General features: G+C 56.8%; 60 protein-coding genes and 1 other annotated feature (2 of these 61 only partly in view). Of the genes, 38 read left to right on the top strand and 22 right to left on the bottom strand.

The genetic code is table 11. From position 1 onward, the window contains the following. Positions 1-111: the 3' end of a YeaC family protein gene (locus tag IM317_RS09170; protein WP_196238666.1), read on the top strand. The gene continues 153 nt to the left of window position 1, outside the view; the window shows 111 of its 264 coding nt (coding positions 154-264); its start codon lies off the left edge, out of view; the stop codon is at positions 109-111. Positions 112-156: 45 nt separating this feature from the next. Here the strand turns inward: IM317_RS09170 and pncA are convergent, their stop codons facing one another. The 3 genes from pncA to sppA form a co-directional block, all read right to left on the bottom strand. Next, entirely contained in the window at positions 157-798 is a 642-nt protein-coding gene (gene pncA, locus IM317_RS09175) for a bifunctional nicotinamidase/pyrazinamidase (RefSeq protein ID WP_033145245.1), read from the bottom strand. A 9-nt stretch (positions 799-807) separates the two neighbouring features. Next, positions 808-1,824, bottom strand: coding sequence for an asparaginase (gene ansA / locus IM317_RS09180; protein WP_008500705.1), 1,017 nt, complete (start codon positions 1,822-1,824; stop codon positions 808-810). A 63-nt stretch (positions 1,825-1,887) separates the two neighbouring features. After that, on the bottom strand, positions 1,888-3,744 hold the full coding sequence (gene sppA, locus IM317_RS09185) for a signal peptide peptidase SppA (protein WP_033145246.1): 1,857 nt from the start codon (positions 3,742-3,744) through the stop codon (positions 1,888-1,890). Positions 3,745-3,911: 167 nt separating this feature from the next. Here sppA and IM317_RS09190 point away from each other — a divergent pair, with 167 nt between their 5' ends. The 3 genes from IM317_RS09190 (at position 3,912) to IM317_RS09200 (ending at position 7,540) form a co-directional block, all read left to right on the top strand. Further along, complete coding sequence (locus IM317_RS09190; RefSeq protein WP_033145247.1) at positions 3,912-4,463, top strand: NAD(P)H nitroreductase; 552 nt, start codon at positions 3,912-3,914, stop codon at positions 4,461-4,463. Between the two features lie 115 nt (positions 4,464-4,578). Further along, the gene (gene selD / locus IM317_RS09195; protein WP_008500702.1) at positions 4,579-5,622 is read left to right on the top strand and encodes a selenide, water dikinase SelD; all 1,044 of its coding nucleotides are present in this window, start codon (positions 4,579-4,581) and stop codon (positions 5,620-5,622) included. A gap of 4 nt (positions 5,623-5,626) precedes the next feature. Then, a complete protein-coding gene (locus tag IM317_RS09200) occupies positions 5,627-7,540 on the top strand; it encodes a DNA topoisomerase III (RefSeq protein WP_033145248.1) in 1,914 nt (637 codons plus the stop codon). 128 nt (positions 7,541-7,668) lie between these two features. Here the strand turns inward: IM317_RS09200 and gdhA are convergent, their stop codons facing one another. Continuing rightward, positions 7,669-9,012, bottom strand: coding sequence for an NADP-specific glutamate dehydrogenase (gdhA, locus tag IM317_RS09205; RefSeq protein ID WP_033145249.1), 1,344 nt, complete (start codon positions 9,010-9,012; stop codon positions 7,669-7,671). 228 nt (positions 9,013-9,240) lie between these two features. Here gdhA and IM317_RS09210 point away from each other — a divergent pair, with 228 nt between their 5' ends. Continuing rightward, the gene (locus tag IM317_RS09210) at positions 9,241-9,519 is read left to right on the top strand and encodes a DUF1496 domain-containing protein (RefSeq protein WP_033145250.1); all 279 of its coding nucleotides are present in this window, start codon (positions 9,241-9,243) and stop codon (positions 9,517-9,519) included. Here IM317_RS09210 and IM317_RS09215 read toward each other — a convergent pair. Beyond that, positions 9,479-9,895 carry a pyrimidine (deoxy)nucleoside triphosphate diphosphatase gene (locus IM317_RS09215; protein WP_033145251.1) on the bottom strand — a complete coding sequence of 139 codons (417 nt, stop codon included), beginning with the start codon at positions 9,893-9,895 and terminating at the stop codon, positions 9,479-9,481. The two genes, IM317_RS09210 and IM317_RS09215, sit on opposite strands and share 41 nt — an antisense overlap. Positions 9,896-9,970: 75 nt before the next feature. Here IM317_RS09215 and IM317_RS09220 point away from each other — a divergent pair, with 75 nt between their 5' ends. Then, a complete protein-coding gene (locus IM317_RS09220; protein WP_033145252.1) occupies positions 9,971-10,540 on the top strand; it encodes a carboxymuconolactone decarboxylase family protein in 570 nt (189 codons plus the stop codon). Further along, entirely contained in the window at positions 10,533-11,150 is a 618-nt protein-coding gene (locus IM317_RS09225; RefSeq protein WP_033145253.1) for a CDP-alcohol phosphatidyltransferase family protein, read from the top strand. Before IM317_RS09220 ends, IM317_RS09225 begins: the two co-directional genes overlap by 8 nt. Here IM317_RS09225 and IM317_RS09230 read toward each other — a convergent pair. From IM317_RS09230 to xthA, 6 genes are all read right to left on the bottom strand, one after another. Beyond that, positions 11,147-12,454, bottom strand: a complete 1,308-nt coding sequence (locus IM317_RS09230) for a sulfurtransferase (protein WP_033145254.1) — start codon at positions 12,452-12,454, stop codon at positions 11,147-11,149. The genes IM317_RS09225 and IM317_RS09230 overlap by 4 nt on opposite strands. 73 nt (positions 12,455-12,527) lie before the next feature. Beyond that, positions 12,528-13,148, bottom strand: coding sequence for an ATP-binding cassette domain-containing protein (locus IM317_RS09235; RefSeq protein ID WP_033145255.1), 621 nt, complete (start codon positions 13,146-13,148; stop codon positions 12,528-12,530). Continuing rightward, positions 13,148-14,677: a thiamine ABC transporter permease gene (locus IM317_RS09240; RefSeq protein ID WP_033145256.1), complete on the bottom strand. Its 1,530-nt coding sequence runs from the start codon at positions 14,675-14,677 to the stop codon at positions 13,148-13,150. The genes IM317_RS09235 and IM317_RS09240 overlap by 1 nt, the downstream gene beginning before the upstream one ends. Next, positions 14,650-15,810 carry an ABC transporter substrate-binding protein gene (locus IM317_RS09245; RefSeq protein WP_049015970.1) on the bottom strand — a complete coding sequence of 387 codons (1,161 nt, stop codon included), beginning with the start codon at positions 15,808-15,810 and terminating at the stop codon, positions 14,650-14,652. The genes IM317_RS09240 and IM317_RS09245 overlap by 28 nt, the downstream gene beginning before the upstream one ends. Positions 15,811-15,825: 15 nt before the next feature. Beyond that, positions 15,826-16,509, bottom strand: coding sequence for a TVP38/TMEM64 family protein (locus IM317_RS09250; RefSeq protein WP_033145258.1), 684 nt, complete (start codon positions 16,507-16,509; stop codon positions 15,826-15,828). 6 nt (positions 16,510-16,515) lie between these two features. Then, entirely contained in the window at positions 16,516-17,322 is an 807-nt protein-coding gene (xthA, locus tag IM317_RS09255; RefSeq protein ID WP_023311273.1) for an exodeoxyribonuclease III, read from the bottom strand. 433 nt (positions 17,323-17,755) lie between these two features. Between xthA and IM317_RS09260 the strand changes: the two genes are divergently transcribed. The 7 genes from IM317_RS09260 (at position 17,756) to ves (ending at position 25,467) form a co-directional block, all read left to right on the top strand. After that, positions 17,756-18,976 (top strand): aspartate aminotransferase family protein, encoded by a 1,221-nt coding sequence (locus IM317_RS09260; RefSeq protein ID WP_033145259.1) that lies wholly within the window; start codon positions 17,756-17,758, stop codon positions 18,974-18,976. After that, positions 18,973-20,007 (top strand): arginine N-succinyltransferase, encoded by a 1,035-nt coding sequence (gene astA / locus IM317_RS09265; protein ID WP_023311275.1) that lies wholly within the window; start codon positions 18,973-18,975, stop codon positions 20,005-20,007. The genes IM317_RS09260 and astA overlap by 4 nt, the downstream gene beginning before the upstream one ends. Next, positions 20,004-21,491, top strand: coding sequence for a succinylglutamate-semialdehyde dehydrogenase (gene astD / locus IM317_RS09270; RefSeq protein WP_033145260.1), 1,488 nt, complete (start codon positions 20,004-20,006; stop codon positions 21,489-21,491). Before astA ends, astD begins: the two co-directional genes overlap by 4 nt. After that, the gene (astB, locus tag IM317_RS09275) at positions 21,478-22,803 is read left to right on the top strand and encodes an N-succinylarginine dihydrolase (RefSeq protein WP_033145261.1); all 1,326 of its coding nucleotides are present in this window, start codon (positions 21,478-21,480) and stop codon (positions 22,801-22,803) included. Before astD ends, astB begins: the two co-directional genes overlap by 14 nt. Positions 22,804-22,813: 10 nt before the next feature. Beyond that, positions 22,814-23,779, top strand: coding sequence for a succinylglutamate desuccinylase (gene astE / locus IM317_RS09280; protein ID WP_033145262.1), 966 nt, complete (start codon positions 22,814-22,816; stop codon positions 23,777-23,779). 338 nt (positions 23,780-24,117) lie between these two features. Next, entirely contained in the window at positions 24,118-24,612 is a 495-nt protein-coding gene (gene spy / locus IM317_RS09285) for an ATP-independent periplasmic protein-refolding chaperone Spy (protein WP_033145263.1), read from the top strand. Positions 24,613-24,909: 297 nt separating this feature from the next. Continuing rightward, on the top strand, positions 24,910-25,467 hold the full coding sequence (ves, locus tag IM317_RS09290; RefSeq protein ID WP_023311280.1) for an environmental stress-induced protein Ves: 558 nt from the start codon (positions 24,910-24,912) through the stop codon (positions 25,465-25,467). On the opposite strand, the gene cho is transcribed toward ves, so the two are convergent. Then, complete coding sequence (gene cho / locus IM317_RS09295) at positions 25,445-26,323, bottom strand: excinuclease Cho (protein WP_072196683.1); 879 nt, start codon at positions 26,321-26,323, stop codon at positions 25,445-25,447. The two genes, ves and cho, sit on opposite strands and share 23 nt — an antisense overlap. 178 nt (positions 26,324-26,501) lie before the next feature. Continuing rightward, a complete protein-coding gene (nadE, locus tag IM317_RS09300; protein WP_033145265.1) occupies positions 26,502-27,329 on the bottom strand; it encodes an ammonia-dependent NAD(+) synthetase in 828 nt (275 codons plus the stop codon). A 232-nt stretch (positions 27,330-27,561) separates the two neighbouring features. Between nadE and osmE the strand changes: the two genes are divergently transcribed. The 7 genes from osmE to chbG all read left to right on the top strand — a co-directional run bounded on the left by osmE (position 27,562) and on the right by chbG (position 33,412). Further along, a complete protein-coding gene (gene osmE / locus IM317_RS09305; protein WP_010430142.1) occupies positions 27,562-27,906 on the top strand; it encodes an osmotically-inducible lipoprotein OsmE in 345 nt (114 codons plus the stop codon). 281 nt (positions 27,907-28,187) lie between these two features. After that, positions 28,188-28,505, top strand: coding sequence for a PTS N,N'-diacetylchitobiose transporter subunit IIB (chbB, locus tag IM317_RS09310; RefSeq protein ID WP_008500676.1), 318 nt, complete (start codon positions 28,188-28,190; stop codon positions 28,503-28,505). 79 nt (positions 28,506-28,584) lie between these two features. Further along, positions 28,585-29,943 carry a PTS N,N'-diacetylchitobiose transporter subunit IIC gene (gene chbC, locus IM317_RS09315; RefSeq protein WP_023311283.1) on the top strand — a complete coding sequence of 453 codons (1,359 nt, stop codon included), beginning with the start codon at positions 28,585-28,587 and terminating at the stop codon, positions 29,941-29,943. A gap of 47 nt (positions 29,944-29,990) precedes the next feature. Continuing rightward, entirely contained in the window at positions 29,991-30,338 is a 348-nt protein-coding gene (chbA, locus tag IM317_RS09320) for a PTS N,N'-diacetylchitobiose transporter subunit IIA (protein ID WP_023311284.1), read from the top strand. Between the two features lie 5 nt (positions 30,339-30,343). After that, entirely contained in the window at positions 30,344-31,186 is an 843-nt protein-coding gene (gene chbR, locus IM317_RS09325) for a transcriptional regulator ChbR (RefSeq protein ID WP_071884835.1), read from the top strand. A gap of 109 nt (positions 31,187-31,295) precedes the next feature. Next, the gene (locus IM317_RS09330) at positions 31,296-32,651 is read left to right on the top strand and encodes a 6-phospho-beta-glucosidase (protein ID WP_033145267.1); all 1,356 of its coding nucleotides are present in this window, start codon (positions 31,296-31,298) and stop codon (positions 32,649-32,651) included. 11 nt (positions 32,652-32,662) lie between these two features. Next, positions 32,663-33,412, top strand: coding sequence for a chitin disaccharide deacetylase (chbG, locus tag IM317_RS09335; protein ID WP_033145268.1), 750 nt, complete (start codon positions 32,663-32,665; stop codon positions 33,410-33,412). Between the two features lie 129 nt (positions 33,413-33,541). On the opposite strand, the gene katE is transcribed toward chbG, so the two are convergent. Then, entirely contained in the window at positions 33,542-35,791 is a 2,250-nt protein-coding gene (gene katE / locus IM317_RS09340; protein ID WP_033145269.1) for a catalase HPII, read from the bottom strand. Positions 35,792-35,877: 86 nt separating this feature from the next. On the opposite strand from katE, the gene cedA reads away from it, so the two are divergent. Then, positions 35,878-36,234: a cell division activator CedA gene (gene cedA, locus IM317_RS09345; RefSeq protein WP_072196682.1), complete on the top strand. Its 357-nt coding sequence runs from the start codon at positions 35,878-35,880 to the stop codon at positions 36,232-36,234. Between the two features lie 48 nt (positions 36,235-36,282). Here cedA and tcyP read toward each other — a convergent pair whose 3' ends face one another. From tcyP to hxpB, 3 genes are all read right to left on the bottom strand, one after another. Next, the gene (tcyP, locus tag IM317_RS09350) at positions 36,283-37,674 is read right to left on the bottom strand and encodes a cystine/sulfocysteine:cation symporter (RefSeq protein WP_008500667.1); all 1,392 of its coding nucleotides are present in this window, start codon (positions 37,672-37,674) and stop codon (positions 36,283-36,285) included. A 127-nt stretch (positions 37,675-37,801) separates the two neighbouring features. After that, positions 37,802-38,392 carry a metal-dependent hydrolase gene (locus IM317_RS09355; protein WP_014883483.1) on the bottom strand — a complete coding sequence of 197 codons (591 nt, stop codon included), beginning with the start codon at positions 38,390-38,392 and terminating at the stop codon, positions 37,802-37,804. Positions 38,393-38,493: 101 nt separating this feature from the next. Next, on the bottom strand, positions 38,494-39,165 hold the full coding sequence (gene hxpB / locus IM317_RS09360) for a hexitol phosphatase HxpB (RefSeq protein WP_033145270.1): 672 nt from the start codon (positions 39,163-39,165) through the stop codon (positions 38,494-38,496). Positions 39,166-39,313: 148 nt separating this feature from the next. On the opposite strand from hxpB, the gene IM317_RS09365 reads away from it, so the two are divergent. Further along, positions 39,314-39,850 carry a YniB family protein gene (locus IM317_RS09365; protein WP_023311291.1) on the top strand — a complete coding sequence of 179 codons (537 nt, stop codon included), beginning with the start codon at positions 39,314-39,316 and terminating at the stop codon, positions 39,848-39,850. Positions 39,851-39,886: 36 nt separating this feature from the next. On the opposite strand, the gene IM317_RS09370 is transcribed toward IM317_RS09365, so the two are convergent. The 3 genes from IM317_RS09370 to pfkB all read right to left on the bottom strand — a co-directional run bounded on the left by IM317_RS09370 (position 39,887) and on the right by pfkB (position 42,182). Continuing rightward, positions 39,887-40,747: a fructosamine kinase family protein gene (locus IM317_RS09370; RefSeq protein ID WP_029740438.1), complete on the bottom strand. Its 861-nt coding sequence runs from the start codon at positions 40,745-40,747 to the stop codon at positions 39,887-39,889. Positions 40,748-40,852: 105 nt separating this feature from the next. Beyond that, positions 40,853-41,143 (bottom strand): type V toxin-antitoxin system endoribonuclease antitoxin GhoS, encoded by a 291-nt coding sequence (gene ghoS, locus IM317_RS09375; RefSeq protein WP_033145271.1) that lies wholly within the window; start codon positions 41,141-41,143, stop codon positions 40,853-40,855. A 106-nt stretch (positions 41,144-41,249) separates the two neighbouring features. After that, positions 41,250-42,182 (bottom strand): 6-phosphofructokinase II, encoded by a 933-nt coding sequence (pfkB, locus tag IM317_RS09380; RefSeq protein WP_033145272.1) that lies wholly within the window; start codon positions 42,180-42,182, stop codon positions 41,250-41,252. A 295-nt stretch (positions 42,183-42,477) separates the two neighbouring features. Here pfkB and IM317_RS09385 point away from each other — a divergent pair, with 295 nt between their 5' ends. Next, the gene (locus IM317_RS09385; protein WP_033145273.1) at positions 42,478-43,236 is read left to right on the top strand and encodes a YdiY family protein; all 759 of its coding nucleotides are present in this window, start codon (positions 42,478-42,480) and stop codon (positions 43,234-43,236) included. An 80-nt stretch (positions 43,237-43,316) separates the two neighbouring features. Here the strand turns inward: IM317_RS09385 and yniD are convergent, their stop codons facing one another. Beyond that, complete coding sequence (gene yniD / locus IM317_RS09390; protein WP_008500658.1) at positions 43,317-43,424, bottom strand: small membrane protein YniD; 108 nt, start codon at positions 43,422-43,424, stop codon at positions 43,317-43,319. Positions 43,425-43,522: 98 nt separating this feature from the next. Next, entirely contained in the window at positions 43,523-43,795 is a 273-nt protein-coding gene (gene yncL, locus IM317_RS24190; protein ID WP_080277768.1) for a stress response membrane protein YncL, read from the bottom strand. Positions 43,796-43,937: 142 nt separating this feature from the next. Here yncL and thrS point away from each other — a divergent pair, with 142 nt between their 5' ends. The 14 genes from thrS to selO all read left to right on the top strand — a co-directional run. Further along, complete coding sequence (thrS, locus tag IM317_RS09400; RefSeq protein WP_008500657.1) at positions 43,938-45,866, top strand: threonine--tRNA ligase; 1,929 nt, start codon at positions 43,938-43,940, stop codon at positions 45,864-45,866. Positions 45,867-45,869: 3 nt separating this feature from the next. Beyond that, positions 45,870-46,412, top strand: a complete 543-nt coding sequence (infC, locus tag IM317_RS09405) for a translation initiation factor IF-3 (RefSeq protein WP_014069901.1) — start codon at positions 45,870-45,872, stop codon at positions 46,410-46,412. 97 nt (positions 46,413-46,509) lie between these two features. After that, entirely contained in the window at positions 46,510-46,707 is a 198-nt protein-coding gene (gene rpmI, locus IM317_RS09410; protein ID WP_003030583.1) for a 50S ribosomal protein L35, read from the top strand. Positions 46,708-46,757: 50 nt separating this feature from the next. Then, positions 46,758-47,114 (top strand): 50S ribosomal protein L20, encoded by a 357-nt coding sequence (rplT, locus tag IM317_RS09415; RefSeq protein WP_000124850.1) that lies wholly within the window; start codon positions 46,758-46,760, stop codon positions 47,112-47,114. 117 nt (positions 47,115-47,231) lie between these two features. Next, positions 47,232-47,356: a sequence feature (Phe leader region), on the top strand. Then, entirely contained in the window at positions 47,237-47,281 is a 45-nt protein-coding gene (gene pheM / locus IM317_RS09420) for a pheST operon leader peptide PheM (protein WP_001386830.1), read from the top strand. Its footprint overlaps the feature before it by 45 nt. A gap of 62 nt (positions 47,357-47,418) precedes the next feature. After that, positions 47,419-48,402 carry a phenylalanine--tRNA ligase subunit alpha gene (pheS, locus tag IM317_RS09425; RefSeq protein WP_033145275.1) on the top strand — a complete coding sequence of 328 codons (984 nt, stop codon included), beginning with the start codon at positions 47,419-47,421 and terminating at the stop codon, positions 48,400-48,402. A 15-nt stretch (positions 48,403-48,417) separates the two neighbouring features. Further along, positions 48,418-50,805, top strand: coding sequence for a phenylalanine--tRNA ligase subunit beta (pheT, locus tag IM317_RS09430; RefSeq protein WP_033145276.1), 2,388 nt, complete (start codon positions 48,418-48,420; stop codon positions 50,803-50,805). A gap of 4 nt (positions 50,806-50,809) precedes the next feature. After that, a complete protein-coding gene (ihfA, locus tag IM317_RS09435; protein WP_003857805.1) occupies positions 50,810-51,109 on the top strand; it encodes an integration host factor subunit alpha in 300 nt (99 codons plus the stop codon). 103 nt (positions 51,110-51,212) lie between these two features. Then, positions 51,213-52,193, top strand: a complete 981-nt coding sequence (gene btuC / locus IM317_RS09440; protein ID WP_033145277.1) for a vitamin B12 ABC transporter permease BtuC — start codon at positions 51,213-51,215, stop codon at positions 52,191-52,193. A gap of 34 nt (positions 52,194-52,227) precedes the next feature. Beyond that, positions 52,228-52,779 (top strand): glutathione peroxidase, encoded by a 552-nt coding sequence (locus tag IM317_RS09445; RefSeq protein WP_033145278.1) that lies wholly within the window; start codon positions 52,228-52,230, stop codon positions 52,777-52,779. Next, positions 52,779-53,534 carry a vitamin B12 ABC transporter ATP-binding protein BtuD gene (gene btuD, locus IM317_RS09450; RefSeq protein ID WP_033145279.1) on the top strand — a complete coding sequence of 252 codons (756 nt, stop codon included), beginning with the start codon at positions 52,779-52,781 and terminating at the stop codon, positions 53,532-53,534. Before IM317_RS09445 ends, btuD begins: the two co-directional genes overlap by 1 nt. A 74-nt stretch (positions 53,535-53,608) precedes the next feature. Then, on the top strand, positions 53,609-54,073 hold the full coding sequence (locus IM317_RS09455; RefSeq protein WP_008500650.1) for an NlpC/P60 family protein: 465 nt from the start codon (positions 53,609-53,611) through the stop codon (positions 54,071-54,073). Between the two features lie 294 nt (positions 54,074-54,367). Beyond that, a complete protein-coding gene (locus tag IM317_RS09460; protein WP_033145280.1) occupies positions 54,368-55,084 on the top strand; it encodes an EAL domain-containing protein in 717 nt (238 codons plus the stop codon). Positions 55,085-55,145: 61 nt separating this feature from the next. Beyond that, a protein-coding gene (selO, locus tag IM317_RS09465) for a protein adenylyltransferase SelO (RefSeq protein WP_033145281.1) crosses the window boundary here: on the top strand, positions 55,146-55,931 show its 5' portion. It continues 657 nt past the right edge of the window; only the first 786 of its 1,443 coding nucleotides appear in the window; its start codon is at positions 55,146-55,148; its stop codon lies off the right edge, out of view.

Consider the following 55,931-nt stretch of genomic DNA (forward strand, 5'->3'; position numbering starts at 1 on the left):
CAGCACATGACGATCGACACCAAAGGCCAGATGGTCATGAAGAGCAAGCGCGAGCTGAAAGAAGACTTTGGCATCACGCCGAAGCCGATTGCGACGATGAAAATGCAATAACGGTGCAGGTTGATACCCTCTCCCACAGGGAGAGGGCGTAAAAGACTACGCCTGCGTTTCCAGCCAGTCTTCGAGCGTATACAGCGTTGCGCCTTCCGCAGCCATATCCATAAACGCCTGAGCGCTGTCCTGCGGGTTAATGTTTACCCCGCGGCAGCCGTCGGTGATGACGCTGACGGTATACCCCAACTGGAGCGCGTCCAGCACGGTAAACTTCACGCAGTAATCCGTCGCCAGGCCCAGCACGATCAGTTCCGTGATTTCATGGTGGCGTAACCACGCGTCCAGCGCCGTTTTCTGGCGATGCCCGTTATCAAAAAACGCGCTATAGCTGTCGATAGCCGGGTTTTCACCTTTATGGAACACCGCGTCGATGGCTTTCTGGTTCAGGAGCGGATGCAGCTCCGCGCCTTCCGTCTGCTGTACGCAGTGATCCGGCCAGAAGGTTTGCGTCAGCCCGTCGAGTTCCCCCGGAGTGAAAGGCTCGACGTCGTGCTGGCTGGCAAAGCTGCCGTGGTTCGCCGGGTGCCAGTCCTGGCTTGCGACAACCGCTTCACCGCGGGCTTTGCACCAGTCAATCAGCGTGTTTGCCACGTCAACGGTACTGTCACCTTCGGCGACGGCCAGCGCACCGCCCGCGCAGAAATCATTTTGCAAATCGACCAGTAGCAGGGCGCGTTGCTTCATGAGCACTCCTTATTCGTCCGGGGTCAGCTCGCCGCGCAGGTTTTGCATCATCGCGCTGCGAATGGACTGAATGTCCAGATCCTGACTCAGTAAATAGTGAAGTTTAGTCAGCGTTGCCTCAACGGTCATATCGAAGCCGCTGATAACCCCCGCATGTGCCAGCGCGTTGCCGGTGGCATAGCCGCCCATGTTGACCTTTCCGGACATACACTGGGTCAGGTTCACGACCACAATTCCGCGCTCGCTGGCTTCCTGAAGCTCTTTCAGGAATTCGCCGTTCTGCGGCGCGTTGCCGACGCCATAGGAGCGCAAAATCAGCGCTTTCACCGGCTGGCGCAGGAAGTTACGCACCACGTCGGCGGAGATACCCGGGTAGATAGTGACCACGCCAATCGGTTGCGGAGTTATCGGATGCACGATCAGCTCGCCGGCGGTGTTCGGCGCAGGCGGCGTGCCCAGACGACGGATATGAATCCCGGCCTCCAGCAGCGGCTGCAGGTTAGGGGAGGCGAAGGCGTCAAAACCGTCGGCATGGGCTTTGGTGGTACGGTTGCCGCGATACAGACGGTTATTGAAGAACAGCGACACTTCGTTAATCGGGTAATTCGCCGCCACGTACAGGGAGTTAAGCAGGTTGATCTGCCCGTCCGAGCGCAGCTCAGCCAGCGGGATTTGCGACCCGGTGACGATAACCGGCTTGCTCAGGTTCTCCAGCATGAAGGAGAGCGCCGAGGCGGTAAACGCCATGGTGTCGGTGCCGTGCAGGATCACAAAGCCGTCGTACTGGTCGTAATGGGCTTTAATGTCATCCGCGATATGCTGCCAGTCTTCCGGCGTCATGTCGGAGGAGTCCATCAGCGGCTCGTATTCGTGGATGGTGAAGTCAGGCATCTCCGGACGGTGGAATTCTGGCATCAGCGCAAGCTGACGCTGAAGGTGGCCGGAGACAGGGATATAGCCGTTTTCAGAGCGCTGCATACCGATGGTACCGCCAGTGTAGGCTACATAAATCGATTTCTTCTGCATGGTAGTGAGTTCTTGTTCTTCAAAAGAAAAAAATCCCCTCTTCGCGGGAAGAGGGGACGGTTTTTAACGGACGTTAGCGCAGGTCAGGCAAAACGCGTAACGACTCTGTGGATCGTTAAAGGCCGCAAGCTTGTCTCTTTCCGCCTTCATCGCTTTCGCTGCCGTGGCGACCGGCGCAGGCAGGTAAGCCTGCATCGCCTCCGGCAGCATGGCGCGTACCGAGCCGGACATGCTGTCCATGACCATATCGAAGAACGACGGCTCGTCCTGGTAATACTCGATATGCCACTGCTTGAGCTTCGCCAGCTCGGCGGCTTTTTTCACCGCGTCATCGAAGTCGCCCAGGCTGTCCACCAGACCGTTGCTCTTCGCATCCTGGCCGGTCCAGACGTGTCCCTGTGCGATCTGGTCGATCTGCTCAGGCGTCTTTTTACGCGAGTCCGCCACCAGGGTGATAAAGCGCTTATAGCCGTTCTCAATGCTGAGCTGCATCATCTCAGAGACTTCCGGCGGCAGGGATTTGGTCACCGACACATCCGCCAGCGGAGAGGTGGCCACGCCATCGGTATGCACGCCAAGAGAATCCAGGCTGTTTTCCACGGTGTTGATCACCCCGAAGATGCCAATCGAACCGGTCAGCGTGCTTGGGTTGGCCACGATGTAGTTGGCTGGCGTTGAGATCCAGTAACCCCCGGAGGCGGCCATTCCGCCCATTGATACAACCACCGGCTTGCCGGCGGCACGCGCCGCGGCAAGTTCAGCGCGGATCACCTCGGAGGCGCTGACGCTGCCGCCAGGGCTGTTCACCCGCAGGACAATCGCTTTAACTTTCGGATCCAGACGAGCATCGCGGATTTGTGACGCGGTAGTATCGCCGCCCACGTTCCCCGGAGTCTCCTGGCCGTCCATGATGGCGCCGTTGGCAAACACCACCGCTACGCTGTCACCGCTGTCATCCGGCTTTTTCGTAGAGTAATCATACATGCTGATGGCGCTGTAACTTTTATCCTCTTTGCTCCAGCCAAACTGCTTGCTCAGGGATTTTTCAATCTCGGCGCTGGTGCCCAGGGCATCAACCAGTTTGTTATCGAGCGCATATTTTGCGGTATCACCGTCAACTTTACGCAGGCCTTCGAGCACGCCCTGTGCGCCAGGGAATGCCTGCTCAGGCGTAATCTGACGGTTAGCGGCAACGGTGCCGAGATAGTTCTGCCACAGCTCGCCAATCCAGCGGCTGTCCGCTTCGCGGGCGGCAGGGGACATATCGTCGCGGATAAACGGCTCGACGGCGGATTTGTACGTGCCGACGCGGAAGACGTGGGTGGTGACCTTCAGCTTGTCGAGCAGGGATTTGTAGTACAGGCCGTTGGTGGCAAAACCGTGCAGATCCACCGTCCCCTGCGGTGAGAGCCAGATTTTATTGGCGAAGCTCGCCAGATAATATTGCCCCTGGCTGTAGCTGTCGCCCACGGCAATCACCGGCTTGCCGCTGTCGCGGAATTCGCGCAGCGCTTTACCGATGTACTGCATTGAAGGCTGATCGCCTCCGGCAAAATCTTTCAGATCCAGCACGATCCCGGTGATGTTCCGGTCGTCTTTGGCCTGGCGGATGGTATCGACGATATCGAACAGGGAGTTTTCCTGCAGACGGTCTGATGTCGCGCCAAACAGCTGGCGGCTGATTGCCCCCAGACGGTTGCTGGCGGACGGTTTATCAACGATAACGCCGGTGATATCGAGTAACAGGGCCCCGCGAGTCGAATGCTGCGCCTGATTCGCGTTGCTGATATGCATCCAGATGCCCGCGCAAACCAGAACCAGCAGGATGAAGAAGATGTTCATCACCAGGTTGCGGACGAAGTTGAGCAGTCGCCACGTCCATTTAAAGAAACCGGCAATGATTCGCCAAAGGGTTCGCATGTATTCTCCCTAACCAGAAAATGACTGTTTCCGTCGCCACTGGACGGTAATGTTGGGTTATCGTAATGACCCAACCGCCACTTGTCAGCAGGAATCGCCTGCCAGGCTGTAACAAAATCTGCCGTCGTGTTAATTTTGTGAGTAAATTTCAAGAAAGGAGTTAACCAATGGACGCACTCGAACTGCTTGTTAACCGCCGTAGCGCTTCCCGTCTGGCCGAACCTGCACCGGCAGGCGAGCAGCTGGAGAACATTCTGCGTGCCGGCATGCGTGCCCCCGATCACGGCACGCTGCAGCCGTGGCACTTCTTTGTGATTGAAGGCGAAGGCCGCGATCGTTTCAGTCAGCTGCTGGAGCAGGGCGCGGTTGCCGCCGGTCAGGATGAGAAAGGTATCGACAAGGCGCGCAATGCTCCGTTCCGCGCCCCGATGATTATCGCCGTCGTGGCGAAATGCCAGGCCGGCCATAAGGTGCCGGTCTGGGAGCAGGAAATGTCCGCAGGCTGTGCGGTGATGGCGATGCAAATGGCCGCCGTCGCGCAGGGCTTTAACGGTATCTGGCGTACCGGTGCGCTAACCGAAAGCCCGGCGGTCCGTGACGGTTTTGGCTGCGGTGAGCATGACAAAATTGTCGGCTTCCTCTATCTCGGCACCCCGCAGCTTAAAGCCTCCAGCACCATCAGCATTCCGGACACCACGCCTTTCGTCAGCCATTTCTGATAACGCACCTAAACTGTCTGGATTCTGAGCATCTGCCGCAGAATTCAGACAGTCATACTTACCTCTTTATGGAATGAGCGCTACCATAGCGCGATTGAGATGACAGGAGACGTCCATGAGCGAGCAAACCATTCGTTTAACGCAGTACAGCCACGGAGCCGGTTGCGGTTGTAAAATTTCCCCGAAAGTGCTGGAGACCATCCTGCACAGTGAACAGGCGAAGTTTGTCGACCCGAACCTGCTTGTCGGCAACGAAACGCGTGACGATGCTGCAGTTTATGACTTAGGTAACGGCACCAGCATTATCAGTACTACCGACTTCTTTATGCCGATTGTCGATAACCCGTTCGACTTCGGGCGCATTGCGGCCACCAACGCCATCAGCGATATCTTCGCGATGGGCGGTAAGCCGATCATGGCGATTGCCATTCTGGGCTGGCCGATCAACACCATCCCGCCGGAAGTGGCCCGTGAGGTGATTGATGGCGGACGTTTTGCCTGCCAGCAGGCGGGGATTGCCCTGGCCGGCGGTCACTCTATTGATGCGCCGGAGCCTATCTTTGGCCTGGCCGTTACCGGCGTAGTGCCGACCGAACGCGTAAAGCGCAACAGCACCGCGCAGGCGGGCTGCAAACTGTTCCTCACCAAGCCGCTGGGCATTGGCGTGCTGACCACCGCCGAGAAAAAATCCCTGCTGAAACCGGAGCACAAAGGCCTGGCAACGGAAGTCATGTGCCAGATGAACCTTGCCGGTGCGGCGTTTGCCAATATCGACGGCGTGAAGGCGATGACCGACGTCACCGGTTTTGGTCTGCTGGGACATCTCTCTGAAGTGTGTCAGGGCGCGGGCGTTCAGGCGCAGGTCTGGTATCAGGACGTGCCGAAGCTGCCGGGCGTGGAGGAGTATATTGCTCAGGGCGCGGTCCCGGGCGGTACCCAGCGCAACTTCGCCAGCTACGGTCACCTGATGGGCGAAATGCCTGAGGAGTGGCGCAACCTGCTGTGCGATCCGCAAACCTCCGGCGGCCTGCTGCTGGCGGTCACGCCGGAATCCGAAGCCGAGGTTCAGGCCACTGCCGCCGAGTTCGGCATCACCCTGACGGCGATCGGCGAGCTGGTGACCGCGCGCGGCGGTCGTCCGATGATTGAGATCCGTTAATTCGATGCGGTTGTTTATTGCCGAAAAGCCGAGCCTGGCCCGTGCCATCGCCGACGTGCTGCCTAAGCCGCATCGCAAGGGCGACGGCTTTATCGAATGCGGTAACGGGCAGGTGGTCACCTGGTGTATTGGTCACCTGCTTGAGCAGGCGCAGCCGGACGTCTACGACAGCCGCTACGCCCGCTGGAACCTGAACGATCTGCCCATCGTGCCGGAAAAATGGCGCCTGCAGCCCCGTCCTTCGGTCACCAAACAGCTCAACGTGATCAAGCGCTTCCTGCATGACGCCGCTGAAATTGTGCACGCGGGTGACCCGGACAGGGAAGGGCAGCTGCTGGTGGATGAAGTGCTGGACTATCTTGAGCTGGCGCCGCAAAAGCGCCAGCAGGTGCAGCGCTGCCTGATAAACGACCTCAACCCGCAGGCCGTCGAGCGGGCGATTTCGCGCCTGCGCGCCAACAGCGAGTTTATTCCGCTGTGCGTCTCGGCATTAGCCCGCGCCCGCGCCGACTGGCTGTACGGCATCAATATGACCCGCGCGTACACCATTCTTGGGCGTAATGCGGGCTATCAGGGCGTGCTCTCCGTGGGGCGCGTGCAGACGCCGGTGCTGGGGCTGGTCGTGCGTCGTGACGAAGAGATTGAGAACTTCGTCGCCAAAGATTTCTTTGAGGTGAAAGCGCATATCGTCACGCCTAAGGACGAGCGCTTTACCGCCGTCTGGCAGCCGAGCGATGCCTGTGAATCGTATCAGGATGAAGAGGGGCGACTGCTCCATCGTCCGCTGGCGGATCACGTGGTTAACCGCATTACCGGCCAGCCGGCTATCGTCACCAGCTATAACGATAAACGGGAATCAGAACCCGCGCCGCTGCCGTTCTCGCTTTCCGCACTTCAGATTGAGGCGGCCAAAAAGTTTGGCTTAAGCGCACAGAACGTGCTGGACATCTGCCAGAAGCTCTACGAAACCCACAAGCTCATCACCTATCCGCGTTCGGACAGCCGCTATCTGCCGGAAGAACACTTTGCCGGACGCCACTCGGTGATGAACGCCATTAGCGTGCACGCGCCGGATCTGCTCCCGCAGCCGGCGGTGAATCCGGACACCCATAATCGCTGCTGGGACGACAAAAAAGTCGATGCCCACCACGCGATTATCCCGACGGCCCGCGCCAGCAACGTCAACCTGACCGAGAACGAAGCGAAGGTCTATAACCTGATCGCTCGTCAGTACCTGATGCAGTTCTGCCCGGACGCGGTATTCCGTAAGTGCGTGATTGAGCTTGAGATTGCCAAAGGCAAGTTTATCGCCAAAGCGCGTTTCCTCGCGGAAGCAGGCTGGCGCACGCTGCTTGGTAACAAAGAGCGCGACGAAGAGAACGACGGCACGCCGCTGCCGGTGGTCGCTAAAGATGACGAACTGCTGTGCGAGAAGGGCGAAGTGGTTGAACGTCAGACCCAGCCGCCGCGCCATTTTACCGATGCGACGCTGCTGTCGGCGATGACCGGGATCGCCCGGTTTGTGCAGGATAAAGATCTGAAGAAGATCCTGCGCGCCACCGACGGTCTGGGGACGGAAGCGACGCGAGCGGGGATCATCGAGCTGCTCTTTAAGCGTGGCTTCCTGGAGAAAAAGGGACGCTACATCCACTCAACGGAACCGGGCCGGGCGCTGATTCATTCTCTGCCGGAGCTGGCCGCGAGGCCGGACATGACCGCGCACTGGGAATCGGTGCTGACGCAGATCAGCGAGAAGCAGTGCCGCTATCAGGACTTTATGCAGCCGCTGGTCGGGACGCTTTACCAGCTGATCGATCAGGCGCGCAGCACGCCGGTGAAAACGTTCAGAGGGATGGTTGCGCCCGGTGGCGGCGCGAAGAAACCGTTCAAGAAGAAAAAGAGCGCGGCAGCCTCTTAAACCGTAGGTCGGGTAAGGCGCAGCCGCTACCCGGCGAAAAGCAGCTCTGCGGCCTGATACGCCCGGTTTTCTCCCTCTCCCAGTGGGAGAGGGCCGGGGTGAGGGCATCCGGCCGCACGCGATAAACCTTAAATCACACCCTGACCAATCATCGCATCCGCCACCTTCACGAACCCGGCGATATTCGCCCCGCGCACGTAGTTGGTTTGCGACGCCTCGCCGCCGTACTCCACGCAGGCATGGTGAATATCCAGCATGATGTGGTGCAGGCGCGCATCCACTTTTTCCGCCTTCCAGCCGAGACGCGCGGCGTTTTGCGCCATCTCGAGGCCGGAGGTCGCCACGCCGCCCGCGTTAGCGGCCTTGCCCGGCGCAAACAGCACGCCCGCTTCGAGGAACAGGTCCGTCGCGTCGATGGTGGTCGGCATATTCGCCCCTTCGGCCACCGCTTTTACGCCGTTGCTAATCAGGGTACGTGCGGCGTCCGCATCCAGCTCGTTCTGCGTTGCGCACGGCAGGGCGATATCCACCGGAACGCCCCACGGCTGTTTCCCTTCCTGGTAGGTCAGGCCAAGCTCCCGGGCATAATCCGCCACGCGACCGTCGCGGCTGGCTTTGATTTCACACAGGCGCGCCAGCTTCTCTGCCGTAAAGCCCGCTTCATCCACTACCGTGCCGCTGGAGTCAGAGGCGGTCACCACGCGAGCGCCAAGCTGCATCGCTTTCTCAATCGCGTACTGCGCCACGTTACCGGAGCCGGACACCGCGACGCGCATGCCTTCGAAGCCCAGACCGTGACGCTTGAGCATCGCCTCGGTGAAGTAAACCAGGCCGTATCCCGTCGCTTCCGGGCGGATCAGGCTCCCGCCAAACGACAGCCCCTTGCCGGTAAAGACGCAGGCGCTGTTGTTGGAGAGCTTTTTCATCATCCCGGCCATAAAGCCCACTTCACGTCCGCCCACGCCGATATCACCGGCAGGAACGTCGGTATCCGGGCCGAGGTGACGGTAGAGTTCGGTCATCAGCGCCTGGCAGAAGCGCATGACTTCGCCTTCGCTTTTGCCTTTCGGGTCGAAATCGCTGCCGCCTTTCCCGCCGCCCATCGGTAGCGTGGTGAGGGCGTTTTTAAAGGTCTGCTCGAAGCCGAGGAATTTCAGAATCGACAGGTTCACGGACGGATGAAAACGCATGCCGCCCTTAAACGGGCCAATGGCCGAGTTAAACTGAACGCGCCACGCGCGGTTAACCTGTACCTGGTTGCGATCGTCAACCCACGTCACGCGGAACTGGATCACGCGCTCTGGCTCGACAAGGCGTTCAAGCAGAGACATCTGGCGATAACGCGGGTTTTGTTCAAGGAAGGGCCACAGGGTGGTCATAACTTCACGCACGGCCTGCGCGAACTCGCTTTGGTGCGGGTCGCGCTGCTGAACATGGGCAAGGAAACTTTCCAGAGAGCGTGTCTGATCCATAGATATAAGAACCTCTTATCGTATTTTATGTGTATTACTTATGCGATTTGTGTTGTTTTTTTGACTATACCACCCGTACCGCTTTGTGAGGCAAGCAGAAATTTATGACGAAAGGGAAATTAATGAGAGGGCGGGCGTCATAACGAAAAGCGATGAAGAGATAAATTAAAGGTTCCGCTCTGGTTTACCGTTATAGTCATTATCAAGGAACTACTGGAAGATGTGTCTATGAAACGTTATCTACTCACCACGTTATGTCTGATCTTTACCGCAGGCGTGCAGGCCAACCCCATTCTCCCGGACGTGGAAGTGAATGTGCCGCCGGAAGTGTTTAGCTCCAGCGGCCAGAATCAAACGGTGCAGCCCTGCAATCAGTGCTGTATCTATCAGAATCAGAACTACTCGGAAGGGGCCGTTGTGAAAGCGGACGGCATTATGCTGCAGTGCCAGCGCGACGAGCGCGCCATCAGCACGAACCCGCTGGTCTGGCGTCGCGTAAAACAATAAAGGCTTCCAGCAGCGGAATATCCGCAGGGGCTAAGGCGTAGCCAAACGCCTCTTCCGGCGTACACCACGCGAGCGCGCTGTGGTAGTGCGCCGTGAGCTCGCCGCGAAAAGCAGGAACGTGCCAGGCATGCAGGTTAATCAACCGCTGGGAGACTTCCCGCTGGTGGCTTGCCACGTATTGCCCCGGCAGGGCGTCAATGCCCAACTCTTCACGCAGCTCGCGGATAAGCGCTTCTGGCTGGGTTTCTCCGGCCTCGACTTTACCGCCTGCAAATTCCCACATTCCCGGCTGGTCGGCGTGGACAGGGCGCTGCGCCAGTAAAATGTTGCCGTCTTTTTCGATGATGGCGGCAACGACATCGAGTGTTTTCAGCATGGTCGTCAATAATTGATAGCGAAAAAAGACATATTATCGTGCCCTTTCTCAGAGTCCAGTAAACAGGAGAATCAGGTGAAAGAGTCCACCGCCTGGGTTGCCCCCCTCGAATCCCTTCCCGCCAGCCTTAAACCGATTGCCGCCATGCAGAAAAAGCACTTTGGCGCGGTGCTGAATCCCACCCGCTGGTGGGGGCGAATGCCGCGTCTGTTCTGGCTGGTGGCGCTGTTTGTCGGCTTTCTGGAGCGCCGTCACGCGCGCCTGACGCCCGCGCTGCGTTCGCTGCTCATGACGCGGGTATCCCAGCTCTGTCACTGCGCTTTCTGTATTGATGCCAACAGCCTGCGGCTGGCCGAGCGCTGCGGCGCGCTGGATAAGGTTCAGGCCGTGAGCGACTGGCAGGATTCCGCCTTGTTTACCGAGCAAGAGCGCGTGGCGCTGGCCTACGCCGAGGCGATGACCGCCACGCCGCCCCGGGCGGATGAGGCAGTCAGAACGGCGCTGAAATGCCACTTCACGGATGATGCCATCACCGAGATGACGGCGCTGATTGCGTTTCAGAATCTCTCCGCCCGATTTAATGCCGCGCTGGATATTCCGGCGCAGGGGCTGTGCGCCACGTTTAACGAGACTCCTCATGCTTGACCGCCATCTTCATCCGCGGGTAAAGCCCGTTCTGAATCGTCTGGTTTCCGTGCTGGATAGGCCGGGCATCACGCCCGACGGATTGACCCTGACCGGGTTTGTCTTCGGCGTGCTGGCGCTGCCGTTTCTGGCCCTCGGCTGGTATCCGGCGGCGCTGGCCGCCATCGTGCTTAACCGCCTGCTGGATGGTCTGGACGGCGCGCTGGCGCGCCGGAGAGGGCTGACCGATGCGGGGGGATTTCTCGACATCGCGCTCGATTTTCTGTTCTACGCCCTGGTGCCGTTTGGCTTTGCACTCGCGGCTCCCGCAGAGAATGCGCTCGCGGCCGCCTGGCTGCTGTTTGCGTTTATCGGTACCGGCAGCAGTTTTCTGGCGTTTGCGGCGCTGGCCGCGAAGCACGACATCGACAACCCCGGCTATGCGCACAAGTCGTTTTATTACATCGGTGGGTTAACGGAAGGGACGGAGACCATCGCGCTGTTCGTGCTGTGCTGCCTCTTCCCGGCGCACTTTGCGCTGTTCGCGTGGGTATTCGGCGCGCTGTGCTGGCTGACCACCACAACGCGCGTCTGGAGCGGTTATGTAACGCTGAAGTCACTCACCCGTTAGAGAGTACTCTCGGGCCCGCGCTCTCCGGTGGTGACCGGGTTCTGCGGGTGACTGCTCCATTCGTACCAGCCGCCGTCATAGACGGCGACATTCTTCCAGCCCATCGCCCGGGCGTACATAAAGGTTTCTGACGCGCGCCACCCGGTGCCGCAGTAAAACGCGACGTGCTGTTCCGGCAGAATATTCCAGCGCTTCCACTGGGCGGCGATATCGTCCGCGCTGCGCATGGTGCCATCCGGGTTATGGAAATCTTCCATATGGGTCGCGTCGCTGCCCGCATGACCCCAGCGGGCACCGGCTATTTCACCTTTTGGCTTGATGTAGCTGTAGCCGCTGGTTTCGCCGATGAACTCCGGCCAGGAACGAATGCTGACCAGGGAGGCATCCTGACGGTGCAGCATCCCCCGCGCCTGTTCCATATCAACCATCAGCTGCGGCTGGCCGGGGATCGGCGCGCCGAAATCGGGTGCTGGCGTCACTTTGCCGGGCGTGCCGCGTTCAACCGGGAGGCCTGCATCCGACCACGCCTTCCAGCCGCCGTCGAGAATACGCACATCCTTCACGCCCGCATACAGCATGATCTGCGCCACGCGTGCGGCGGCGTAAACGTCACGGCCATACAGAATGACGGTGGTGTCGTGACGGATCCCGTGCTTCGCCAGCATTGCTTTCAGCGCGTCGTCGGAGACTTTATTCCACAGCGGCTCGCTCTCCACCTCGTTGGTGTCGATGTAGCCCGCGCCGGGAATGTGGTTCAGCAGGTAAAACTTCGGTGCGCCCCAGGCGGCTTCAATCACTTTCCAGTCACCCGCCGGCGCGGCGGTCACGGGTTTACCCTGCTGGAGGCGGTGGATCCACTGCGGGTAAACCAGCTGTTCAAAGTGAGGCAGGCGCTGAAGGCGGTCGGGCGTCTGCAGAGCGTCGCTGAGCAGCGAGACGTGGCGGTATCCGGCTTTCTCCAGGCGGGATTTCACCGCCAGGTTATCGTTCTCGTCGCCGTAGAGGGCGATGGCCGTCGCGGGCGTAAGCTGATGCTGTTTTGCCCAAAGCGCAATCTGCTCGTCGCTCATTGCGCCCAGCCAGGCGGCAGCCAGGTTGAGTGCGGCGGGTTCATGTCCTGAGGGGCCGCTGAGGGTTTGCGGCCAGCCGTTATAGAACGCGCTGGGGCGGGTGTCGACAGGCGTGCCGTGCTGCGCCTGAAGCTGGGAGAGCGTCATCGCGTTGGGCATATCAGCCGCCAGAGAGGAAAAGGACGCGAGGCCGCAGAGCAGGGCCAGCGCGGTCAGTTGAGAAACACGTTTCATCGAATAACCTGACGTCAGTAAAAGAGGGGGGCATTGTCGTCTCTCCCGAAACGGAAAACATTGAGTTAGCACATTATTGCCAGCGAGAAATCTCAATCAGCTCGCCGCCGGGCGGAATATCATCCTCATCGTGCGTGACCAGCACCACCGGGATATTGCGCGCGCGGACGGCGTCAAAAACCCATGTCCGAAACGTTGTGCGCAGCGTTTTATCGAGACGACTGAACGGTTCGTCCAGCAGCAGCGCCTGCGGCTCTGCGAGCAGGGCGCGCAGCAGGCTGACCCGGGCACGCTCCCCGCCGGAAAGGGTGGCCGGATCGCTGGCGTAATGACCGCTCAGCCCGGCGGAATCCAGCGCCTGCTCGACCGCTTCCCGACGCGTTCTCCCGACGATCCGCTCAGGCAAGGCCAGCAGCAAATTTTGCCCGACGCTGAACTGTTCAAACAGCAGCGCATCCTGAAAGAGAATGCCCAGCCCGCGGGCTTCAACAGGGAGGCTATCGCAGCGACGCGCGTCGAGCCACAGTTCGCCTCGCGCCTGGAAATCGTCTGACAGCGCGCCGATCATCCACGCAAAAAGGGTCGATTTACCGCTGCCGGACGGCCCCATCAGGGTAACGATCTCCCCGCGGGGAACGCAAAAATTGACCTCGCGGAAAAGCGGTTCGATGGTGAGATCTTTTACCTTCAGCATTAACGTAATCCTTGACGGTAGCGGCCCACGAGCCGGGATAACAGGGCGGCAAGACCGAACACCGTGCCCGTGACCAGCAGTAATCCCAGCGCCCGGTTAGCGAGAATCGGGATGCTGCCCCCGCTGCTGAGCGCGACGGTTTCAGTGGTCAGCGTGGCGAAACGCCCCGCGCCAAGCCAGAGCGTCGGCATGTATTGCGCCATGCTGACGGAAAAACCAATGGCAAAGGCCAGCAGCGCCGGGCGCACCAGCAGGGGGCATTTCAGCAGTAAGAATATTTTTGCCGGTCGCCAGCCGAGCGTTCTGGCGGTAAGGATAAGCCTGGGATCGATCCGCCGCCAGGCGGGCTGCAGAACCAGCAGCATCCAGGGTAACACCCACAGCAGATGGCTCCAGAGTACGGCGGCATAGCGCCCGTCGAGCCCCAGACGCAATGCAATAAAGTATTGCCCGGTGACGAGCGGCAGCGCCGGAAGGGCGAGCGGTGACCACACCCACGCTGCGCCGCGCTGCGGTCCCCATTCCAGCCAGAGAAAAATGACGATGAGGGCGATCAGGCTCGACAGCAGGCCGAAGGAAAGGCTGGTCTCCACGGGGCCCGCGTCGCCCCCTTGCGCCTGCATCAGCAGTACCGCGGTGCACAGGATGCCGCACGCGGGCAGTAACCCGCTGAATGCCCGCTCAGGCAGAACGAGTGGAGAACGGGGGCGCGTCCCCGCGAGATTCGGGATCGTGCGACGCCATGCTTTCCAGAGGCCGTATCCGAGGGCGGCCAGCGCGGCCAACAGCACAAGGAGAAGCAGGCACAGCAGCATTCCTTTTGCCTGCTGCTGCGCGTCGCCCTGGCTTAGCCACTGCCAGGCCAGCACGGCCAGGGTGGGCGGGTTGCCGGGCCCGAGAACGATCGCCACGTCCACGACCGAGAGCGACCATGCCAGCACCGCCAGCATCACCGCGCCGAGGACAGGCGCGATCGCCGGGAGGATCAGCCAGCTGAGCGTCTGATAACGCCCGTAGCCAAAGGTTTGCAGGACGATCTTCTGCTGCGCGAGCCGTTGTTCCGGCAGCACGGCGTAAATGGCCCACAGCACGAACGCGCTCTCTTTGACCGCGAGCGTCACGCCCAGCCCGACGCCGTAGCGGTCAAACGGAGCCGTACAGACGGTGCAGAGCTGATAAAACAGACCGCCCTCGGCAAACAGCAGTAACGCGCTGGTGGCGAACGCCACATGGGGGATCGCCAGTAGCCACGGCAGGCGGGTCGTGAGGCGTCGCCAGCGTTGACCGGGCCACAAAAGGCAGACGAAGAAAAGGGCAATCAGCAACGCCCCCAGCGTGGCGATGAGCGTTGAGACCAGCGTGGCGACGGTCGCCTGCGGCAGCTGCGGATCGTTCAGCAGCCGCTGCCAGTTTGTCGCAGAAAACGCCGGTGCGAGCAGCATGACGCCGGCGGGCAGGATCGGCAGATAAATCACCGCCATCGCCAGCCAGACAAGCCCGCTCAGCGGGTGCCGTAACGACGCAGCCATTCCTGCTCCAGCGCGTTCACCCAGGCGGACTGCGGCTCTGCAAGCACCTGCGGCAGCCCCTGAGGCGTATGGGCCAGCAGCTGTTTCGCTTCCTCTTCGGGCAGCGCTTTCGCATCCAGGACGCTCGGGTCTCCCCAGATGGCCGGGTCGGCCTTGCGGATTTGCGCCTGCGGTGACAGCAGGAAATTAGCGACCACCTTTGCACCCGCGCTCGCGCTGGCATTGGCCGGGATAGCCACAAAATGGACGTTGCCGAGCATCCCGCTCTCGAAACCAAAGCTGTAGCTGTCGGCGGGCAGTTCGCCGCTCGCCACTTTCTGCTGCGCATGGGACGGGTTAAAGGTCAGCGACAGGTTCAGACTGCCGCTGGCAAGCAGGGCATCCATTCGGGCAGGTGAGGGAGGGAAATCTTTTCCTTCGCGCCACAGCAGCGGGTGCAGCTTATCGAGGTAGGCCCAGAGCGGTGCCGTAACCTCAGCAAACGTTGCATCGGGCGCTTTTTGTAACGCCTCAGGGCGATCGGTGAACGTCAGCAGCAGCTGCTCCAGAAAGGCCGTGCCGGTAAAATCGGGCGGGCGAGGATAGCTGACTTTGCCCGGATGCTGCTGCGCGTACGCCAGTAGCGCCTGGGGATCCACCGGCGGCGTCGGCATGCTGGCTTTGCGGGCGATAAAGGTCAGCTGCGCGCCGCCCCACGGGGATTCCGCCCCGTCGGTTGGAATCGCAAAATCTTCCGTGACGGGTTTGCGGGTATCGACATAGCGCCAGTCTGGCAACGTCTGCGCCCATCCGGTTTGCAGCAGGTTCGCCTCTTTTAACGTGCGGAAGTTTTCGCCGTTGACCCACAGCAGGTCAACCGAGCCGTTGGCCTTACGCCCCGCGGCGGCTTCCGTCTGGATCCGTTTTACCGCATCGGCGGCGTCCGCCAGCGGGACAATTTTTAGGGTAATGGCGTAGTGAGTTTGCATCTCACCGCTGACCCACTCAAGGTAGCGGTTGACCGCCGGATCGCCGCCCCAGGCGTTAAACCAGACGGTCTGGCCTTTGGCCTGCTGTTGGATAGCGTGCCAGCTTTCGGCGGCACAGAGGGGGGCTGCCAGCAGCAGACCTGTCAGGAACGCGCAAAAACGCACACGGCGCATAATGCCTCACTTTTTAACAGACGGGAGATAACGGGAAAACAGCCGGCGCGTCGCCAGCGGCAATAACCCCAGTAGTGTAAAGGCGATTAGCATGCCCGGCGACACAATATCGCGCAGGGACGCCACTTTCCCCAGCTCGCGCCCGGCGTTCAGAAAGACCACCGTCGCGGGCAACATGGCGACCTGGCTGACCCACCAGTAGCGATATACGCCAATGCGGGTCAGCCCCATCAGCAAATTCACCAGGAAAAACGGGAACAGCGGCATCAGGCGCAGGGCAAAAAGATAGCCCGCGCCGTCATGCGCCATACCTGCGTTCACCGTTTTCATCTGCTGAGCAAACCGCCGCTGGACCCCGTCGCGCAGCAGATAACGGCTGGCGAGCATCGCAAGCGTCGCCCCGAGCGTGGAGGCAAACGAGACCAGAACGGTGCCTTCCCACAGGGGAAATAACGCTCCGCCCAGCAGGGTGAGGATCGCCGCGCCGGGGATCGACAGGGCGGAGACCGCCACGTAGAGCGCAAAAAAGATCAGCGCGCTTCGCAGCGGCGCGTGGTCAACATGGGAGATGAGTGCCTGCTGGTGGGTTTTAATCCCTTCCAGGGAGAGCGTGCCAGGAGGAAGCATGACAAACGTCAGAATAAATGCGCCCAGAAGGGCGCACAGGAAAAGTGTTTTTCGAATGTTCACGCGTCATTACAGCTTGAATTTAGCCCACACCGGCGCGTGGTCAGACGGTTTTTCCATGCTGCGGATCTCGTAGTCGATCCCGGTTTCGATGCAGCGCTCTGCCAGCGGCGAACTGGCGAGCAGCAGGTCGATACGCAGGCCGCGGTTGTCGTCAAAGCCTTTTGAGCGGTAGTCAAACCACGAGAAGCGATCCTGCGTGTCCGGGTTGGCGGTACGGAAGGTATCCACCAGCCCCCAGTCCAGCAGGCGCTGCATCCACTCGCGCTCTTCCGGCAGGAAGGAGCATTTGCCGGTACGCAGCCAGCGTTTGCGGCTGTCTTCACCGATGCCAATATCCAGATCGGTCGGGCTGATATTCACATCACCCATGATCAGCACCGGATTGTCTTTATTGAGTTCGGTTGTCAGGTAGTTCTGCAGATCCTGATAAAACTTGGCCTTAGCAGGGAATTTGGTCGGATGGTCGCGGCTCTCGCCCTGGGGAAAGTAACCATTAATCACGGTGATGTTCCCCAGCGGGGAAGGCAGTTCCGCCATGATGATGCGGCGCTGTGCTTCTTCGTCATCGCCGGGAAACCCACGGCGGACTGAAACTGGCGTCTCTTTGGTCAACAGCGCAACGCCGTAATGGCCTTTCTGCCCATGATAGAAGACGTTGTAGCCGAGCTTCGCCACCTCTTCGAGGGGGAACATGTCGTCGTGAACCTTGGTCTCCTGCAGGCCGATCACATCTGGCTGATGTTGCTCAACAATGGCTTCAAGCTGATGGGGGCGGGCGCGCAGGCCGTTGATATTAAAAGAGACAAATTTCATAGTCGCTGCCAGTGCAAGGTGAATAGTGCATGGATGGTAGCAGAATTTGCGTCAACTGTTACCGGGTTCGGCCAATAACTGCGACAGATAATGCCGGTGGTGCAATATTTGCACCATTCTGACGCGCATCGCCCTCAAACAGGGCGTAAATGACCGATAAATTTCGCGAGCGATCACAATTCCAGAATTATATTTGGCCCTTGCATACTCTTTCTGATTTTCATGCGGCAAAGCGCCGCTTGTCGTAAAAATATTCACTTTTTATGCACTAACAGTGAATAACTCCATATTGTAACTTGTTGATATTCTGTTGCCTCAACCCGTTTATGCAATTTTATCGCTGGCTGGCACGAAGGCTGCAATCTACATTCACAGTGCAAACACCCAATTATTTAACATTCAAATAACTTTTTATTTACCGGATGAGGTCGCTATGTCTCTGTCAATTACGCGTGAAAATTTCGATGAATGGATTATGCCGGTTTACGCTCCGGCGGCTTTTATTCCGGTTCGTGGGGAAGGCTCGCGCCTGTGGGATCAGCAGGGTAAAGAGTATATCGACTTTGCAGGCGGGATTGCGGTCAACGCGCTGGGTCACGCGCACCCTGCGCTGCGTCAGGCGCTGAATGACCAGGCGGCGAAGTTCTGGCATACCGGCAACGGCTTTACTAACGAGCCCGCGCTGCGCCTCGCCAAAAAACTGATCGATGCGACGTTTGCCGAAAAGGTCTTTTTCTGTAACTCGGGGGCGGAAGCCAACGAAGCGGCGCTGAAGCTGGCGCGCAAATATGCGCACGATAAATTTGGTACCCACAAGAGCGGCATCGTGGCGTTTAAAAATGCCTTCCACGGGCGCACGCTCTTTACCGTCAGCGCGGGCGGCCAGCCTTCCTACTCGCAGGATTTCGCACCGCTGCCGCCGGATATCCGTCACGGTGTTTATAACGATCTGCAGTCCGCCAGCGAGCTGATTAACGACACCACCTGCGCGGTGATCGTCGAACCGATGCAGGGCGAGGGCGGCGTGCTTCCGGCGCAAAAAGCCTTCCTGCAGGGGCTGCGCGAGCTGTGCGATCGCCACAACGCGGTACTGATTTTCGACGAAGTCCAGACCGGCGTGGGCCGCACCGGCGAGCTGTATGCCTATATGCACTATGGCGTAACGCCGGACGTGCTTTCGACCGCCAAAGCGCTGGGCGGCGGCTTCCCGATTGGCGCGACGCTGACCACCGATAAATTCGCCAGCGTAATGACCGTAGGTACCCATGGCACCACCTACGGCGGCAACCCGCTGGCAACCGCCGTCGCCGGGCAGGTTCTGGACATCATTAACACGCCTGAGGTGCTGAAAGGCGTTAAGCAGCGTCACGACTGGTTTGTCGAGCGCCTGAATGCCATCAACGGCAAAACGGGGCTGTTTAAAGAAATTCGCGGTCTGGGGCTGTTAATCGGCTGCGAGCTCACCGCCGAGTTTGCCGGAAAAGCTAAACTTATTTCACAGGAAGCGGCAAAAGTGGGCGTGATGGTGCTGATTGCCGGTGCCAACGTGGTGCGTTTTGCGCCGGCGCTGATCGTCAGCGAGGAAGAGGTGCAAACCGGTCTGGACCGTTTTGCGCTGGCGTGTGAAAAAGTGAAATCCGGGGTGTCATCATGATGGTCATCCGTCCCGTTGAGCGCGGCGATCTCGCCGGGCTCATGCAGCTTGCCGGTAAGACGGGAGGCGGGCTGACCTCGCTTCCTGCCGATGAAAAAACGCTGTCGGCGCGCATTGAGCGCGCCCTGCAAACCTGGCAGGGGACGTTGCCAAAAAGCGAACAGGGGTATGTGTTCGTGCTGGAAGACACCGACACGGGGACCGTGGCCGGGATCTGCGCCATTGAAGTGGCCGTCGGGCTTAACGACCCGTGGTACAACTACCGCGTCGGCACCATGGTTCACGCCTCGAAAGAGCTGAACGTCTATAACGCGCTGCCCACGCTGTTCCTCTGTAATGACCACACGGGCGCCAGCGAGCTGTGCACGCTGTTCCTCGACCCGGCGTGGCGCAAAGAGGGCAACGGCTATCTGCTCTCCAAATCGCGCTTTATGTTTATGGCCGCCTTCCGCGATCGCTTTAACGAAAAAGTGGTCGCAGAGATGCGCGGCGTGATCGACGACACCGGCTACTCGCCGTTCTGGGAGAGCCTGGGCGAGCGCTTCTTCTCGATGGAGTTCAGCCGGGCGGACTATCTCTGCGGCACCGGCCAGAAAGCCTTTATCGCCGAACTGATGCCGAAGCATCCTATCTATACCCATTTCCTCAGCCCGGAAGCGCAGGCGGTGATTGGCGAAGTCCATCCGCAGACCGCGCCCGCCCGCGCGGTGCTGGAAAAAGAAGGGTTCCGCTACCGGAACTATGTCGACATCTTTGACGGCGGCCCAACGCTTGAGTGCGATATCGACCGCGTGCGCGCGATCCGTAAAAGCCGTCTGGTTGAGGTCTCTGAAGGTCAGCCCGCGCCGGGTGACTGGCCCGCCTGTCTGGTGTCGAACGAAAATTACGCCAACTTCCGCGCCATGCTGGTGCGTACCAACCCGAAATGTGAACGTCTGGTGCTGACGGCTGCAGAACTGGATGCCCTGAAATGTAACGCCGGCGATACGGTTCGCCTGGTGCGTCTCTGCCCTGAGGAGAAAACAGCATGACATTATGGATTAACGGTGACTGGGTCACGGGCGAAGGCGAAGAGCGCGTAAAGACCAATCCGGTTGGAAAAGAGGTGCTCTGGAAGGGGCATGACGCCAGCGCCGCGCAGGTGGAACAAGCCTGCCGTGCCGCGCGCCGCGCGTTTCCAGCGTGGGCAAAACAGCCTTTCGCCGTGCGCCAGGAAATTGTTGAAAAGTTTGCCGGGCTGCTGGAGGCAAACAAGGCCGAACTGACGCGCATCATCGCGTCTGAAACCAGCAAGCCGCGCTGGGAAGCGACAACCGAAGTGACGGCGATGATCAACAAAATCGCCATTTCGGTGAAGGCGTACCACACCCGCACCGGCGAACAGCACACCGACATGCCGGACGGCGCAGCCACGCTGCGCCACCGTCCCCACGGCGTCCTGGCGGTGTTTGGCCCGTATAACTTCCCGGGGCATCTGCCGAATGGCCATATTGTGCCTGCGCTGCTGGCGGGCAATACCGTCATCTTCAAACCGAGCGAGCTCACGCCATTCACCGGCGAGGCGGTGGTTAAGCTGTGGGAACAGGCCGGCCTGCCGCCGGGCGTGCTGAACCTGGTGCAGGGCGGGCGGGAAACCGGTCAGGCGCTGAGCGCGCTGAGCGATATCGACGGCCTGCTGTTTACCGGCAGCGCCGGTACGGGCTATCAGCTGCACCGCCAGCTGGCAGGGCAGCCGGAGAAAATCCTGGCGCTGGAGATGGGCGGCAACAACCCGCTGATTGTGGAAGACCCTGACGATATCGACGCCGCGGTGCACCTGACGATTCAGTCCGCCTTTATTACCGCCGGACAGCGCTGTACCTGTGCTCGCCGTCTGTTGGTCAAGCGCGGCGCGCAGGGGGATGCCTTCCTGAAGCGTCTGGTTGAAGTGAGCGCGCGTCTGGTGCCTGCCGCGTGGGATGCCGACCCGCAGCCGTTTATCGGCGGGCTGATTTCCGAACAGGCCGCGCTGAACGTGCTGAAGGCCTGGCAGGACCACGTCGCGCGCGGCGCGAAAACCCTGCTGGAGCCGAAGCAGGTTCAGCCGGGTAGCTCGCTGCTGACGCCGGGCATTGTAGAGATGAGCGGCGCGAGCAACGTGCCGGATGAAGAGGTCTTTGGCCCGCTGCTCTGTGTCTGGCGCTATGACGATTTCGATGCGGCCATTGCGATGGCGAATAACACCCGCTACGGCCTGTCGAGCGGGCTGATTTCGCCGCATCGCGAGAAGTTTGATCGGCTGCTGCTGGAAGCACGCGCCGGGATTGTGAACTGGAATAAACCGCTGACCGGGGCCGCGAGCACCGCGCCGTTCGGCGGCGTGGGCGCGTCGGGCAACCATCGCGCCAGCGCGTGGTATGCCGCCGATTACTGCGCGTGGCCGATGGCGAGCCTGGAAACCCCGGTGCTGACGCTGCCGGAGACGCTTAATCCGGGGCTGGATTTTACCGGAGGGGATCGCCATGAAAGCGCGTGAGGTTAACTTTGACGGGCTGGTGGGGCTGACGCACCACTATGCCGGTCTCTCTTTTGGTAATGAAGCCTCGACGAAGCACCGTTTTCAGGTCTCCAACCCGAAGCTGGCGGCGAAGCAGGGGCTGCTGAAGATGAAAGCACTGGCGGATGCCGGTTTCCCGCAGGCGGTGATCCCGCCGCAGGAACGCCCGAACGTGGCGGTCCTTCGTCAGCTCGGCTTTAGCGGTACCGATGAGCAGGTCGTCGAAAAAGCGGGTACGCAGACCCCGCACCTGCTCTCCGCGGCAAGCTCCGCCTCCTCTATGTGGGTGGCAAACGCCGCGACCGTCGCGCCGTCAGCCGACACGCTGGATGGCAAAGTTCATCTGACGGTGGCGAACCTGAACAATAAATTCCACCGCGCCACCGAAGCGGAAACCACCGAGCGCGTGCTGCGCGCCATTTTCAACCATGACGCCCATTTTGAGGTGCATCAGGCCCTGCCGCAGGTGGCGATGTTTGGCGACGAAGGCGCGGCCAACCATAACCGCCTGGGGGGCGACTATGGCGACCCGGGCCTGCAGCTGTTTATCTACGGGCGAGAAGAGGGGGGCCACGCCGCGCCAACCCGTTATCCTGCCCGTCAGACGCTGGCGGCCAGCCAGGCGGTTGCGCGCCTGAACCAGGTCAATCCTTCCCAGGTGGTTTTTGCCCAGCAAAACCCGCATGTGATTGACCTGGGCGTGTTCCATAACGACGTGATTGCCGTTTCTAACCGCCAGGTGCTGTTCTGCCACGAGCAGGCGTTTGCCCATCAGGAGAAGCTGCTCGCCACGCTGCATGAGCGCGTGCGCGGCTTTACGCCAGTCCAGGTGCCCACGGAGGCGGTGAGCGTGCAGGACGCGGTAGAAACCTATCTGTTCAATAGCCAGCTGCTGAGCCGTGACGATGGCAGCATGATGCTGGTCCTGCCGCAGGAGTCCCGGGATCATAAAGGCGTGTGGCGCTACCTGACGGAGCTGGTGAAGGCCGATAACCCGATTGACGAACTGCGCGTGTTTGACCTGCGCGAAAGCATGGCCAACGGCGGTGGTCCAGCCTGTTTACGTCTGCGCGTGGTCCTGACCCAGGACGAAATGCAGGCGGTGAACCCGGCGGTCATGATGAACGATACGCTCTTTACGCGGCTGAATGACTGGGTCGACCGCTACTATCGCGATCGTCTGACGCAGGCGGATCTGGTTGACCCGCAGCTTCTGCGTGAAGGGCGCGAGGCGCTGGACGCGTTATCGACAATCCTGCAGCTGGGATCGGTTTACCCGTTCCAGCGCTAAAGGAGTGGATATGGAAAATTTACTGGCGCTGACCCTGGCCGATGAGACGCCGGAACAGAAAGAGGGGGACGGCCCCTCATTTCGCTGGCGGTGGCTGGGGCGAGGGGTGCTTGAGCTGACGCCGACCGTAAAAAGCGATCTCTCGCTGCTGCTTTCAACGGGTATCCACGGGAATGAAACCGCGCCCGTTGAGATTGTTGATCTGCTGCTGCGTGCGCTGTACCGCAATGAGATCGAACTAAAGTGCCGCGTGCTGGTGGTGCTCGGCAATCCCCCTGCGCTGGCGCAAAACAAACGGTATCTGGTGAGCGACATTAACCGCATGTTTGGCGGCCGCTGGTCGCAGTTTCCGCAGAGCGATGAAACGGCGCGGGCCGAGTGGCTGGAGAACGTCGTGACCGCGTTTTTTGCCGTCGCGGGGCCGGGGCGCTGGCATCTGGATCTGCATACGGCAATCCGCGCGTCTTACCACGTTCGCTTCGGCGTTCTGCCGCAGCGCAGTCAGCCGTGGGATGAAGCGTTCCTGAGCTGGCTGGGTGACGCCGGGCTGGAGGCGCTGGTATTTCATCAGTCGCCGGGCGGAACCTTTACCCATTTCACCTGTGAACGTTTCGCTGCGCTGTCCTGCACGCTGGAACTGGGAAAAGCGCTGCCGTTCGGCCAGAACGATCTGACCCGCTTTGCGCCTACGCATCTCGCCCTTCGGGCGCTGCTGGGAGGAACGGCTCCCGAGCACGCGCATCAGCCCGTTGAGCGGTATCGGGTCGTACAGCAGATCACGCGCCGCAGCGATGCCTTCCAGCTCCATATGGCCGCGCACACCCTGAACTTCACCCCGTTCCGCAAAGGGGCGCTGCTGGCTGAGGATGGCGAGGAACGTTACGAGGTGCAGAACACCACCGAGTATGTATTATTTCCTAACCCCACCGTCGCGTTTGGCCTGCGGGCCGGGCTGATGCTGGAAAAAATATCCTGAACCTTTCCCCTCTCATCATCCGGGAGGGGGAAGCAAAAAACTTTTCTTAACGATTAAAGCGCTTGCGCTTGTTTTGCAGAATATTCCTGGTGAATTGCTTTATTATTGATCTGCACTTCGCTATACTTCTGCTAAATTTCTTTAAAATCATCGCATTGAATATTTTTTGTTGCAACTCTCCACGCTTTATCCTTATTTCCTCCACATTTGACGAAAATTTGTTTTTTACACTTTCATTGTTTTACCGTTGCTCTGACTAATCGACGATAAACCCCGTAAAGTTAATCTCGTCAACACGGCATAGCGCCGAAGAATAACTGAAAGAAAGGAAATAAATTATGCGTAAGTTTACTGCACTGTTTGTTGCTTCTACCCTGGCTCTGGGCGCTACCAGCATGGCGTTCGCCGCAGATACTGCGACCACTACACCTACCGCGCCTGCTGAAGGCAAAATGATGATGCATCATAAAGGTCCGGGTATGCACAACGAGATGATGATGTTTAAGGATCTCAACCTGACGGATGCGCAGAAGCAGCAGATCCGCGACATCAGAAAAGGCGAACGCGACCAGATGAAACGTCCTCCGCTTGAAGAGCGTCGTGCGATGCATGACATCATCGCCAGCGACAGCTTCGATAAGGCGAAAGCCGAAGCGCAGATCGACAAAATGGCCGAGCAGCACAAAGCCCGCATGCTGGCTCACATGGAAACCCAGAACAAGATCTACAACATTCTGACCCCGGAACAGAAAAAACAATTTAATGCGAATTTTGAGAAGCGTCTGACAGAACGTCCGGCGATGGAAGGTAAAATGCCAGCACCAACCGAATAATCGGTTCACACTCTTAAGACCGCCGGGATCCTGTCCACAAAAGCGCAACCGCTGTGGACAGGACCGGCGGTTTTTCTTTCCTGCCCTCTTGCCTGCCGCCGCCAGCGCGGTATCCTCCTGTAGTCGCGTCAGAGAATGTTTGCAGAGTCATGGCGTTAGAATTTTTATTAACGTTCCGCTAAGGCCTGCCCGCTCTGCTGCCGATACTGTTTCTGTGAATACCCAACGATAACAAACAAGACAGCAACGATAGCGATATCCTTGCCCTGGCACGGGTTGTGCCATTCAGGAGTGGTGATGGAGTTCTTTGATATCCGTAAGATGCCGGTCAGCCTCTGGCGCAATGGTGCTGGCGAAACGCGTGAGATTTGCTGCTTCCCTCCCGCGACGCGCGATTTTCACTGGCGCGCCAGTATCGCGACGATTGCCAGCAACGGCGAATTCTCCTCGTTTCCCGGTGTTGACCGGGTGATTACCTTGCTGGAAGGGGGAGAGGTGACGCTGGACGCGGGTCAGGCGTTCTCCCATACCCTCAAGCATCATCAGCCCTACAGTTTTGCCGGCGATCTGCCGGTGAAAGCGCTGCTTTCAGATGGGCGGATGGCGATGGACTTTAACATCATGACCCGGCGCGACTGCTGCCGGGCGAAGGTACGCGTTGCTGACCGAACCTTCACCACCTTTGGCTCACGCGGAGGCGTGGTGTTCGTGCTAAGCGGGGCGTGGCAGCTGGGCGATAAATTGCTGACGGCCGATCAGGGGGCTAGCTGGGAGGAGGGTACCCATACGCTGCGTCTGCTGGAGGCTCAGGGCACCTTATTGTTCAGCGAAATCACGTGGCTGCCGGGTCATTGAGCACAATGATCTCAAACTTTCCTGCCAGGACCGGTTTACAGAGAATTTTGTAGCCATCGTGGTCAAATCCGGCGGGCGTGCGCAGCAGGGTTGCCGCGTCGTTGATGTCGTCGACGGCGCCCAGCCAGAGCCAGTTGTTGACGATGTGGTACTGGGTCATGGCCTCGCCCACTTCTTTTAGCGCAACGGCGCTTTCCCACGGCCAGCAGTTCACGCTGATGGCCGCCAGACCGGTGAGAAGCCGGGCGTGATGCGCCTCAACGCTCTCTTTCCCGCAGCAGGCACCGGCGCAGCGCTTCAGCGCTGATCGAAAACAGGCGCGTCCGCGGGTGGTTGCCTCTAGCCCTAAAAGGCTGTAGCAAAGCTGTAAATCGTCCGCCAGCGTCTGCAGCGCCTGGAGCGCGGCGCGTTTATTGGCAAACAGCCCATAGAGATTCGGGGCATGAGAAAAATCGACGTCGCGCGCGTAGACGACCTGCGGCCTGCCATCGTTTATCTGCAGGGAGCAGAGCTGACGGTTGCGGCGCAGGCGCTTATTGAACAGCGGCTGTTGTTCTTTTATCAACCGCGCCTCCAGCAACAGCGCGCCCATTTCTCCCGCCGTCTGGAACCAGGAAATGCGTCGCGACTGGCGCAGCATGGCGGCCTCGTCCGGCGTACGGAGATGGGATAACACCCGACTGCGAATGTTAACGCTCTTGCCGATATAGAGCGGCAGGGTGTCGCTTTCACCGTGAAAGATGTACACGCCCGGCTGTTTAGGCAGCGCCTCAAGCCAGGGGCGAAGGTGTTCGGGATATTCGTAGATAGCCGCCGCTTCAAACTCAAGACGCGGGGCGGATTGTCGCCTGCTCACATACTGCTCCATATACTGTTCAGGCATACAGTGTAGCAGGAGTGTGGTGGTTAAAAAAGAGCCGGGTGGCGGCTAAGCCTTACCCGGCCAGGACGTGCGGCTTGATGCCCTCACCTCAACCCTCTCCCATGGGAGAGGGCGCAAACATTAAAAGCGGTAACTTGGTTACCGCTTTGCTTTATTTTTTCCAGAAGTCGTCAAACACCGTAATGGGCGTATGGCGCTTGTGCTCGGTTTTCAGATACCAGCCCTCGATGATTTTCGCGGTCCGTTCATCCAGCTTTTTGCCTTCCAGATAATCATCGATGTTGTCATAGGTGACGCCAAGGGCCGCTTCATCCGGCAGGGAAGGGCGATCGTCTTCAAGGTCCGCTGTCGGCGCTTTCTTATACAGATGCTCAGGACAGCCCAGCGCGGCCAGCAGCTGCTTACCCTGACGCTTGTTGAGACGGAAGATCGGGTTAATGTCGGTGCCGCCGTCGCCGTATTTGGTGAAGAAACCGGTGATCGCTTCTGCCGCATGGTCGGTGCCGACGACAACGCCTTTGGTCATCCCGGCGATGCTGTACTGCGCTTTCATGCGCTCGCGGGCTTTCTCGTTGCCGCGAACAAAATCGCTCAGCTCAATGCCCGCTTCGCGAAGCGCCTGCTCGCTTGCCAGCACCGAGCCCTTAATATTCACGGTCAACACGCGGTCAGGCTGAATGAAGGCAATGGCATCCTGGCAATCCTGCTCGTCCGCCTGTACGCCATAAGGAAGACGCACCGCGATAAACTGCAGTTTCTCATCACCCGTCTCTTCGCGAAGCTCTGAAATCGCCATCTGGCAGAGTTTACCGGTCAGGGTAGAGTCCTGGCCGCCGCTGATGCCCAGCACCAGGGATTTCAGGAAAGCGTTCTTTTTTAAGTACGATTTTAAAAAATCCACGCTGCGGCGGATCTCTTCATGTGCATCTACCGTAGGCTTCGCGCCCAGTGCCTGAATAATCTCTTGTTGCAGAGCCATCACGCCCTCCATATGCAGTACATAAACAGAATGTGTTAGCTGTTAAAACTAACCCTTTGGGCGAGAAACGACAAGGATCACAGTTTCGAGTGCGCTAATTTGCGCCGATTTAGCAGGTTATCGTTGTTTTATTAGAATTTTCCGAAATTCGTCTGGCGTAACTCACAAAGTTGAACAATAGTACTTTTTATCCCATGCTTAGATAACACGCTGATAAACAAGAGGACGGAATATGAACAAGAACGTAGCAGGAATTCTTAGCGCAGCGGCGGTACTGACTATGCTGGCAGGGTGTACGGCTTACGATCGCACTAAGGATCAGTTTACGCAGCCCGTAGTAAAAGACGTTAAAAAAGGGATGACCCGTTCGCAGGTGGCTGCGATTGCCGGTAAACCTTCTTCTGAAGTGACCATGATTCATGCGAAAGGGACCTGCCAGACCTATATCCTGGGTCAACGTGATGGTAAGGCAGAAACCTACTTCGTCGCCCTGGATGATACCGGTCATGTGATCAACTCCGGCTATCAGACCTGTGCTGAATACGACACGGATCCGCAGGCACCTAAGGCGCAGTAACCCTGCTTGCCTGAGGATGTTAACAAACCGGCCCATGGGCCGGTTTTTTTATGCATCAGAAAATCTTATTTCTTTGCGCGAATTATTTGCCCGAAATGTGAAGGGAGTCAACAAGCCAGGTCAATGAGAGACAATTTTAGCCTATCCAGAATTATCCCCTGTCTGTACCATTGCGTATACTCACTCCAACGATAAACAACAGTACGCAAGCTACCTGTCTGCCGGGACAGCGAGTCGAGTGATAGCGCGATGGCAGGTAGTCATACAAGAGGGAAATCACGATGGAAAAGAAACATATCTACCTGTTCTGCTCAGCGGGCATGTCAACGTCGCTTCTGGTGTCAAAGATGCGTGCGCAGGCTGAAAAGTATGAAGTCCCTGTGGTGATTGAAGCGTTTCCAGAGACGCTGGCGGGCGAAAAAGGCCAGACAGCCGATGTTGTTTTACTGGGGCCGCAAATTGCCTATATGTTGCCCGAAATTCAACGACTGTTACCGAATAAACCGGTCGAAGTGATCGACTCGGGGCTGTACGGCAAAATTGATGGTTTAGGTGTTCTTAAAGCTGCTGTGGCAGCCATTAAAAAAGCTGCTAATTAATTTTTATTTTTCCCGTCAAAGAGTTATTTCACACACAATACGCCGTAACATGCGTTACGGCATTTAAGGGTATTTTCCTATGAGTAAAGTCATCGCTTCACTTGAAAAGGTACTCCTTCCTTTTGCTGTTAAAATAGGAAAGCAGCCTCACGTTAATGCCATCAAAAACGGCTTTATTAAATTAATGCCGTTGACGCTGGCCGGGGCCATGTTCGTTTTAATTAACAACGTTTTTCTGAGCTTTGGTGAAGGTTCCTTCTTTTATTCATTAGGAATTCGGTTAGACGCTTCCACTATTGAAACCCTTAATGGTTTTAAAGCCATTGGCGGCAACGTCTATAACGGTACGTTAGGGATTATGTCGCTGATGGCGCCTTTCTTTATTGGGATGGCACTGGCAGAAGAGCGTAAAGTGGATCCGCTGGCTGCCGGGTTATTATCCGTTGCCGCCTTTATGACCGTAACACCTTATAGCGTGGGCGAAGCCTATGCCGTTGGCGCCAACTGGCTGGGCGGGGCCAACATCATCTCCGGTATTGTTATCGGCCTGGTGGTGGCAGAAATGTTCACCTTTATTATCCGCCGCAACTGGGTTATCCGCCTGCCGGATAGCGTACCGGCTTCCGTTTCACGTTCATTTTCCGCGTTGATTCCAGGCTTCATTATTCTCTCCATCATGGGGATTATCGCCTGGGCGCTCTCCCACTGGGGCACTAACTTCCACCAGATCATCATGGACTCTATCTCTACGCCGCTGGCGTCGATGGGTGGCGTGGTCGGTTGGGCGTATGTGATTTTCACTTCTCTGCTGTGGTTCTTTGGCGTGCATGGTTCACTGGCACTTGCCGCGCTGGACAGCGGGATTATGACCCCCTGGGCACTGGAAAACGTTGCGCTTTACCAGCAGTACGGCTCTGTTGACGCGGCGCTGGCAGCGGGTAAAACCTTCCATGTGTGGGCGAAGCCGATGCTTGACTCCTATATCTTCCTGGGCGGTACCGGGGCGACCTTGGGTCTGATCATCGCGGTCTTTATTGTCTCTCGTCGTGCTGACTACCGTCAGGTCGCGAAGCTGGCGCTGCCATCAGGCATCTTCCAGATTAACGAACCGATTCTGTTCGGTCTGCCAATCATCATGAACCCGGTAATGTTCATTCCGTTCATCCTGATTCAGCCGCTGCTGGCCGCGATCACCCTGACGGCGTATTACATGGGCATCATTCCACCGGTCACCAACATTGCGCCGTGGACCATGCCGGCGGGCCTGGGCGCCTTCTTTAACACCAACGGTAGCGTCGCGGCCTTCCTGCTGGCGATATTCAACCTCGGGATTGCCACCCTGCTGTACATGCCGTTCGTGGCGATTGCCAACAAAGCCGCCACCATTATTGATGAAGAAGAGAGCGAAGAGGATATTGCCCTCTCACTGAAATTCTAGGATTGACCGGCGCGGGGAAGCCCGCGCCAGCCACAAGGAGCTTAAACATGTTAGATTTGGATAGTATTGTCGCAGACGAAGCCGTCGAGAACGATCTCGAAGAAGTGGTGATGGGGCTTATCATCAACTCCGGACAGGCCCGCAGCCTGGCCTATGCCGCACTGAAGCAGGCCAAGCAGGGAGATTTCGCCGCCGCGAAAACCATGATGGACCAGTCCCGCACGGCGCTGAACGAAGCGCACCTGGTGCAGACAAAGCTGATTGAAGGCGATCAGGGCGAAGGGAAGATGAAGGTCAGCCTGGTGCTGGTCCACGCGCAGGATCACCTGATGACCTCGATGCTGGCGCGTGAGCTGGTGGCGGAGCTTATCGAGCTTCACGAGAAAATGCACTGAGTCGGATTTCGCAGCAGGAGGTCAGCACGATGGAAATTAAAACCGCACTTGAACAGCAGCTGTTTAACGGCAAAAATTTTCACGTGGTTATCTACAACAAGACGGAGAGCGCCAGCGGTCTGCACCAGCATGACTACTACGAGTTCACGATTGTTCTGACCGGCCGCTACTACCAGGAGATCAACGGTAAGCGCGTCCTGCTTGAGCGAGGGGATTTTGTCTTCCTGCCGATGGGGTCTTATCACCAGAGCTTTTACGAATTTGGTGCCACCCGTATTCTGAATGTGGGCGTCAGCAGACGCTTCTTTGAGAAGCACTATCTGCCGCTGGTGCCGTTCTGCTTTGTGGCCTCCCAGGTCTATCGGGTCAAAAACGAGTTTATGACCTGGATTGAAACGGTTATCGCCTCGCTTAACTTCCGCGATAATGAATTTGATGAGTTTATTGAAACGGTGACCTTCTATGTGATGAACCGGCTGCGCCATCATCGTGAGGAGCAGCAGGTGACGGATGATATTCCACAGTGGCTGCGCAGCACCGTTGAGCTGATGCACGATAAAGGCCAGTTCAGCGAAAATGCGCTGGAAAATATGGTGTCACTGTCGGGAAAATCCCAGGAATATCTGACCCGCGCGACGCAGCGCTATTATCGTAAAACACCCGTGCAAATTATTAATGAAATCCGCATTAATTTTGCCAGGAAACAGCTGGAAATTACCAACTACTCTGTCACCGATATTGCGTACGAGTCAGGATACAGCAGTCCCAGCCTGTTTATTAAGACCTTTAAGAAATTGACTTCATTCACACCGAACAGTTACCGGAAGAATTTAACGGTAATTAATTAACTTTCGGCGGATTACCCGCCACAAATATTGCTTTAATGGCTTGCCCAAATAGCGGGAAGAGTACGCTATACCTTGCAGGCGATTAACCTGATACGCTAAGGGAGATATTATGCAGAAGAAATTAAAAGTCGTAACCATTGGTGGCGGCAGCAGCTATACCCCGGAATTACTTGAAGGTTTCCTGAAACGTTATCATGAATTACCGGTCAGCGAATTATGGCTGGTAGACGTTGAGGAAGGTCAGGAAAAGCTGAATATTATTTTCGACCTGTGCAAGCGCATGGTGGAGAAAGCGGGCGTGCCTCTGACCGTGCATAAAACCCTGGACCGTCGTCTGGCGCTGAAAGATGCGGATTTCGTCACCACCCAGCTGCGCGTCGGCCAGCTGAAGGCGCGCGAGCTGGACGAACGTATCCCGCTGAGCCACGGCTATCTCGGGCAGGAGACCAACGGCGCGGGCGGCCTGTTCAAAGGCCTGCGTACCATCCCGGTGATTTTCGACATCGTCAAAGACGTACAGGAGATCTGCCCGAACGCGTGGGTGATTAACTTCACCAACCCGGCCGGGATGGTGACCGAGGCGGTCTATCGTCATACCGGTTTCAAACGCTTTATCGGCGTCTGCAATATTCCGATTGGTATGAAGATGTTTATCCGCGACGTGCTGGCGCTGAACGACAGCGACGATCTCTCCATCGACCTGTTCGGCCTGAACCACATGGTGTTCATTAAAGACGTGATCGTGAACGGAAAATCGCGCTTTGCCGAACTGCTCGACGGCGTGGCTTCCGGTCGCCTGACGGCGGCATCGGTGAAAAACATCTTTGACCTGCCGTTCAGCGAAGGGCTGATCCGCTCGCTGAACCTGCTTCCGTGCTCGTACCTGCTTTACTACTTTAAGCAGAAAGAGATGCTGGCCATCGAAATGGGCGAGTACTATAAGGGCGGCGCGCGCGCGCAGATCGTTCAGAAAGTTGAGAAGCAGCTGTTCGATTTGTATAAAGATCCGAACCTGAACGTTAAACCGAAAGAGCTGGAGCAGCGCGGCGGGGCCTACTACTCCGATGCGGCGTGCGAGGTGATTAACGCCATCTACAACGACAAGCAGGCGGAACACTACGTTAACGTGCCGCACCACGGCCATATCGACAATATCCCGGCTGACTGGGCGGTCGAGATGACCTGCATCCTGGGACGCGATGGCGCTAAACCGCATCCACGCATCACCCACTTCGATGATAAGGTTATGGGCCTGATCCACACCATCAAAGGCTTTGAAGTGGCGGCAAGCAACGCGGCGCTGAGCGGCGAGCTCAATGACGTGCTTCTGGCGCTGAACCTCAGCCCGCTGGTGCATTCCGACCGCGATGCGGAGCAGCTGGCCAGCGAGATGATCCTGGCGCATGAAAAATGGTTGCCGAACTTTGCCGCCACCATCGAGAAGCTGAAGTTCAAACACCACTGAGAGGACGCACAATGGAAAACCTGCTGATCGTTAATGCTGATGATTTTGGCCTCTCGAAAGGCCAGAACTACGGCATTATTGAAGCCTGTCGCCGGGGTGTTGTGACCTCTACCACGGCAATGGTGAATGGTGAGGCGGTTGAACACGCGGCGCAGCTGAGCCGCGAGGTGCCGGAGCTGGGCGTCGGCATGCATTTTGTGCTGACGCTCGGGATGCCGCTTTCGCCCATGCCCGGCCTGACGCGCGACGGCCAGCTGGGCAAATGGATTTGGGAACAGGCAGAGCAGGGCGCTCTGCCGCTCGAAGAGATTGCCGGAGAGCTGGAGCGTCAGTTCCACCGCTTTGTTGACGTGTTTGGTAAGGCACCGACGCACATCGACAGCCATCACCACGTGCATATGATCCCGGCGATTTTCCCGATTGTCGCGGAGTTTGCGCAGCGTAAAGGCGTGGCGATGCGCGTGGATCGGGAGGCGCGCGGCGTGCCCGACTGCGCCGTGACCACCACAGAGGGGTTCAGCAGCGCATTTTACGGCGACGAGATCGACGAAGCGCTGTTCCTGAAGGTGCTGGATGATTCCAGCGCGCGGGGGGAAAAGTCGCTGGAGGTCATGGCGCATCCTGCTTTTGTCGATAACACCGTGCGGAAAAGCGCCTACTGCTGGCCGCGCCTGGCGGAGCTGGACGTGTTGACATCGCCGTCGCTGAAATACGCGATTGCCGAGCGTGGGTATCGGTTGGGAACGTTCGGGGATTTGTGAGAAATTCCCCCTCACCCTAACCCTCTCCCCAAAAGGGAGAGGGGACTGGGCCGTGCGGTCTGTAATGCGAACACAGGTCTGCATTTCACCCTCTCCCTTTCAGGGAGAGGGGCGGGGTGAGGGTATTTTTTACGCCGGGATCTGGTCAATCTTACTGCTGCGCGACCAGACGCGGTGCGCGGCGAGCAAATCAAACAGCTTCGTCATAAAGGCATCGTCAACGTTGTCGCCCTCGACAATGCCGTCCTCACCCTGATCGGCCACCTTCAGGTGCGCCTTAAACCGTCGCGCGTCGCCGGACAGCGCGATCGGTTTCAGGTGCTTATAGGCTTCCAGCAGATAATACACGGCGTCACCGTTGTTCAGCAGGCTGTCAATGTCCCCGCACGGCACAATCACCGCATCGACGGTCAGCGATGGCGCCCCGGCAAAGGTCGCCGCCACCGGCAGCACGGAGCCGTCATCGGCGGTCACTTCCCCCATGCGGGAATAAAGCAGTTTCGCATGCACGCCCTGGGTCTTCAGCGCCTGCATGATCCCCAGCACGTCGCTGGCGCGGGTTTTGTCGTTCAGCAGGATGGCGACCACGCGGCCTTTAATCGAGCCACCCGGCACGGCATACAGGCTCAGCGACGGATCTTTCTTCACGCCGTTAACCTCTTTAGGCGGGGCAAGGTTGCGCTGCTCGTCGGTCAGCGTAATGCCCAGGTTATCCGCAACGCTCTGGGCGAGCTGAATATCAATGCGCGCCAGCTGATCGACGACCCGCTCGCGGATGTAGGTACGCACCACTTTGCTCAGCTCAAAGCTGAAGCCGCCGATAATGTGCTGTTGCTCAATCGGCGTCTGGCTGTTCCAGAACAGGCGAGGATGGGCGTAATACTCGCCGAACGACGGGCTGCGCTCGCGAATTTTGTTGCCGTCGATACGCTCCTGGTACGATTCGAATCCACCGCGTTTCGGCGCCGGAGGCGTTTCGCGCGGCCAGTTATCGTTGATGGAGTTCGGCTCATAGTTTGCCGGATTGGTATCAATATCCTGACGATGCATCCCGTCGCGCTGGAAGTTATGGTAAGGGCAGGTTGGGCGGTTAATCGGAATTTCGTGGAAGTTCGGCCCGCCCAGACGGCTGATCTGCGTATCGGTATACGAGAACAAGCGACCCTGCAGGAGCGGATCGTTGGTGAAGTCCAGCCCCGGCACGATATGCCCCGGGTGGAATGCGGCCTGTTCGTTTTCGGCAAAGAAATTATCCGGGTTGCGGTTGAGCACCATTTTACCCACCAGCTGAACCGGCACCAGCTCTTCCGGGATCAGCTTCGTCGGGTCAAGCAGGTCGAAATCGAACTTAAATTCGTCCTCTTCCGGAATGAGTTGCAGGCCCAGCTCGTACTCCGGGAAGTCGCCCGCTTCGATGGACTCCCACAGCTCGCGGCGGTGGAAGTCCGGGTCGCGACCGGTCAGCTTCTGCGCCTCATCCCACACCAGGGAGGCTTTACCCGCCACCGGCTTCCAGTGGAAACGGACGAACGTGGCTTTACCCTCGGCGTTGATCAGACGGAAGGTATGGATGCCAAAGCCTTCCATGGTGCGATAGCTGCGCGGAATGCCGCGGTCTGACATCGCCCACATCACGTTGTGTAAGGTTTCAGGCTGCAGGGAGACATAGTCCCAGAAGGTGTCGTGCGCGCTTTGTCCCTGCGGTATGGCCCAGTGGGGCTCCGGTTTTACCGCATGGACAAAGTCAGGAAATTTATGCGCGTCCTGAATGAAGAACACCGGGGTGTTATTGCCCACCAGATCGAAAATACCCTCTTCGGTATAAAACTTGGTGGCAAAGCCGCGGATATCCCGGACGGTATCTGCCGAACCCGCGCCGCCCTGTACGGTGGAGAAGCGCACAAATACCGGAGTGATTTTGTCCGGATCGGAGAGGAAATCCGCTTTGGTGATCGCTTTCAGGCTCTTATAGGGCTGGAAGTAGCCGTGCGCAGCGGAACCGCGCGCGTGGACGATGCGTTCCGGTATCCGCTCGTGGTCGAAATGGGTGATTTTTTCCCGCAGGATAAAATCTTCCAGCAGGGTTGGCCCGCGCGCGCCTGCGCGAAGGGAGTTCTGATCGTCAGCAATGCGCACGCCCTGATTGGTGGTCAGCGCAAAACCTTCGCCGCCTTTGCGGTGCGGCTCAAGCGATTTCAGCTTCTCGTTTCCCGTCTCCGGCGATTTCATGCTTCCCGGTGCGGTAGGCTGTTCGCCCGGTGCAGAGGGGCCAGGGGAGGGGCGGTGAGAGCCGTCAGCAGGGGCGAGAGAGTCCATACCCGGTTGAGATTCCTCAGTGCCATGAATCGGTGATTGATGTGTTTTATCTTTGTTCGACATTGCACGCTTCTCCTTTATCCATTGCTAAAAACCCTATTAAGGATAGAACAATGTCGCGAGATGGCTCGCGAACTAAGAGTTTTCACATGCCGTCATTGACGAAAGGAGCCTTCTCACCCACTCGGGGCGCGACGGAAGGCAGCAGGATCGGCTATCATAGAATTTTCCTGCTTCAAGAATTTGCTTTAGTGAACCAGTCGCTTATGAAACCTCTTCGTCAACAAAACCGCCAGGTTATTAGCTATGTGCCCCGCGTTGAGCCCGCGCCGCCTGACCATGCCCTGAAAGTGGAGGGTTTTCGCGATGTCTGGCAGCTTCGGGGGAAATATGTGGCCTTTGTGCTGATCGGCGAACACTTCCGCCGCTCGCCCACGTTTACCGTGCCGGAGTCAGCGCAACGGTGGGCGATGCAGATCCGCCAGGATGAAGAGGTTGAGGAATAACAGCCATAAAAAAACCGCCATCAGGCGGTTTTTTTATTTCGACCGTAATTAACGGTGCGCCAGCTCGGCGTCGTCTTCACTTTCCAGAATCGCTTTGTCGGTCTGCTTCAGCCACTGGCTGGTCAGCGTACCGGCAGTCATGGAGCCGCTTACGTTCAGCGCGGTACGGCCCATGTCGATCAGCGGTTCAACGGAGATCAGCAGCGCGACCAGCGTCACGGGCAGACCCAGCGCGGGCAGCACAATCAGCGCGGCGAAGGTTGCGCCACCGCCAACACCCGCAACGCCTGCGGAGCTTACGGTAACAATCCCGACCAGCGTGGCGATCCAGACCGGATCCAGCGGGTTAATCCCAACGGTAGGGGCAACCATCACCGCCAGCATCGCCGGGTACAGACCCGCACAGCCGTTCTGACCAATGGTGGCACCAAAGGAGGCAGAGAAGCTGGCGATGGATTCAGGCACGCCCAGACGACGGGTTTGCGCTTCAACGTTCAGCGGAATAGACGCGGCGCTGGAACGGCTGGTGAAGGCAAAGGTCAGCACCGGCCAGACTTTACGGAAGTATTTCAGAGGGCTGACGCCGTTTACGCCCAGCAGGATGCCGTGCACCACGAACATAATGCCCAGACCCAGATAAGAGGCGACAACGAAGCTGCCCAGCTTAATTATGTCCTGCAGGTTAGAGCCGGCAACCACTTTGGTCATCAGCGCCAGCACGCCGTAAGGCGTCAGCTGCATCACCAGACGCACCAGCTTCATCACCCAGCTTTGCAGGGTATCAATCGCGGTCAGCACGCGTTCGCCTTTAGGCGCGTCGTCTTTCAGAAGCTTCAGCGCCGCTACGCCCAGGAACGCGGCGAAAATAACCACGCTGATGATTGAGGTTGGGCTCGCACCGGTCAGGTCAGCAAACGGGTTCTTCGGAATGAAGGAGAGCACCATCTGCGGCACGGTCAGATCAGCCACTTTACCCACGTAGTTGGTTTGAATCGCGGTAAGACGCGCCGTTTCAGCGGTACCCTGAACCAGACCTTCTGCGGTCAGGCCAAACAGGTTGGTGACCAGCACACCCACCAGCGCGGCAATCAGCGTGGTGAACAGCAGCGTACCAATGGTCAGGAAGCTGATTTTTCCCAGCTGGGTCGCGTTATGCAGGCGGGCCACGGCGCTCAGAATAGAGGCGAACACCAGCGGCATAACGATCATCTGCAGCAGCTGAACATAGCCGTTACCGACGATGTTGAACCACTGAATAGAATCTTTCAGAACTGGATTATCGGAACCATAAATTGCCTGTAATGCCAGACCAAATACGACACCCATGGCCAGACCAACCAGCACTTTTTTCGCCAGGCTCCACTGTTTGTGGCGCGCCTGCGCGAGAAGCAATAGCAATACAACGAACACAACGACGTTCGCGATGAGTGGAAAATTCATCCCCGTTCTCCTGATTTATTATTGGGTCGGTTTTTACCGATCCTGTTGGCGGAAGGTTAGCAGAAGTGTGATGTAGCGCTTATATCCAAATGGAATGGGTTATGACAAATAGGATAATTTTGTTGGTTTACTGTTCAATCTGGTGATGAATAAAGCGATTGAACTGAAATTGCAGCGAATTAATCATCTGGGATGACCAGCGAACTGCACTGTTTTCGGGCAATGTTTGCGGCATCCAGACGGCATAAGCAAATAGCGCCATGCACAATACGCGCTCAAGCTGGTTGCCTTTCTGCGGTGCGAGGATCGGAAAACGGAAACGCCAGCGGCAGGGCCACAGCAGCGGCACGCCCGCAGGCGTCAGCATATCGGCGAGAATATGGCTTAAATAGCCCAGCACCATCCCCTGGATGGCATCGGCGGGGACTATCCAGCTTTCGGGCACCTTCAAATAGAAAAGCGTCAGCAGGCCAAACACGGCCAGCAGGCTGTGCGTAAACCCCCGATGGCCGAACGCGCGGGCGATGGGTTTCGACACCCACTTCAGGCGTTGTCCGAGGAAAGATTTGGGGTGGTCAATGTCGGGCAGCAGACAGGTCAATACGGCGGAAGGGACAATATGCCACCAGTCCCCCTGTGCCAGCACGGGGGTGAGTTCAGCGTTTTTGGCAAATACCGCGCACGCAATAGAAAAAAGCAGGTGGCCTTCCGCCGTCATGATAAAACCCACAAAACTGTCAATTCATACAGTATAGGGTTTTTATACAGTAGGCGGAAGAGGTGACGGTGTAACTGTTTGTCACAAACCGGAGAAGGGCGTTAACCGCCCTGCAGGTGATGCGCCGTGAGTTCTGCCAGCGAGTTAAGCTTCACGTCGGCGAGGGCAAACCGGGGGTCGTGACGGCCTTCTTCAGCGGGCACCACAATGGAGCGCATCCTTGCAGCCTTCGACGCCACCATACCGTTAACGGAATCTTCCAGCGCAACGCAGTTGAGGGGATCCAGGCCCAGCTTTGCGGCGCAGTCCAGATAGACCTGCGGGTGCGGCTTGCTGTAAGGCAATTTTTCAGCGGACGCCAGCGCGTCGAAACTGTCGCGCAGTTCAAACATCGTGAGCACTTTTTCCAGCATATGCAGCGGTGAAGCCGAGGCCAGGCCAACCTTCAGCCCCTGGGCTTTACACAGCGCGACGGCCTCACGTACGCCGGGCAGCAGCGGCCGGTTCTCTTCCACCAGAGAAATGGCGCGGCTGATAATGCGTGCGGTCACCTCATCGCGATTGGGACCCACCCACGGCTGTTGGGCAAACCACAGGTCAACCACCATATCGATGCGCAGGCCCAGCGTATCGGGAAGTTCATTACGGCGGCTGATATCCACGCCCAGGCTGGCCATCACATCCAGTTCGGCGCGATCCCACAGCGGTTCGGAATCGATCAGTAATCCATCCATGTCAAAAATTGCGGCAAGAATTTGGCGCGGTGTCGACATCACAACGTCTCCTTATCCAGGGTGTTCGACAGACGATACGTGCTAAGCACACTCTGCAATTTAGCATATTGCTTTTAAAGAGCGGGCGAAATTGATGACCAGCAGGTAGACTTAGGCACAAATAACGCGTCTTTATGAAGAGGAACTGATGACGTATCAACAAGCTGGACGCATTGCGGTCTTAAAACGTATTGCTGGCTGGGTGATTTTTATTCCTGCCGTCATTTCTACGCTGATTTCTGTACTCAAATTTATGTACGACCACAGCGAAAAACAGCCGGGTATCAATGCGGTAATGCTTGATTTCGCTCATGTCATGATTGAGATGATGCGTTTTAATACGCCATTTTTGAATGTCTTCTGGTTTAACTCACCCACCCCGGATTTTCATCAACAGCTGAATATCGGCTTTTGGGTGATATATGCCCTGATCTTTGTCGCGCTGGCATTACAGGCCTCTGGCGCGAGAATGAGTCGCCAGACGCGCTTTTTACGCGAAGGCGTTGAGGATCAGTTGATTCTGGAGCAGGCCAAAGGCCCGGAAGGAATGAGTCGGGAGCAGATTGAATCCCGCATCGTTGTGCCGCGTCACACCATTTTCCTGCAAATTTTCCCGCTCTATATCCTTCCCGTGATTATCATTGTGGCGGGATACTTCTTCTTCTCACTGCTCGGTTTTCTGTAAGCGATAAGGGTGGCGGCAAGGCCACCCGTTATCTTCTCAGGCGGCAAGCATACGCTCGAGTGCCCGCTGCGCGTTAACAAGGTGTTCTCCGCCAAAAAGAATGGCACGGTTCATCAGCGTATAAAGCTGATACACCGGCTGGCGGTCGAGGAAACCGGGCGGCAGGGGAGAAACAGACTGGTATCCGTCGTATATTTGCGGCGGCTGCTCAGGATGAAGCGGCAGCATGGCAAGATCGCACTCTCTGTCACCCCAGTAGCAGGCCGGGTCAAAGATGTACGGGCCGTTGGGACCCAGCGCGCAGTTATTGGACCACAAATCGCCGTGAAGCAGAGACGCCTGAGGCTGGTGGGATGCCAGACGCTGTTGAACGTGCTCGACGATGGCGTCGATATTGCCAAATTCCAGCCCTTTCTCGGCGGCTAGCTCTAGCTGCCAGCCAATGCGCTGCTCGGCAAAAAATGTCGACCAGCGACGCTGCCAGGCATTGGGCTGTGGCGTGGTGGAGAGATCGTTGTCAAAGTCGAGACCAAACTGCGGCTGGTCGCTCCATTGATGCAGGCGCGCCAACTGTTGGCCAAGGATGAACGCATTATGGGCATCCAGCGGGCGGGCGGGGAGATATTCCATCACCAGGAAGCTGTAGTCGCGGTCGCTCCCCACGGCCAGAACCTGCGGGACCGTGACCGTTTTACTGCGGGACAACAGCTCCAGCTGGTCGGCTTCGGCGGTAAATATTGGAAGCAGCTCTCGCTCATCGCATTTAACGAAGAGATCGCGCCCAGCGTAGCGTAAATGCCACGCGGCGTGGATCTCACCGCCTGGCAGTTCGTTACGCAGTTCAATTTCACCTTCACCCAGTTGCTCACGTAAAAGATGACTGATAGCCTGCCACATGTTGTCTCTCCCATGTTGTCTGCCAGATCATAAAGTTAGCGCATAACTGCGGTAAAAAAATACGAACTAACGCACACCTGAGCGGTTTAAATTCATACTGCGCACTTATTGTTCTTTTTTTCGCCAGCTTTCCCAGGTATCCACGTCAATTTCGGCAGGCTTGTCGGTCACGCTCTCCACCAGACTGGCGGCCAGCGCATGAACCTCTTCCTGACTCAGGGCGCCGATCAGACCAAATGTCAGGGTGCCTAAATCATGAATGTTGCCCTCGTCATCCGTCAGCGTGAGGAGAAAATTAGCCCGGGTGAAAGCATTGTTGAGCTCATTCAGCTCGGTTAGCGATGCTTCATGAAGGTTGATGGTCACGACGTAGCGTGTGATGTCACCACTGCTCATAATTCACCTCATTGTTATCATGGAAGTTTTCTTAGCATAGTCGATAGTTTGCGTTTGGCGACTCAGAGACGACATTCCCCTCCGTAACGACGAAGGGGAACAGGCGTTAATTTCGGGACAGGTAATCGACGATTTTTTGCGTATCGGCAAGCGAACAGAGACGCGTGCCCTGGTTGATGGTGGCGGCGCTACCCGCCGCCACGCCGTAGCGTGTCATCTCGAGCAGAGACGCGCCCTGCGCCAGTTTTAGCGTCATCGCACCCACCATGCTATCGCCCGCGCCAACCGTGCTCTGGCTCTTCATCGGCGGTGGGACAACCTGAACGGACGACGATTCATCGACTGCCAGCGCCCCCTGAGGGCCAAGGGAGACGACTACGCGCCGCGCTTTACCGCTTCGCACCAGCTCCTGCGCGGCGGTGCGCACATCATCAGGCTGCGTCAGTTCGCGGTTGACCAGCGCGCTTAACTCTTTCTGGTTGGGTTTGACCAGCTCCAGATTGCCCGGCACCAGAGCCGCCTGCAGGGCCTCGCCGCTGCTGTCGACTATGCAGCGGATACCGCGCTGCTGCGCGGCCTGAATCAGCGCCGTCAATTTTTCCGTGCTTACGCCGGGCGGCAGGCTGCCGCTTACCACCAGCAGCGCGCCGCTTTCTATCGTCAGCACTTTTTCTTCAAGCTGACGAAACTCGTCATCGCTGAGTTTCGCGCCCGGCATGACAAAACGGTACTGCTCGCCGCTGGATTCTACGTGGACATGCAGGTTTTGCCGCGTCCAGTCTTTGGCCTCAACGGTTTCAACGGCCACCTGTTCATCGGCCAGCAGAGAGACCAGGTGTTCACCGGTGGCACCGCCTGCGGGGAAAATTGCCGTGGCTTTGCCGCCGAGGTGTGTAATGGCGCGCGCCACGTTGATCCCGCCGCCTCCGGGCTCAAAGACCGGGGCGCTGCAGCGCAATTTACCTTCCGGGTAAATCTGCGGCGTCAGGGTGGCGGAATCCAGGGAAGGGGAGAGCGTCAGAGTATAAATAGAAACCATCATTACCTCCTTTTAGCATGGGTTCTTATTAGCCTGGCACCATTTGTCAGGAAGGCAATGTAAATAACAGTATGATTTTAAATATGAATACTGACGAAAAGTGAGGCGGGGGATATATAAAATAAAACGCTTTTTGAGATCGTTCTTATTCAAAAAATGAAATAAGAAAACATTGCTATGTTATTTGCGGCTTTTTATAATTTGTTACCTTTCTCTGGACGCCTTGTCATTGATCCTCAAGAAAGATTCCGGGACCGTGTGGTCTCTTTTTTTGTTGTACGGACTCCTTAATAAAATGAAGCTTTTAAAGACAGTGCCCGCTGCACTGATGCTGGCGGGTGGCGTGTTTGCGGCTATGAACGCGACCGCTGATGATACCGTTTTTACTGTCATGGACGATCCTTCCACCGCGAAAAAACCGTTTGAAGGTAACCTGAACGCCGGATACCTGGCACAATCCGGTAACACGAAAAGCTCTTCTCTGACGGCGGACAGTACGCTCACCTGGTACGGTAATACCACCGCCTGGTCTCTGTGGGGTAATGCCAGCAACACTTCCGCTAACGACGAACGTTCTTCCGAGAAGTATGCGGTAGGCGGACGTAGCCGTTACAACATGACCGACTATGACTACCTGTTTGGTCAGGCAAGCTGGTTAACCGACCGTTACAACGGTTATCGCCAGCGCGATGTATTCACCGCCGGTTATGGTCGCCAGTTCCTGAACGGTCCGGTACACAGCTTCCGTTTTGAATTCGGTCCGGGTGTGCGTTATGACGAGTACACCAATGGCGATACTAAAACCCAACCGCTCGGTTACGCTTCCGGTACCTATGCCTGGCAGATGACTGACAACACCAAATTTACCCAGGGTGTTTCTGTATTTGGTGCCGACGATACGACGCTGAACTCTGAGACGGCGCTGAACGTGGCTATCAACGAACACTTTGGCCTGAAAGTCGCCTACAACGTGACCTGGAACTCTTCACCACCAGAATCTGCACCGGATCATACCGACCGCAGAACCACGGTTTCACTGGGTTATAGAATGTAATAAAAGCGGGCCGATGATGATGTCGGCCCGTTTATTGTCTGCGGTCTTTAGACGTCCCTTCTGATGACTTGTCTTCGCCCCTAGCCCCAAATCATTGCCGCCCAACGGAGTAGCAGCATTGCGCCGCAGATGGCAATCAGCACCAGCACCATTTTCCAGTGTTTTACGGCAAATCGTTTAGTTGGCATAACCTAATCCTTGTTGGTTGATATCCCCAGTCTACCAAACAGGGCCGAAATATGCCCCTTCTCAGGATCGATTGGGTTATGCCAGCGCAGGATTCGGCTCAGAACCAGTGGAATCGTTCGGCGAGAATCAACAATAAACCTGTGGCGGAAAGGATGTTCAATATCACAACCGTTCTACTGGATACGTTCATGGTATGCACCTTTGGGTTTAAAGACCTGTTCAAGAGTAGCCCAGCATCTTTGAAATGCGAGCGCAGGGGAGAAGCAACCTGCAAATTCGTACGAAAGCGCCAGCCCATCAATCTGGCCGCAGAGGGTGCAATCTCCTTGCCGTTAGTGTTAACATTACGTCGCTTGCCGTAAATCCGCATTAATCTGAATTCGGCTGGTGAATGATGACGAACCAATTTGACGATTGTTGGTCAGATGGTGTCGTAATCTATTGTCAAATCACGATTATTTTCTTTGTATATGCTCTTATGTGTGGGGCATCACTGCAAATAAGGATATAAAATGCCTGTAATTACTCTTCCTGATGGCAGCCAACGCCATTTCGACCGTGCTGTTAGCCCAATGGATGTTGCCCTGGACATTGGTCCTGGTCTCGCGAAAGCGACTATCGCTGGCCGCGTTAACGGTGAGCTGGTGGATGCTTCCGATCTGATCGAAAACGATGCGACGCTTGCAATCATCACTGCGAAAGACGAAGAAGGTCTGGAGATCATTCGTCACTCCTGCGCGCACCTGTTAGGCCATGCCATCAAACAGCTGTGGCCAAACACCAAAATGGCGATCGGTCCGGTTATCGACAATGGTTTCTACTATGACGTTGACCTTGACCACACCCTGACTCAGGAAGATATCGACGCGCTCGAAAAACGCATGCACGAGCTCGCCGAAACGAACTATGACGTCATCAAGAAGAAAGTCAGCTGGCACGAAGCGCGTGAAACCTTCGTGAAGCGCGGCGAGAGCTATAAAGTCTCTATTCTTGACGAAAACATTTCGCATGATGACAAGCCTGGCTTGTACCATCACGAAGAATACGTCGACATGTGCCGTGGACCGCACGTGCCGAACATGCGCTTCTGTCATCACTTTAAGCTGATGAAGATCGCGGGCGCCTACTGGCGTGGCGACAGCAACAACAAAATGTTGCAGCGTATTTATGGTACCGCGTGGGCTGATAAAAAAGCCCTGAACGCATACCTGCTGCGCCTGGAAGAGGCGGCGAAGCGTGACCACCGTAAAATCGGTAAGCAGCTTGACCTGTACCACATGCAGGAAGAAGCGCCGGGTATGGTGTTCTGGCATAACGACGGCTGGACTATCTTCCGTGAACTGGAAACTTTCGTACGCTCCAAACTGAAAGAGTACCAGTATCAGGAAGTGAAAGGCCCGTTCATGATGGACCGTGTGCTGTGGGAAAAAACCGGCCACTGGGACAACTACAAAGATGCGATGTTCACCACCTCGTCTGAGAACCGTGAATACTGCATCAAGCCAATGAACTGTCCGGGCCACGTTCAGATCTTCAACCAGGGTCTGAAATCCTACCGCGACCTGCCGCTGCGTATGGCGGAGTTCGGTAGCTGCCACCGTAACGAGCCATCAGGTGCGCTGCACGGTCTGATGCGTGTTCGTGGCTTTACTCAGGATGATGCGCATATCTTCTGTACTGAAGATCAGGTCCGTGACGAAGTTAACGCCTGTATTCGTATGGTCTACGATATGTACAGCACCTTTGGCTTCGAGAAGATCGTGGTCAAACTCTCAACGCGTCCGGAAAAACGTATCGGCAGCGATGAGACATGGGATCGCGCAGAAGCGGATCTCGCCGTGGCGCTGGAAGAGAACGGCATTCCGTTCGAATACCAGCTGGGCGAGGGCGCATTCTACGGTCCGAAAATTGAATTTACCCTGTATGACTGCCTCGATCGCGCATGGCAGTGCGGTACTGTACAGCTGGACTTCTCCCTGCCGCAGCGTTTAAGCGCCTCTTATGTTGGCGAAGACAACGAGCGTCAGGTACCGGTAATGATTCACCGTGCAATTCTCGGTTCTCTGGAGCGCTTCATCGGCATCCTGACCGAAGAATTCGCTGGCTTCTTCCCAACCTGGCTTGCGCCAGTGCAGGTCGTGGTGATGAACATTACCGATTCTCAGGCGGATTACGTTAAAGAATTGACGCAGAAACTACAAAATGCGGGCATTCGCGTAAAAGCAGACTTGAGAAATGAGAAGATTGGCTTTAAAATCCGCGAGCACACTTTACGTCGTGTCCCGTATATGTTGGTCTGTGGTGATAAAGAGGTGGAAGCAGGCAAAGTTGCCGTTCGCACTCGCCGTGGTAAAGACCTGGGCAGCCTGGACGTAAGTGAAGTGATTGAGAAGCTGCAACAAGAGATTCGCAGCCGCAGTCTTCAACAACTGGAGGAATAAGGTATTAAAGGCGGAAAACGAGTTCAAACGGCACGTCCGAATCGTATCAATGGCGAGATTCGCGCCCAGGAAGTTCGCTTAACAGATCTTGAAGGTGAACCACTGGGGATTGTGAGTCTGAGAGAAGCGATCGAAAAAGCTGAAGAAGCTGGAGTAGATTTAGTTGAAATCAGCCCTAACGCCGAACCGCCAGTTTGTCGTATCATGGACTACGGCAAGTTCCTTTATGAAAAGAGTAAGTCTTCTAAGGAACAGAAGAAGAAGCAAAAAGTTATCCAGGTTAAGGAAATCAAATTCCGTCCTGGTACCGACGATGGCGATTATCAGGTAAAACTCCGCAGCCTGATTCGCTTTCTGGAAGATGGCGATAAGGCCAAGATCACACTGCGTTTCCGCGGTCGTGAGATGGCCCACCAACAGATTGGTATGGAAGTGCTTAACCGCGTCCGTGACGATCTGAGTGAACTGGCAGTAGTCGAATCCTTCCCTACGAAGATCGAAGGCCGCCAGATGATCATGGTGCTCGCTCCTAAGAAGAAACAGTAAGGCCTTCAAGCAGCAAAATCTGTGGAGCCTTCGGGTTTCATAGGTTTTGTTCGCCTATGTTTCGTTTATTTAACAATGCGAAGTGGAAGTTATTAAGATGCCAAAAATTAAGACCGTACGCGGTGCTGCTAAGCGCTTCAAAAAAACCGGTGGTGGTGGATTTAAGCGTAAGCACGCAAACCTGCGTCATATTCTGACCAAAAAATCTACTAAGCGTAAACGTCACCTGCGTCCAAAAGGCCTCGTTTCTAAAGGCGATCTGGGTCTGGTTATCGCGTGCCTGCCGTACGCATAAGCCGTTAACGTTTAATTTTTTACTAAGAATATAGATACAGGAGAGCACATATGGCTCGCGTAAAACGTGGTGTAATTGCACGTGCACGTCACAAGAAAATTTTGAAACAAGCTAAAGGCTACTACGGTGCGCGTTCACGCGTATACCGCGTTGCCTTCCAGGCTGTTATCAAAGCAGGTCAGTACGCTTACCGTGACCGTCGTCAGCGTAAGCGTCAGTTCCGTCAACTGTGGATTGCGCGTATCAACGCAGCAGCACGTCAGAACGGTATTTCTTACAGCAAATTCATCAACGGCCTGAAAAAAGCCTCTGTTGAAATCGACCGTAAGATCCTGGCTGACATCGCAGTATTCGACAAAGTAGCGTTCACCGCTCTGGTCGAAAAAGCGAAAGCAGCACTGGCATAAGCCAGTTGAGAGAGGGGGCTTTGCTCCCTCTTTTCATTTAACACCATCAGAAGATTGACATTTATCCGTCCAAGCTTTTCAATAAGGTCTTAACGGTTTTTACCAGACAAGGTAACGCAAGCATGAATGCTGCTATTTTCCGCTTCTTCTTTTACTTTAGCACCTGATTTCAGGAGGCTAGCGCGTGAAAGATGAAACGAAAAACAGCGCCAGATAAGCCTCCCGATGGAGGCTTTTTTTGTGCCTGAATTTGAGAGAATAACTCCACCAAATCGGTGTCTGCACCGACATAATGAGGAAAATCATGTCACATCTCGCAGAGCTGGTTGCCAGTGCAACAGCCGCCATTAATCAGGCCTCAGATGTTGCCGCGTTAGACAATGTCCGCGTCGAATATCTTGGGAAGAAAGGGCACCTGACCCTTCAGATGACAACCCTGCGTGAGCTGCCGGCAGAAGAACGCCCGGCAGCAGGTGCGGTGATTAACGAAGCCAAAGAGCAGGTACAGCAGGCGCTGAACGCGCGTAAAGCCGAGCTGGAAAGCGCGGTGCTGAATGCGCGTCTGGCCGCAGAGACGATCGACGTTTCTCTGCCGGGTCGCCGTATCGAAAACGGTGGTCTGCATCCGGTTACCCGCACCATCGATCGCATTGAAAGTTTCTTCGGTGAGCTCGGCTTTACCGTGGCGACTGGCCCGGAAATCGAAGATGATTACCACAACTTCGACGCCCTGAACATTCCTGGCCATCATCCGGCACGCGCTGACCACGACACTTTCTGGTTCGACGCTACGCGTCTGCTGCGTACTCAGACCTCCGGCGTTCAGATCCGTACCATGAAGGATCAGGAGCCGCCAATCCGCATTATCGCGCCGGGCCGAGTCTATCGTAACGACTACGATCAGACCCACACGCCAATGTTCCACCAGATGGAAGGTCTGATTGTTGATAAAAACATCAGCTTCACCAACCTGAAGGGCACGCTGCACGATTTCCTGAACAACTTCTTTGAGGAAGATCTGCAGGTTCGTTTCCGCCCGTCCTACTTCCCGTTCACCGAACCGTCTGCGGAAGTTGACGTGATGGGTAAAAACGGCAAATGGCTGGAAGTGCTGGGCTGCGGCATGGTGCATCCAAACGTGCTGCGCAACGTGGGTATCGATCCGGAAGTTTACTCCGGCTTTGCTTTCGGCATGGGCATGGAGCGTCTGACCATGCTGCGTTACGGCGTGACCGACTTACGTGCATTCTTCGAAAACGATCTGCGTTTCCTCAAACAGTTTAAATAAGGGCAGGACAGAACAATGAAATTCAGTGAACTGTGGTTACGCGAGTGGGTGAACACCACGCTGGACAGCGACGCGCTTTCTAACCAGATCACCATGGCGGGTCTGGAAGTGGACGGCGTTGAGCCGGTTTCCGGTGCCTTCAACGGCGTGGTCGTTGGCGAAGTGGTCGAGTGCGGCCAGCACCCTAATGCTGACAAACTGCGCGTAACAAAAGTAAACGTGGGCGGTGACCGTCTGCTGGATATCGTCTGCGGTGCGCCAAACTGCCGTCAGGGCCTGAAGGTGGCCGTGGCGACCGTCGGTGCGATGCTGCCGGGTGATTTCAAAATTAAAGCGGCTAAGCTGCGCGGCGAGCCGTCTGAAGGCATGCTGTGCTCCTTCTCCGAGCTGGGTATTTCCGACGATCACAACGGCATTATTGAGCTGCCGCTGGATGCGCCAATCGGCACCGATATCCGTGAATACCTGAAGCTTGATGACAACACCATCGAAATCAGCGTCACGCCAAACCGTGCCGACTGCTTAGGTATCATCGGCGTGGCGCGCGACGTGGCCGTGCTGAACCAGACCGAACTGAACGCGCCGGACATCGCGCCGGTTGAAGCGACCATCAGTGACGTGCTGCCTATCCAGGTTGACGCTGCGGATGCTTGCCCGCGCTACCTCGGCCGCGTGGTGAAAGGCATCAACGTGAAAGCGCCAACTCCGCTGTGGATGAAAGAGAAGCTGCGCCGCTGCGGTATCCGCTCTATCGACGCCGTGGTTGACGTGACCAACTACGTTCTGCTGGAGCTGGGCCAGCCAATGCACGCGTTCGATAAAGATCGTATCGACGGCGGCATCGTTGTGCGCATGGCGAAAGAGGGCGAAACCCTGGTTCTGCTGGACGGCAGCGAAGCGAAACTGAACGCCGACACCCTGGTGATTGCTGACCACAGCAAAGCGCTGGCAATGGGCGGTATCTTCGGTGGCGAGCACTCAGGCGTCAACGACGAGACGCAAAACGTCCTGCTGGAATGCGCATTCTTCAGCCCGCTCTCCATCACCGGTCGCGCACGCCGCCACGGCCTGCATACCGATGCCTCTCACCGCTACGAGCGCGGCGTTGACCCGGCACTGCAGTACAAAGCGATGGAACGTGCGACCCGCCTGCTGATCGACATCTGCGGCGGTGAAGCGGGCCCGGTTATCGACGTCACCAACGAAGCGGCCCTGCCGAAGCGTGCGACCATCACCCTGCGCCGCAGCAAGCTGGATCGCCTGATTGGTCACCACGTTGCCGATGCGCAGGTAACCGACATCCTGAAACGTCTGGGCTGTGAAGTAACCGAAGGCCAGGACGAATGGAAAGCCGTTGCGCCATCATGGCGTTTCGACATGGAAATTGAAGAAGATCTGGTGGAAGAAGTGGCCCGCGTTTACGGCTACAACAACATCCCTGACGAGCCTGTCCAGGCAGGTCTGGTGATGGGCACCCACCGCGAAGCCGACCTGTCTCTGAAGCGTGTGAAAACCATGCTGAACGACAAAGGCTACCAGGAAGTGATCACCTACAGCTTCGTTGATCCAAAGCTGCAGCAGCTGATCCACCCGGGTCAGGAGGCGCTGATCCTGCCAAGCCCAATTTCCAGTGAAATGTCCGCGATGCGTCTGTCTCTGTGGACGGGCCTGCTGGGCACTGTCGTTTATAACCAGAATCGCCAGCAAAACCGCGTGCGAATTTTCGAAAGCGGTTTGCGCTTTGTACCGGATAATCAGGCAAATTTAGGCATCCGTCAGGATCTCATGCTGGCTGGCGCCATCAGCGGCAACCGCTATGAAGAGCACTGGGACCTGGCAAAAGGCACGGTTGATTTCTACGATATGAAGGGCGATCTGGAAGCGATTCTGGATCTGACCGGTAAATTATCTGAAATTGAATTCCGCGCAGAAGCTATCCCGGCCTTGCATCCTGGCCAGAGCGCAGCGATCTATTTAGACGGCAAACGCGTTGGTTTTATTGGGGTTGTTCACCCTGAGCTGGAGCGTAAGCTGGACCTGAACGGCCGTACCATCGTGTTCGAGCTGGAATGGAACCCTGTGGCTGACCGCGTGATTCCTCAGGCTCAGGACGTCTCCCGCTTCCCGGCAAACCGCCGTGATATCGCGGTTGTGGTCGCGGAAAATGTGCCTGCAGCAGATATTTTGGCCGAATGTAAGAAAGTTGGCGTAAATCAGGTAGTTGGCGTAAACTTATTTGACGTGTACCGCGGCAAGGGCGTAGCAGAAGGTTTCAAGAGCCTCGCTATTAGCCTTATCCTTCAGGATACCAGCCGTACACTCGAAGAAGAGGAGATTGCCGCTACCGTCGCCAAATGTGTAGAGGCATTAAAAGAGCGATTCCAGGCATCATTGAGGGATTGAACCTATGGCGCTTACAAAAGCTGAAATGTCAGAATATCTGTTTGATAAGCTTGGGCTTAGCAAACGGGATGCCAAAGAGCTGGTAGAGCTGTTTTTCGAAGAGATCCGTCGTGCTCTGGAAAATGGTGAGCAGGTAAAACTCTCCGGTTTTGGCAATTTTGATTTGCGAGACAAAAACCAACGTCCGGGCCGCAACCCGAAGACGGGGGAAGATATTCCCATTACAGCCCGCCGCGTGGTGACCTTCAGACCCGGCCAGAAGTTGAAAAGCCGTGTCGAAAACGCAACGCCCAAAGCAGAGTAATATGAACTAACTAAAAAGGCCGCCCACGCGGCCTTTTTTCTTTGCGCTCTCCGGCAAACCCGCCGTAAAATCAATTACATCTCACGCTACTAAAACCGTACACATGCTTGATTATGCCCATCGCCAGCACCGTTCCGATAAGCGTCGCCTGTTTTTGCTGGTGCTGTTGCTCATTGTCGCCGCAGGCGTGAGCCTCTGCGCGGGCGACAGATGGATCGGGCCTGACAGCTGGTGGGGGCCGGACGGGCAGCTCTTCGTCTGGCAAATTCGCCTGCCGCGCACCGTCGCGGTGGTTCTGGTCGGCGCCGCGCTGGCGCTGTGCGGCACCATAATGCAGGCGTTGTTTGATAACCCTCTGGCGGAGCCCGGGCTGCTCGGCGTGTCAAACGGCGCAGGCGTAGGCCTGATTGCGGCGGTAATGCTCGGCGGAGGAGAACTCTCCGGATGGAGTATTAGCCTGAGCGCTATCCTCGGCGCGCTGCTAATCACCGCGATCCTTCTTCGTTTTGCCAGACGGCACTTATCGACCAGCCGCCTGCTGCTTGCCGGCGTGGCGCTGGGGATCATTTGTAGCGCGCTGATGACCTGGGCGGTCTACTTCTCAACATCCTTTGACTTGCGTCAGCTGATGTACTGGATGATGGGCGGCTTTGGAGGCGTTGACTGGCACCAGGGCTGGCTGATGGCGCTGCTGGTACCGGTTATCGTGTGGGCTGCCCTGCAGGCGCAGCCGCTGAATATGCTCGCGCTGGGTGAAACCTCTGCCCGCCAGCTCGGCATGCCGATTGGGTTCTGGCGTAATGTGCTGGTGATCGTCATTGGCTGGCTGGTCGGCGTCAGCGTGGCTCTGGCGGGCGCGATCGGTTTTATCGGGCTGGTTATTCCGCATATGCTGCGTCTGTGTGGCCTCACGGACCATCGGACCCTGCTTCCGGCCTCGGCGGTTGCCGGGGCCGTCACGCTGCTGGTGGCTGATATCATCGCCCGGCTTGCCCTGACGGCCGCAGAGCTGCCGATTGGCGTGGTGACCGCCACGCTGGGCGCGCCGGTATTTATCTGGCTACTATTAAAAGCTGGACGTTAATTCAACAAGCCGTAAGACAACCTGAGGGAATGCTATGCAGTCAGACATCCTGAATACTGAAGTGACCACCATTGATGGCGATAACACCACGCTGGAAGGCTACAAATGCAACGTGCTGCTTATCGTCAACGTGGCATCCAAATGTGGCCTGACGCCGCAGTACGAACAGCTGGAGAACATTCAGAAGGCCTGGGAGAAAGACGGTTTCACCGTGCTGGGCTTCCCGTGCAACCAGTTCCTGGGCCAGGAGCCGGGCAGCGAAGAGGAGATTAAAACCTTCTGCAGCACCACCTATGGCGTGACGTTCCCGATGTTCAGCAAAATCGATGTCAACGGCGAAGACCGCCATCCTCTGTATGCGAAGCTGATCGCTGCCGCGCCGAAGGCCGTTGCGCCGGAAGGAAGCGGTTTTTATGAACGCATGGCCAGCAAAGGCCGCGCGCCGCTTTACCCGGACGATATCCTGTGGAATTTTGAAAAATTCCTGATTGGCCGCGACGGCCAGGTCGTTCAGCGTTTTTCGCCGGATATGACCCCTGAGGATCCGATCGTCATGGAATCGATCAAGCTGGCGCTGGCGAAATAATGTCGTTGCTGATGCAGCTCACGGACGTTGCCGAGCGGGGACGTCTGGAGCCGATAACCGGTACCATCAATGCGGGAGAAATCCTGCATCTTGTCGGGCCAAACGGTGCAGGGAAGAGCACGCTGCTGGCACGGATGGCAGGCATGACCGACGGAGAAGGGCAGATAACGCTGCTGGAGCATACGCTCGCGGACTGGACGCCGGTCTCGCTGGCGCATCGGCGCAGCTATCTCGTACAGCAGCAGGTGCCGCCCTTTGCGATGCCGGTCTGGCACTATCTGATGCTGCATTTGCACGACAAACAACAGACGGCACTGCTGACGGACGTGGCCGCAGCCCTGGGGCTGGAAGATAAACTGTCCCGGTATGCCAGCCAGCTTTCCGGCGGAGAGTGGCAGCGGGTGCGCCTGGCGGCGGTCATTCTTCAGATCCACCCGGCAGGTAATCCTCACGGGAGAATGCTGCTCCTCGATGAACCCATGAGCGGTCTGGACGTGGCGCAGCAGGCGGCACTGGATACGCTGTTAAGCGCCCTGAGCCGAAAAGGTATCGCCGTGGTGATGAGCAGTCATGACCTCAACCACACCCTGCGTCATGCCCACCGGGTGTGGCTGCTGTCGCAGGGAAAGATGATCGCCAGCGGTGCGCGGGATCGGGTGCTTACGCCGCCCCATCTTGCCCGCGCGTACAACATGTCGTTCCGCAGGCTGGATATTGAGGGACATAAGATGCTGATTTCTACCGGGCAGACGTAACCGTTTCTTGCCTCTTAGCACAATTGCACGCTAAATTACGAAAAGAACAAAAAAAGCAGAGGATTCGTCTGAAAATGCGATTCTGGTTTCTCCTGATGGCCGCACTTTTTCTTGCGGGATGCAGTAGCCATCGTGCGCCGCCGCCTAACCCACGGCTTTCAGATTCGATCACCGTCATTGCCAGCCTCAACGATCAGCTGAGCAACTGGCGCGGCACGCCTTATCGCTACGGCGGAATGAGCCGCGGCGGCGTAGATTGTTCCGGCTTCGTTCTGATGACGTTCCGCGACAAGTTTGATTTACAGCTTCCGCGTGAAACGCGCAAGCAGGCCGAAATTGGCACTGAAATTGATAAAGACGATCTTCTGCCCGGGGATCTGGTTTTCTTCAAAACCGGATCGGGTGAAAGCGGTCTTCATGTGGGGATATATGATACAGACAATCAGTTCATTCACGCCTCGACAAGCCGCGGGGTGATGCGCTCTTCTCTTGATAATGTTTACTGGCGTAAAAATTTCTGGCAGGCACGACGTATATAGTCTTTGTCAGACACTTCTCTTATGACGGCATGGTCTCTAATAAATCATGCCGTTTTTTCTCAAATAAGATGCTTAAAGTTAAATTTATCTAAAATTAGCGAATCCTCCATGTGTCTGTTTTATCTAAAACTGGCTATTATTCGGCAACCAGGATAAAATTATTTTAGATTCAGGGATAAATCTGAAAATAAATACGGAACTAATGAAATTAATCTTATTAAAATCAAGACAGTGGAATTGTGTCGGCAATTGCTCCAGGATGTCCTCTCTCATCTTTAATGCGGAGCGAGTGCAATGATTATTACGCTAGATAATGCTTACCAGTCTGAACTGCTGCTTCTGCCTGCTCGTAATAGCGCAGGGGAGCTTAAAGGTTTAGAGGTTCTGGTTAACTTTACTGGCGTCGGCAGCGATGTGCGGATCCCCACTGAGCTCGTTATCCCTCGGCTTTCAACAGCTGAAGAGTTAGTGCTGTTTAACGAAAAATTGCAATTGCTTGATACCTGTAAACTGTTTTTTATTCAGCATCAGTTAATTGCATGGATCAATATTACACCTGCAATAGTTGAATTTTTATTAAGTAATGGAAACGCTGTTTCAATCCTTGAGCGTTACCCGTTTCTTGAGTTTACTGTTAATGAGAATTATCCAGGTTTAAATAACGGAAAGGACGATCTGCAGCTGGCGAGAATGGCAATCCATTTCCCGTTGGTCCTGGCAAACTTTGGCGCAGGCGCCGCATCGCTCAAAGCGGTCTATGATGGATTATTTAAACGGGTTATTCTCGACAAAGGTTTCATTCAGCAGCGTGCCCCGGAGCTCTCTTTCGAGCCTTTTATGCGCGCCATCCTCTGGCAAATCACGCCGCACTGCCAGTCAGTGATCGTCTCGGGCATTGACGACCACGGCCTGTTGCAACGCGTTTTGTCCTTCAATTTTGGCGCCATGCAGGGCGCACTCTGGCCAGCCGTCTCTGCGGAGCACGTTACATCGCTGGTTCAGCAGCGATAACCCTTGCTTTCGCCCGTGTTTAAGTCCGGGTAAACCCTCTACACTAAAAGCAGGAGGACTTATGACCCTGTCTTTTACTGCTCACTGGCATGACGAGTTGCCTGGCTTTTACACCGCACTCAAACCAACACCGTTACAAAATTCACGCCTTATCTGGCACAACGATTTGCTGGCAGAAGAGCTGGCCATTCCGCCTGAGCTGTTTCAGCTTTCAGAGGGCGCTGGCGTCTGGGGCGGTGAAACGCTTCTCGCCGGGATGCAACCTCTGGCTCAGGTCTATAGCGGACATCAGTTTGGCGTCTGGGCGGGGCAGCTGGGCGACGGCAGGGGGATCCTGCTCGGCGAACAACGGCTTCCCAACGGGGAGACGGTTGACTGGCACCTGAAAGGGGCGGGTCTTACTCCCTATTCGCGAATGGGCGACGGGCGCGCGGTACTGCGTTCAACGATTCGCGAGTGCCTGGCGTCCGAAGCGATGCATGCCCTGGGTATTCCCACTACGCGCGCGCTGTCGATTATCACCAGCGATACGCCGGTAGCGCGCGAAACGGTGGAAAAAGGGGCAATGCTGATGCGTATTGCGCAAAGCCATTTGCGCTTCGGCCATTTTGAGCACTTTTACTATCGCCGCGAGCCGGACAAGGTTCGCCAGCTGGCTGATTTTGCCATTCGTCACCACTGGGCGCATTTGCAGGACGAGGCGGATAAATACGTTCTCTGGTTCAGGGATGTGGTTGCCCGTACCGCAAGCCTGATTGCCCGCTGGCAAACGGTGGGCTTTGCGCATGGCGTCATGAATACGGACAACATGTCGATCCTCGGGCTGACCTTTGATTACGGTCCGTTT

This window comes from Enterobacter cloacae complex sp. S3 (assembly GCF_014930495.1).
Lineage (GTDB): Bacteria > Pseudomonadota > Gammaproteobacteria > Enterobacterales > Enterobacteriaceae > Enterobacter > Enterobacter asburiae_B.

Coding starts and splice junctions, on each gene's coding strand:
- IM317_RS09190 (WP_033145247.1), top strand. CDS start 3,912: ATGGACGCACTCGAACTGCTTGTTAACCGCCGTAGCGCTTCCCGTCTG.
- IM317_RS09455 (WP_008500650.1), top strand. CDS start 53,609: ATGCGATTCTGGTTTCTCCTGATGGCCGCACTTTTTCTTGCGGGATGC.
- ansA (WP_008500705.1), bottom strand. CDS start 1,824: ATGCAGAAGAAATCGATTTATGTAGCCTACACTGGCGGTACCATCGGT.
- ves (WP_023311280.1), top strand. CDS start 24,910: ATGGAGTTCTTTGATATCCGTAAGATGCCGGTCAGCCTCTGGCGCAAT.
- rplT (WP_000124850.1), top strand. CDS start 46,758: ATGGCTCGCGTAAAACGTGGTGTAATTGCACGTGCACGTCACAAGAAA.
- chbB (WP_008500676.1), top strand. CDS start 28,188: ATGGAAAAGAAACATATCTACCTGTTCTGCTCAGCGGGCATGTCAACG.
- xthA (WP_023311273.1), bottom strand. CDS start 17,322: ATGAAATTTGTCTCTTTTAATATCAACGGCCTGCGCGCCCGCCCCCAT.
- ghoS (WP_033145271.1), bottom strand. CDS start 41,143: ATGAGCAGTGGTGACATCACACGCTACGTCGTGACCATCAACCTTCAT.
- tcyP (WP_008500667.1), bottom strand. CDS start 37,674: ATGAATTTTCCACTCATCGCGAACGTCGTTGTGTTCGTTGTATTGCTA.
- IM317_RS09200 (WP_033145248.1), top strand. CDS start 5,627: ATGCGGTTGTTTATTGCCGAAAAGCCGAGCCTGGCCCGTGCCATCGCC.
- chbA (WP_023311284.1), top strand. CDS start 29,991: ATGTTAGATTTGGATAGTATTGTCGCAGACGAAGCCGTCGAGAACGAT.
- astD (WP_033145260.1), top strand. CDS start 20,004: ATGACATTATGGATTAACGGTGACTGGGTCACGGGCGAAGGCGAAGAG.
- IM317_RS09230 (WP_033145254.1), bottom strand. CDS start 12,454: ATGAAACGTGTTTCTCAACTGACCGCGCTGGCCCTGCTCTGCGGCCTC.
- IM317_RS09445 (WP_033145278.1), top strand. CDS start 52,228: ATGCAGTCAGACATCCTGAATACTGAAGTGACCACCATTGATGGCGAT.
- pfkB (WP_033145272.1), bottom strand. CDS start 42,182: ATGGTTTCTATTTATACTCTGACGCTCTCCCCTTCCCTGGATTCCGCC.
- IM317_RS09385 (WP_033145273.1), top strand. CDS start 42,478: ATGAAGCTTTTAAAGACAGTGCCCGCTGCACTGATGCTGGCGGGTGGC.
- sppA (WP_033145246.1), bottom strand. CDS start 3,744: ATGCGAACCCTTTGGCGAATCATTGCCGGTTTCTTTAAATGGACGTGG.
- spy (WP_033145263.1), top strand. CDS start 24,118: ATGCGTAAGTTTACTGCACTGTTTGTTGCTTCTACCCTGGCTCTGGGC.
- astB (WP_033145261.1), top strand. CDS start 21,478: ATGAAAGCGCGTGAGGTTAACTTTGACGGGCTGGTGGGGCTGACGCAC.
- btuC (WP_033145277.1), top strand. CDS start 51,213: ATGCTTGATTATGCCCATCGCCAGCACCGTTCCGATAAGCGTCGCCTG.
- thrS (WP_008500657.1), top strand. CDS start 43,938: ATGCCTGTAATTACTCTTCCTGATGGCAGCCAACGCCATTTCGACCGT.
- ihfA (WP_003857805.1), top strand. CDS start 50,810: ATGGCGCTTACAAAAGCTGAAATGTCAGAATATCTGTTTGATAAGCTT.
- pheT (WP_033145276.1), top strand. CDS start 48,418: ATGAAATTCAGTGAACTGTGGTTACGCGAGTGGGTGAACACCACGCTG.
- cedA (WP_072196682.1), top strand. CDS start 35,878: ATGCCGTCATTGACGAAAGGAGCCTTCTCACCCACTCGGGGCGCGACG.
- IM317_RS09260 (WP_033145259.1), top strand. CDS start 17,756: ATGTCTCTGTCAATTACGCGTGAAAATTTCGATGAATGGATTATGCCG.
- gdhA (WP_033145249.1), bottom strand. CDS start 9,012: ATGGATCAGACACGCTCTCTGGAAAGTTTCCTTGCCCATGTTCAGCAG.
- chbC (WP_023311283.1), top strand. CDS start 28,585: ATGAGTAAAGTCATCGCTTCACTTGAAAAGGTACTCCTTCCTTTTGCT.
- nadE (WP_033145265.1), bottom strand. CDS start 27,329: ATGGCTCTGCAACAAGAGATTATTCAGGCACTGGGCGCGAAGCCTACG.
- astE (WP_033145262.1), top strand. CDS start 22,814: ATGGAAAATTTACTGGCGCTGACCCTGGCCGATGAGACGCCGGAACAG.
- chbG (WP_033145268.1), top strand. CDS start 32,663: ATGGAAAACCTGCTGATCGTTAATGCTGATGATTTTGGCCTCTCGAAA.
- IM317_RS09460 (WP_033145280.1), top strand. CDS start 54,368: ATGATTATTACGCTAGATAATGCTTACCAGTCTGAACTGCTGCTTCTG.
- IM317_RS09355 (WP_014883483.1), bottom strand. CDS start 38,392: ATGACGGCGGAAGGCCACCTGCTTTTTTCTATTGCGTGCGCGGTATTT.
- IM317_RS09240 (WP_033145256.1), bottom strand. CDS start 14,677: ATGGCTGCGTCGTTACGGCACCCGCTGAGCGGGCTTGTCTGGCTGGCG.
- osmE (WP_010430142.1), top strand. CDS start 27,562: ATGAACAAGAACGTAGCAGGAATTCTTAGCGCAGCGGCGGTACTGACT.
- IM317_RS09330 (WP_033145267.1), top strand. CDS start 31,296: ATGCAGAAGAAATTAAAAGTCGTAACCATTGGTGGCGGCAGCAGCTAT.
- IM317_RS09365 (WP_023311291.1), top strand. CDS start 39,314: ATGACGTATCAACAAGCTGGACGCATTGCGGTCTTAAAACGTATTGCT.
- IM317_RS09235 (WP_033145255.1), bottom strand. CDS start 13,148: ATGCTGAAGGTAAAAGATCTCACCATCGAACCGCTTTTCCGCGAGGTC.
- IM317_RS09225 (WP_033145253.1), top strand. CDS start 10,533: ATGCTTGACCGCCATCTTCATCCGCGGGTAAAGCCCGTTCTGAATCGT.
- pncA (WP_033145245.1), bottom strand. CDS start 798: ATGAAGCAACGCGCCCTGCTACTGGTCGATTTGCAAAATGATTTCTGC.
- yniD (WP_008500658.1), bottom strand. CDS start 43,424: ATGCCAACTAAACGATTTGCCGTAAAACACTGGAAAATGGTGCTGGTG.
- rpmI (WP_003030583.1), top strand. CDS start 46,510: ATGCCAAAAATTAAGACCGTACGCGGTGCTGCTAAGCGCTTCAAAAAA.
- selD (WP_008500702.1), top strand. CDS start 4,579: ATGAGCGAGCAAACCATTCGTTTAACGCAGTACAGCCACGGAGCCGGT.
- IM317_RS09215 (WP_033145251.1), bottom strand. CDS start 9,895: ATGCTGAAAACACTCGATGTCGTTGCCGCCATCATCGAAAAAGACGGC.
- IM317_RS09370 (WP_029740438.1), bottom strand. CDS start 40,747: ATGTGGCAGGCTATCAGTCATCTTTTACGTGAGCAACTGGGTGAAGGT.
- pheS (WP_033145275.1), top strand. CDS start 47,419: ATGTCACATCTCGCAGAGCTGGTTGCCAGTGCAACAGCCGCCATTAAT.
- katE (WP_033145269.1), bottom strand. CDS start 35,791: ATGTCGAACAAAGATAAAACACATCAATCACCGATTCATGGCACTGAG.
- btuD (WP_033145279.1), top strand. CDS start 52,779: ATGTCGTTGCTGATGCAGCTCACGGACGTTGCCGAGCGGGGACGTCTG.
- yncL (WP_080277768.1), bottom strand. CDS start 43,795: ATGCGGATTTACGGCAAGCGACGTAATGTTAACACTAACGGCAAGGAG.
- astA (WP_023311275.1), top strand. CDS start 18,973: ATGATGGTCATCCGTCCCGTTGAGCGCGGCGATCTCGCCGGGCTCATG.
- IM317_RS09210 (WP_033145250.1), top strand. CDS start 9,241: ATGAAACGTTATCTACTCACCACGTTATGTCTGATCTTTACCGCAGGC.
- hxpB (WP_033145270.1), bottom strand. CDS start 39,165: ATGTCGACACCGCGCCAAATTCTTGCCGCAATTTTTGACATGGATGGA.